Raw genomic sequence first — 57,671 nt, 5'->3', positions numbered from 1 at the left:
AATCGGAACGAGTGGGAGTGGAATCGTTAACTGTGCCATAATGCCAATAATGGCTGCGAATAATGCGGTTACAATCATCATTTTCAACTTATTTCTTGAATCCATCATTTCCTTAATCCCCTTTGAGTAAACCATTATATAAGTTATGTTGACATTAATTTTATAGTATATCAATATATGTGTCAATGTCTTTTATCGGTTAGTTTACTCATTAGGTAGTGCAATCAGTCACTATGTTTCAGAACTTTTATTCATCCATCATGCTTTCAGCTACTGCGGGTAATAAACCACCTTGCAGATATGCATCTTTTTCCATCATGTTATCAATTCTAAGTAATACAGTAAATTGTATAACATCACCGTTCTGCCGGACTGCTGTCATACCATAACGCTGTCCAGGAACAAATGCATGATCTTCTACATCAAGCGTGTATGTTTCTGTTCCGTCCAAACCAAGCACAGACACAGATTCTCCTTCTACAAATTGAAGAGGCAGCACGCCCATGCCTGCTAGATTACTACGGTGAATGCGTTCGAAGCTTTCAGCAAGCACCACTTTTACACCAAGCAGCGATGTACCTTTTGCTGCCCAATCCCGCGAACTTCCCGTTCCGTACTCTTTCCCTGCCAAAACAATTAAATTACGCTGTTCTTCTTCATACCGCTGTGCCGCTTCAAATACTGTAACTTGTTCTCCTGTACCCCTGTGTATTGTATAACCACCTTCAACACCGGGAATAAGCTGGTTGCGAAGACGTATATTCGCAAACGTACCGCGCACCATCACATGATGATTCCCCCTGCGGGCGCCATAGTTATTGTAAGAACGTGGACTGATTCCTTGTTCTGATAAAAATCTGCCCGCCTCACTATTCATCGGGATTTGCCCTGCCGGTGATATGTGATCCGTTGTGATAGAGTCTCCCAGCACCAGCAGTGGAATCATCTTCTCTGTGCTTTTTGTGATGGATGTGTTATGAATAATATCAAAATATGGTGCACGCTGAATATACGTTGAGTCTTGATCCCAGTTATAAAGCATACCTTCTGTAGCCGGTATCGATTCCCATGTTTCATTTGAATAAACACCTGCGTATTCTTCACGAAACAGTGAAGAATCAACCGTTTTCGAAATCACCTCTTGCACGATTTCTGTAGATGGCCATAAGTCCGCTAAATACACAGGAAGTCCTTCTACTCCTATTCCGATTGGTTCGCTGTCAAAGTCGATATCGATACGTCCTGCTAATGCATAGGCCACAACGAGTGGAGGTGAAGCTAAATAATTTGCACGAATTAGTGGATGTACGCGCCCTTCGAAATTCCGATTCCCGCTTAAAATAGACGCCGCGACTAAATCATTTTCCGTTATGGCTTCTTCTGCTTCTAACGTCAGCGAGCCACTATTGCCGCAACATGTAGCACAGCCATAGCCATCAACGAAAAATCCAAGTTGCTCTAGCGATGTTAGTAAATCCGCCTTCTCTAAATAACGTGTGACAACTCGAGAGCCTGGCGTCAACGTCGTTTTGACAAACGAAGGTACATGTAAGCCCTTTTCAATAGCGCGTGAAGCTAATAGTCCTGCTGCCACCATGACAGATGGATTCGAAGTATTAGTGCAACTTGTAATGGAAGCCAATATAATAGAACCGTCCTGAATCCTCTTCTCAGATTTCACACGTTGCCTGCCATATCCACCTTCAGCAACTGATTTTGCCAAAATTGTCTCAAACGACTTCTTCATGTCAATCAACGCTACTGTATCTTGAGGTCTTTTCGGTCCACTGACTGTCGGCATGATCGTAGACAAATCCAACTCCACCGTTTCTGAAAACCTTGGAGTTATAGATTGTTCATTCATAAACAAGTTTTGAGCACGTAGATATCCTTCAACTAAAGGCACCGCATCCTCACGACCTGTCTGATGAAGATATTCCATCGTTCGCTCATCGGTCGGAAAGAAGCTCATTGTAGCACCATATTCAGGTGCCATATTAGCTATCGTGGCACGATCAGTTACAGGAATATGGCGTAGCCCTTCTCCGTAAAACTCTACAAACTTTCCAACAACTCCTTTTTTTCGTAAAGTATGAGTAACTGTCAACGCAAGATCAGTTGCTGTTACACCTTCAGCTAATGAACCCGTTAGATTTACTCCCACTACATCTGGAATCGTAAAGTATAATGGCTTGCCTAGCATTGCAGACTCCGCTTCAATTCCACCAACACCCCAACCTATTATCCCCATTCCGTTAATCATTGGAGTATGCGAATCCGTTCCGACTAAAGAATCTGGAAACAGCCACCTTTTATCCTTGTATGTTTCTGTTCTTACACCAGTAGCTAAGTATTCCAAATTCACTTGGTGCACAATACCGTTTGCCGGCGGTACGACATGAAAGTTTTCAAAGTTTTTCTGTGCCCACCGTACAAACGAATACCGCTCTGCATTTCGTTCATATTCAATGGATAGGTTTTGTTCAAACGCTGCCTCATTTCCATAGTGTTCGATAATGACCGAATGGTCGATTACTAAATCGACAGGAATTTGCGGATTGACTACTAATGGATTGCCACCACGTGCGGCTACCGCGTCCCGCATAGAGGCTAGATCTACAATAGCCGGGATTCCTGTGAAATCTTGGAACACAATTCGCGCTGGTTTAAAAGGTACTTCTTGGCCCTCAGTCCCACCTGACCAATTTGCCAGTGCAGCGATATGTTCGTCTGTTATGTATTGTCCGTCGGCATGACGAACTGCAGATTCAAGTAGAAATCGTATGGTATAAGGCAATTCATTTATTGCATTGAAACCAAATCTTTCTAACTTCTTCAAGGAAACATAGCTGAATTGCTCACCTTCAATCGTCAACTCTTCACGCATAGTGTCGCGATGCCATTCACAGTGCTGGTTCATATCGGACCCCACCTTTCATCTCCTATAATAAGCCAGTCGAAATTATAGCCAGCTTGATACATAACATCGTCCCTCAAATATTCTTCTGGCTGTCCTGTCTAAACCAACTGCAGCAACATCTTTACCATCTTGTGTCAATTCTACAGTCACTTCCGCTATGCCATCAGGATGGCCTATTCGTATATTTTGAAGCTGTTTCTTCTCGCTTGACGTGTAACATTCATTCGGAATCGTGCCATCAATCAATAATGTGGAGGCTAAATTGTATAGACCACTACCGGCAAACGTACGATGAAATTTCCCCATCGAAATCATTCTAGCTATAATGTCAATTTCTTCTGCTTTGACCTCAATACCTGACATAGTAAAATAATCACGTGGCGGTGCAACAAGGGCAATCTTCGGTATCGATGGCACTTCCTTAGCGGCATCTATAGTTTCAGACATCCCTGCAGCAACGGCACCTTGGGCACGCAATGTGTCAAGCTGCGTGAGCAAATGTTGATCTTGACTGAGTATATGATTCGATTCTGTGCCATCCAACCCAAAGTCATGCGCGTTTACAAAAATGAAAGGATTGACAATATCACTGATGGTCGTTAAAACCTTTTGGCCACCCATCACTAACTCTGTACGCGTATCAGCAGGAAATGTAGTGCCTGTTTTACCACCGCTCGGCGATAGAATCGAAACGCTAATCTTTGCGCCTGTATGTACAATCCCTGCCATCAAATAGTCTCCGTCCACTTGAGCTTCTCCGTCTACTACAGGCACTTCCAGCCGCACCAAACGGTTAATATTTTTATTGAGCACTATTACTTCACAAACCCCATCAATTGAAGGGATCTGTGCCAGCCCTTCATCGACTGCATAAGCTCCAACTGCCGCCATTAAGTTTCCACATGTTCCTGCTGAATCTACGATAGCATCTCCAATTCCTACTTGGTAGAATGTATATGCAAGACAGGCTTGTTTACTATCGGTTTCATGAATGACAATTACTTTGCTCGTATGAGAAGTACCGCCTCCAAGACCGTTTACTTGGGAAGGGTTATATGCATCGATTACAGACATGAATATCCGTTCTTGCGCACTCCTCGATTTCGGTAAGTCACTTTCCTTAAAGAACACACCTCTACTCGTACCACCGCGATAAACAATACACGGCACAGATTTTTGTTTCATGGCTAGTTCCTCCTTCATTCAGGAATGATTGTCTTAGCGATTTTTCCATCCAGCGACTCATATTTCTCCAGCTCTATCGTTTCGTATAATTCACGACGTGTCTGCATCTGATCAAGCACATCTACTTGCGTCCCTTTATCAAATATTTCCTGGAAGACCGTTTCAAATGCTTTTGCAGCTGCACGCAAAGATGTAACAGGATAAATAACCATTGAAAAACCGAAGTGTTGAAATTCTTCAGCTGTATAGTATTCTGTCCGTCCAAACTCTGTCATATTAGCCAGCAGCGGTACATTAAATGCAGCTCCTACTCTCTCGAATTCTTCTTTTGTCGTCAATGCTTCGGGAAATAACGCTTCTGCACCTGCTTCAACATATAATTTCATTCTTTCAATGGCTGCATCGAGTCCTTCAACGGATAGGGCATCCGTTCTTGCCACTACTACTAATGACGGAGCCACTTCTTTAATTGCACGAATCTTCGCTGCCATCTCATCAGCATGAATTAATTTCTTACCATTTAAATGTCCACATTTTTTCGGCAAATCTTGGTCTTCAATTTGTATGGCCGCTACATTCGCTTCGATCATTTCTTTGGCTGTTCGCGCAACATTTAGCACTCCACCGAATCCGGTATCAATATCAACTAGGATAGGTAAATTTGTTGCCCGCACTAATTCTCTTGCACGTTCCGCCACTTCCTGTGAATGCAAAATTCCAAGATCAGGTAAACCACGGCTAGCGGTAAATGCCGCACCAGATAAATACAATGCTTCAAAACCTACTTTTTTTGCAGTTAAAGCCGCCATCCCGTCATGCGCACCCATGATTTTTAAAATTTCAGTCTGACGAATAGCAGTCAAAAATTCTCCTGCCAGTTCCTTTTGTGTTTTTTGTTCTTGAACTAACCATGTCATCTATAATTCCCCTTTTCTTCTAAGAATAAAATAGTATCCAGTATCCATAAATTGAAGCAAGGACGACGAACAGCCAAATGACAAATGCACTTGAACCGAGTCTCAATAAATCACGTTTTGTGAAGTAACCATATTCATAACTGATTAAATGTATTGGTGATTGTGTTATCAAAATAAAGCCTGGGATCCCCATTAAGAATACCCCCATTGATAAGTACAATGGATCGTGCGCGGGGAATGCTTCGCCTATCGCTAACGTTACTGGTAGCATAATTGTTAAAAACCCTAGTACATTGACAAAAAACAGTCTCAGTAAAGCTGTAATTAGCAAAAGTGAAAAAACCATCAGGAAATATGAATCCATCGACAACCAATTGATCAGTTGAATAGCGAACCATTTCACTGCTCCTGTCTTAATCAACATACTCGATAACATCAAAGTTGCTGCAAAAAACAGCAGTAAATCCCAACCAATCTTTTTCTTCGCTATCTCCCATTGCCAAATCCCCGTAACTGGAAGCACAGTCAATACTGCTCCAAACAATGCAACTAGAGAAACAGAAAAACCATGTAAACTTCCTGTCATCCACAATACAACCGTTAATCCAAGAATCGCAAGAATTTTCCATTCATTGCGTGACATATGTCCAAGTGCTAGTAATTTTTGATCAAGTACTCTTTCAAGTTCTGCCCCATCAATTGGCTCAGGTGGGAACACTACCAGAAAGAGTAGGAATAATAGCAGCAAAAAAATGACAATAGGAGGCCCCATATATAAAATCCAACGCATATAGTCGAGGCCTTCTGTCATATCGCCCAACAATCCATACGCATATAGCGTTGAGCTTGCACCCGTCGCCACTACCGCGCCAGATATCGGTACAATGAGAGTCAAGCCGACAAACAGTGACTTGGCTAGCTTCTCTACGGAACCCATCGTTTCCAAATGTTTGATGATACTATCCAAAACTGATGATACCAGACTTGCTTTTCCCACATTAGACGGAATAAACAGCGACAAGATAAACATTAAGACAAATGAGAAAAACACTAGCAACCGGCTTGAGCCTTTAGATAAAGAAAGCAACTTCAATGATAAGCGGCTAGCGAGTCCAGATTCAATGAATGCACCTGCTAAAATGAATGTCGAAAATAGCAACCAGACTATCTCCGAGGCAAAATAGCTCAATGTTTCTTCATAAGTAAAGAAGTGTACAGAAAGCAATAACATCAACAACAAAGAACTGAACGCTAAAGGAAAGACCCCACCAATCCAAAGAACTTGGATAATGATGAGGCATGCGATAGCACGTAATACTTCTGTTGTCTCCACTAAAGGGGAGAACGTCAAGATATATAGCAACACACTAAAATTGAATAGTAGTTTTTTCTTTTTTGTCAGCACTTTCATACAATCACTTACATTGCTTCGCTATTATTTTTTTGTTCTTTACGTTTCTTTAACCAAGATGAAAAGAACGGTAAGCCAAGCGAAATAATTGTCATAAGAACAAGTGCGATTGTAATTGGTGAAGCCGTAAGAATTCCAATTGCGTTTGGATACGAGATCAAACTCATTCGGAAGTTCTGTTCCATGTCTGATCCGACAATAACCGCTAGAATTAATGGAGCTACCGGGAATCTCAGCATCTTCATGAATAGACCTACAAAACCGAAGATAATCAAAATCAAGAAATCTACTGTACTGTAACCAAGTGTATAGGTACCGATAAACGCTAGCATCATAATAACTGGATATAATACGCGTGGTGGTGTATCTAGAATCTTCACAAGGATTCCGACAAGTGCAATGTTTAGTATCACTAGGAATAAGTTACCGATAAACATACTGTTGATGAACGTCCACACCATATCAGGGTTATTCTCAAACAATAGCGGGCCAGGCTTTAAACCGAGCATGACAATCGCACCTAGGATTACAGCAGTTGTTCCTGAGCCTGGGATCCCCATGGCAAGCATCGGAATAAATGCCCCAACAGCCGCTGCGTTGTTAGAAGACTCTGGTGCGGCCAATCCTTCAATTGCACCTTCTCCAAATTCTTCTGGGTGTTTCGAAACTTGCTTCTCCATTGAATAACTTAGCATCGATGCAATGGCACCGCCTGCTCCAGGAAGTACACCGATCAAGAAACCGATTGGACCATTACGGATAATTGGCCACTTGGACCGCTTCCACTGTTCTTTTGTAATCCATATTTTGCCGACAGACTTTTTCTCGCCAACTGGTTTATTAATTGATAAGAAATTGTATAATACTTCCCCTACCGCATAAATACCGATAATGACGACAAGAAAATCAATACCTTCACTCAGATGGACATTGCCCATCGTGAAACGGTAGACCCCAGTTTGTAAATCAATTCCTACTGTACTGATCATCAGCCCGATACACATCGAGATGAACCCTTTGACCATCTGTCCTTTTGCCAATGCAACAATTGCAGACAGCGTGAAAACCATTAATAAAAAATATTCTGCCGGACCAAATCGCAGGGCAAAACTGGCGAGCGGCTTAGCTAGAATAATAAAACCAACAACAGCGATTACTCCTCCGATTAACGAAGCGATGGCAGATATTGCAAGTGCTTGGCCTGCTTGACCTTTCTGAGCCATCGGATAGCCATCAAACGTAGCGGCAATTGCTGATCCGTCACCCGGTGTATTCAGTAAGATGGAACTCCTTGAGCCACCATACATTGCACCGTAGTAAATAGCAGCCATTAAAATCAAAGCACTAGTTGGTTCCATTCCGAATGTGATTGGAATCAGCAAGGCAATGGCAGTTGCTGGTCCAAGACCAGGTAGCATTCCCACTACTGTCCCGAGGAACCCTCCGAGTGCTATCCAAAATAAGTTCATTGGTTGAATTGTAGTTAAAAACCCATCTAAGAGGGCTTGTGCATCTATTCCCATATCGGTTCCTCCTTTAAGGTAAACTAACCTGCAACAGTGTTCCAAATGCATACCAAGTTACGAACGAAAACGCGACCGCAATAATAATATTAGACATCCATTTCTTGCGCCCATTCAATAAAAACAATAATCCGGCAAGGAACAAGATAGTCGAATACAAGAAACCAATCCGTTCAAACAATACTGTATATGTCAGCATCAAAATGAGCGATACAAGCAAATATAACGGCGACTTGCCGATTCGCAAAGCACGGAAGTCAGCGAAGTCATTACCTCGAGCTTTGTATTCTTGAAAGAAATAGACAATCCCTGAAATAATTAAAATAACAGCGATTAAAAGCGGGAAATACATCGGCCCGTTTGGATTTCCGAGATTTGATTTAGGTAAGTTGATTGCATTGATTAGCATAATGACGCCAACTACAGTTGCCAGGATTGGGGTTATGTAACGAACCATATAGTGTTCCTCCTTCTAAGTTAAATAATCAAAAAAGCGAGCCCGCTTGAGCGGGACTCAACCTTTTATAAGAACTTATTTCTGTAAACCCGACTCATCAATCAATTCTGTATACATTTCTTTTTGCTCTTTCAAAAATTCAGTTGTTTCAGCACTGTCTTGATAGAAGTCTTCCCAACCATTGTTCTCTAGCAATTTTTTCCAATAGTCCGTCTCCACCATTTCACCGAACGCTTCATTCCAATATGCGATCTCATCTTCTGTCATATCCGGTGGTCCAAGAATACCGCGCCAGTGAGGAAAGACCATATCTACGCCTTCTTCTGTCCATGTCGGTACGTCAGGTAATTCTTCCAAACGTTCGTCAGCTGAAATGGCTACAATCTTGAACTTTCCTGCAAGGTGCTGTTCTGAGGATTCTGACACCGCCATCGTTGCTGCGTCTACGTGACCGCCCAGTAAGCTAGTCATAACGTCGCCACCGCTCTCATATACGAGGAAGTTTAATTTTGTAATATCGACACCGAACGTTTTAGCTGCTTTTACGAAAGATAAGTGATCATTGTTTCCGAGACCAGGCGCAATACCGATCTTTACAGAAGCTGGATCTTTTTTCAGCTGCTCCATTAAATCCGTTGCTGTTTCGTAAGGTGAACCATTTTTGACCGCTACTGAAATCCACTCTGTTGTTAATGTAGCAAGTGGTGTGAACTCTTCATATGTGAGATCACTTTGTCCAAGCAAGTTATTTGTAATCAATAGACTAGAGTCAATCGCCAATGTATGTGCATCTTTCTTAGATAGATACTGCCAACCTACTTCACCGTTGCCACCCGGTTTGTTGATGACTGTCATACTTTGATCTACAATATCTTCTTCTTTCAAAATCTTTTGTATGGCACGCGCTGTAGCGTCCCAGCCGCCTCCTGGTGTTGCTGGTGCAATGAACTCAAGATTTTTCTTCGGATAGTCTGATTCATCTTTTTCGCCTGCATTATCTGATGAACAAGCGCCCAGTATAAGTGCAAATGAAAGTGCTGCTACGCCTACTAGTTTTTTCATACTGTTCTCCTCTTTTCTCTCTAATTTATCATCTACAAGTAGTGTACTTTAAAGATCTTTTGTTGTAACCGTTTACAATTTTAACAATTCAAAAGACTTTAACAACATTTTGTTCATTATGTTCACAAGAAAAAGCATCCTATGAAAGGATGCTAGAAAGTGCCTATATAGTAAATTCTCCATAATGCTATTTAGATAGTTATAATCCAAAGTATTTTCGCTCTGGTCTGCCGACAATTCCATATTCGAGCTCAGCTCTCATCTTTCCCTCTGCAATTAGATATTCTAAATACCTTCGGGCTGTAGTACGTGAAGCACCTAGTCTTTCGCCTACTTCTTCCGCTGTCGTTCCTTCAGATAAAGAATTGACGATATCTATTACCTTCTGCAATGTCAAAGGATGAATGCCTTTAGGAAGATGTGTTTCACTTTCCCTTACCACAGTAGCATGCACAAAAAGTTTATCAATCTCTTGTTGATTTGCATGGGGGCTTTCCTGAAGAAATAACCGTCGCTGTTGATAGCGCTCAATGACTTCTTGCAATTTGGTTAATTCCACTGGTTTCACTAAATAGTGGAATGCACCCGCTGCCAAACTTTGTGCTACCAATTCACGATCCGTAGCTGCTGTAATAATGATGAAATCCAATGCAGGGTAGTTTACTTTCAACTCTCGCACCAAATCAATACCTGATTGATCAGGCATGTAAACATCCACTAACAGTAAATCCACTGGCTGCTTTTCAAGCATCTTCCACGTATCTTTTGCACGTAACACTTGCCAGACTACTTTCACGTCACTTATACTTTCTAAAAACTGTTGATGTATGGAAGCAATACGAAAATCATCTTCTACAATTCCTACTCGAATCATTTCACTTCACGCTCCTCTTTTTCTGCATACTTTGGAATATAGACAGAAAAAATCGTCCCTCTTTCCGTACTAGACACTTGGATAGTTCCACCAAGCGAACGAAGAGCCTGCTGAACATTTGCCAAGCCAAACCCTCTTCTTGTCGTCGATTTTGTGGAGTAACCTTTTTGGAATAATCTATCCATTTGGTCTGACTGAATACCCTGTCCATTATCTGACACTTCAAATATAACATCTTCTCCAAAATCTAATGCAAAAAATGAAACTCGCCCTCCTGAGCTGTTCGCGGTTTCTTCCAACGCATTATCAATTAGATTTCCCAAAATCACAGTCAATGCACCCGTACCGACCCATTTAGGCAACGATTCCAAACTGCTATTGTCATCGATTTCAAACTCTACTTTCATTTCAGACGCCTTCCCTAATTTGCCGAACAGAATAGCTTGTACATGTGCGTCTTTGATGTTTTCGAGGATAAACTGATTGGTATGATCACTAACACTGATTTCGGTTTGAATCGCGCGGACTGCTTCCTCATACTTACCGAGTTGCAATAAGCCTGAAATTAAATAGAGTTTATTTGTAAACTCATGCGTTTGCGCTCTTAAGTCATCTGAATACTTCCTAACTTCATAAAGCGTGTTCACGACTTCTACCATTTCTGTCGTATCACGAAATGTAATCAGTGCTCCTTTTTGTACTCCTTCAAGTTGCAATGGCATTGCACTGACAACTAGTCGCTTGGCAGAATAGACGATTTCAAATGATTGTGTATCTGGCCCAGTTAATTCTTCTACTGTAGGTAGGTTAGGAAATATTGTATCTATGCCATCTCCTTTACGATTCGTTCGGATGTTGAGAATGGAACGAGCTGCCGTATTAATCAGCGTAATTTGGCCTGATTGATTTACCGCAATAATTCCTTCATCGATTGATGCCAATATCGCTTTTCTTTCCATATAAAATTTTGCAATTTGTTCTGGTTCCAACCCAAATGTATCTTTCCGAATCGATTTTGCCAATCGAAAACTTATATAAATACCAAGAGCGAGAATCAGCAATGATATATAGATTAATTTCTCTACACGATTATGTACAATCTCGCGTAAATCCGAGATTAAGTATCCTACTGTTACGACTCCAATAATTTGATTTTCTTCTTCGTTATAAATGGGTGCTTTACTGCTGATAGAGGGTCCGATAATTTCGCTCGACAGCATAGAATAATTCGCTCCAAAGACAATTGCTTTATAACCATCTTCAAATGGTATGACTTCGCCTATTCTACTTTCATCCGGTGAAGCAAGTATATGTCCCGCCTTGTCTTGAATGACAATATAGGTAGCATCAACTTGATTTGAATAATGCTCAATAACTGCTTCCAAATCACCCGCTTTTTCGACATCAGCTTTTTCTTCAAGACCTTCTTTAACTGTGTCCATATACGAAAGCATCTTTGCAGTTTGCAAGCCTACTGTATGACTACGATCAAGAAGATTCAGATAGTCTGTGACGACAAAAACGATCAGCATAAGCGACATTAAAAATAAAATAAGTGATGTCACCATTAACAGTATCTTCTTTTGCAGTTTTGATTTCAGCATTGCTGGTCACTTCCAACTAAACAATTTTTGTACATCATTTGCAATCCTACTATATCAAACATCAATGTGCGTAGAATATAGCTATTGTTCCATTGAATCTAAATATATAGTACACTTCACGCATTTATGGTCGTTATATGGTTATTCATCATGCCGTTTCATAGGATTCTTTCTTTATATTCATTCATAGATTATACTTCTCTGCTATAATCTTCTCCCTATTATACTTAAAACACTGCTAGATAGGCTTGCAAAAGCAAAAAGCATAAACTCTATATGTGAGCTTATGCTTGTATATTCCATACTTATTTTTTCAGCCCATGTAAAAATAATAATGTGATCTCTTCTGCCAGCTCCTCTGGTGTATGAGAACCTGTCCAAAGTTTAGTGATTGCCAAATACTCGATCGCTCCGACCATGGCTGCAGCGACCACGCCAAAATTTATATTCATATGAAAGTATCCAAGTCTCGCTTCTTCCATAAGATTGCTTTCTATTTGTGCAGTCATTTGTGCTTTAATAGTAGTAGCTTCTTCTGAAACGACGAAGCCAATCCGGGCAACTTCTTCATTTTGCTGGAAAAGTTCAAAAACAGCACGTAAACCATAAGCAATTCGCTCCATTAATCCTTCTTCCGCCACATCTGCCGGAAGTTTGCTTTGTGCTACCTGGTCATATAATCTCTCTTTGAAAACATCGACTAATTCCTGGAATACAGCTTCTTTGCTTTTAAAATATAAGTAGAACGTCGGCTGTGTAACGTTTGCTTCTTTCACGATTTCACTAATCTTCGTTTTATGAAAACCATGAATAGCGAATTGCATTGCCGAAATTTCCAAAAGCAATTTACGACTTTTTTCGCCATCTGCTCCTACTTGACGCCCTCTTTTTTTCAGTTAAAACACTTCCTATCTTAATATAAAAAATGATCAATAGATAAATTAATTGTACAGTGAGATATCTAAAAAGCCAAATAATACATTAAATCTTAAAAGTAGTCTAACTACTCTTTCAACATTTTCGACTTTCTTCAACTACTTAATAATTTGCTAAGTATATATCAAGACAAGTTGACATTTTGCTAAATATATCGAATAATAATAAGTAAGCGCTTTCATGTTTACGTTTATAATCGAATACACTATGTTAAGGAGGGATTTGTATGAAGTTGGCCAGAAATATAATTATTGCACTTATTTCAGGGGTGGTTGTCGGTTTAGTATTAAATATTTTCACGCCAGGTATTTTTACACAAGCTGATGCATTTCTTTTTAAACCACTCGGTACTATCTTCTTGAACCTGATGAAGATGCTAGTAGTGCCTGTAGTGTTCATTTCTATCGCTCTCGGAACGGTTGGAATTGGTGACCCGAAAAAATTAGGAAGAATTGGTGGAAAAACGATTGGGTTTTTCTTGATTACAACAGCTATCGCCCTCGTCATCGCGCTTTCTCTTGGTCTATTGCTAAAGCCTGGTGAAGGAGGTAACTTCGAGACAGCTAATGCCACATACGAAGCACAAGAAGCTCCACCAGTAGCGGAAACTCTGTTAGGTATTATTCCTACCAACCCGATTAGTGCGATGGCAGAAGGTAATATGCTTCAGATTATCTTCTTTGCAGCACTGATTGGCTTTGGAATGGCAATGATGGGCAGTAGAGTTGAAAGAGTGAAAGAGTTATTCGAACAAGCGAATGAACTCATTATGTATTTGATTACATTTGTGATGAAGTTCGCGCCATACGGAGCATTTGGTTTGATTGCATCCGCTGTAGGAAGTCAAGGTATGGACGCACTGAAGGTAATGGGTATGTATATGGGAGTCGTTCTTGGAGCCCTTCTAATCCATACGATTGTCGTCTACGGAGGATCGGTCGCATTAATCGGCAAGCGTAATCCCATTTGGTTTTTTAAAAACTTCTTTCCAGCTCAGGTCGTTGCATTCAGTACGGCAAGTTCTGCTGCAACACTACCTATCTCAATGAAAACGGCACAGGATAAGTTAAAAGTACCCGAATCTATCAGTTCGTTTACTCAATCGCTTGGTGCCACTATTAATATGGATGGCACTGCGATCATGCAAGGGGCAGCTGTGATATTCATTGCTCAGGCTTATGGTATTGAATTGACTATAGGACAGTTACTCACTGTTGTCTTAACCGCAGTACTGGCTAGTATTGGAACAGCTGCTGTACCAGGTGCAGGCCTAATCATGCTAGCAATGGTTCTAACATCGGTCGGTCTGCCAGTTGAAGGAATTGCACTCGTTCTCGGAGTAGATCGCCTACTTGATATGGTGCGCACAGCCGTCAACATCACAGGTGACGCTGCATGTGCCGTTGTCGTGGCGAAAACAGAAGGTGTTTTAGGCGAGCCAGATGCGGAAGAGATCCAAGTGGAAACCGAAATTGCATAAACTTCAATAATTCCTGTACGGAAAACTATCGTGTTAATTAAACATGATCGCTCTCCGTACAGAGTTTTTCACGTTGGAGACTTGATTCCCGCTCCGCACAGCGGGATGACAATGACTTCATCTTTAGCATTTGCATATTTTATGTATCCAGCATAATTAACGGCTGAAGTGATTTCTACATAGAATCCTTTTGCCGCAAGCATTGCGCGCGCTTCTACAATTTCATTCTCCGAAACAGTAATGAACATACCTTCTGTTTCTCTAACAGCTTCTACGATTTGTTTGGATCTAGCTGGCGACGCAATGGCAATACCTTCTGCAACAGTTCCTTCATTCACAACTGGCGTTTCCTTAAGATCTTGACCTTCAAATGCTTTAGCTAGCGGTGCACATTTTTCGGCTTGAATAGCGATAATCTTTGGCATATTTTCGATTTCCTTCGCTTCAAGTAACTCTTTAAACCCATAATAGGCTCCCAATAATAAGGTTCCGTTTCCAACTGGAATGAGTAATGTATCGGGCGCTTTTCCCAATTGTTCATAGATTTCAAAGGCATACGTCTTGGTACCTTCGTAAAAAAATGGATTATAGACATGGCTTGCATAAAATACTTGCTCTTCTTCCACTGCATTTTGTGCTGCAGTCGCTACATCCTCTCTTGTCCCTCTCACGGTTTTAATATTCGCTCCATGCGCTCTGATTTGCGCTAATTTATTGGGCGATGTATCCGTACTTACATACACATCACAATCTATTCCTGCTCGGGCACTGTATGCAGCAATGGCCGTTCCTGCGTTACCACTGCTATCTGCAATTAGCTTATTCACGCCCAACTGTTTCGCTAAAGTTACAAGTACCGCTGCACCTCGATCTTTAAAAGAAAGTGTAGGCATCATAAAGTCTACTTTAATGAGAGTATTTGGTTCCGATTCATCCAATTCCAGTAAAGGTGTTTGACCTTCTCCGAGTGTAATCGAACGCCAACCACTTAAATACTCTCTACCTGTCATCGAGGATGCATATCTCCAAATGGATCTTTGACTCGTCCAGTTATTTTGAGTTATGTCAGATTCCGACTGTAGTAAATTTAGCAGACCGCCACATTCACATTTCCAGCGAGTTGCTTCAATAGGATATACTTTCTTACATTCCGAACAGCTATATAGGGTCATGTTTGTGATCTCCTTTATGTAAATATAATTTGCTTATCAATAGGTTTTTATATGTTTTTATTGGATAAACTAAATATATGGGAGGGAATACTTTGAATGTATTAATTGAATGGCTCTATAAATCAAAAAAAGGAACACAAACCGTTTTCAAGTCTGAGGAATTACCGGCAGAACAAGCATTATTGATTGCTGAGGATTTAGAAAAAACAGGTCGCACAAAACAAATATTGTTCACAGACCAGTTTGATAGTTCCTGGACTTTTAAGGAATTAAAAGGCTATCTGAAAGGAATCGAAACAGAACCACATAATATCACTGTATATTTTGACGGAGGATTTGACTGGGACACCAAGTTGGCTGGTCTAGGATGTGTACTCTATTATAATCAAAACGGCACAACGTATAGACTACGAAAAAATGCCATGGCTACACACTTATCCTCAAACAACGAAGCAGAATACGCGGCACTTTATCTGTGCTTGCAAGAACTTGAAACGCTTGGAGCGCATCACTTACCTATTGAGATTATGGGTGACTCCCGGGTCGTAATCAATCATTTAAGTGAAGAATGGCCAGTTATTGAAGAAGAGCTATATAGTTGGGCGAATAAAGTCGAAGAAAAAATGGAGTCTTTAGGATTCCAGCCTCGGTATGAACTAATTTCACGTAAGAAGAACAATGAAGCGGACCGCCTGGCTACGCAAGCTTTGTCAGGGGTGGAAATTACGGCAGTCATTGAGAGAACATGAAAAAACTTGAGGCTGGGACATAACTATCTCACCCCGTTTCCCTACACTCTGTTACTCTAAAAAAATATTTACTGATAAGAACAGAAAAAAGCGTAAAGGACATTCCCCTTACATTTTTTCTGTTCTGACCCAACCTCATGTACGCTTCTCTAAATTTCTTTGATCTTTTCTCATATACATAAACTGCATACCGAGCGGAATCCTTCATCAACTTCTACCCTATATCTACCTCTTATTTAAATGAATGATTATTCTTGTTTTTAGTTTCAAAAATTCTCGCTAAGTCTGTTATGCAAATTGAACAAGGATTTGAAATTTCTTATGCTTTCTTCATCTCATACATGGATGTGTCTGCCTTCTGAATTAGCTTCTCAAACGTCTCTCCGTCATCCGGATAAATTGCGATTCCGATTGAAGCACTGACGGCATCGACCGATTCCATGTTCAAATTGGATAATGTACTTTTTAAATTCCCAACATAGTCTTTAAGAGTATTTTCTTTCAAGTCAAGAATGACGTGTACAAATTCATCGCCACCCCATCGCACGACATAGTCTTCCCTTTTTGCATTACTCATGATAAGTTCCGCGACGTGACGTAATAATTCATCCCCTGTTTGATGGCCAAATCTATCATTTATATCTTTAAAATCATCCAGATCAATTAATACTACAGCGATTTTCTTCCCTTTATTTTTATATACAGAAATCTGTTTCTTAAATACTTTATCTATTGTACGCCGGTTATATGCATTCGTCAGTGGATCTTTCTCTGCATAAAATTTGGCTACATCGTATTGTTTTCCACCTATCCACGCAACCAACAGGAAAATTCCTGTTAACACAAAGAAACTATCTTCAAACAAATAACCTAAATAGATATTGTAATAGCCATAACGTAAGATATTGAACAATATAACAACGCACACAGCCACTACTCTACCTCTATACTTCATACTATATCCCCATATCAGACTATTTTTTCCTTCATTTTATCACAGATGAAACGCACTAGAGAAGAGAGCGACAAAATAAAGTTATGTAAACTTAATTCCTTCGCATTTCACAGTCTGAGTAACCCTCGAAATCCTCTAGCAGCATAATACGATTCTGCTCCATTGTGATACAAAAACACTTGATTATATCGACGGTCACAAAAAAAAGCCCCGCCACGTTTCCTGATTTCTTCTGGAGTCTGCACCCAGCTCGATGTTTTTCTATCAAACTCCCCAAACTGCTGGAGCCACCTGTATTGTGCTTCTGTCAATAACTCAATACCCATCACATTCGCCATATCCATCGCGGTGTTTTCTGGCTTATTCTTCTTTCTAGATTCCAAAGCATCTCGATCATAGCAAACGCTTCGGCGGCCTATGGGACTCTCTGCTGAACAATCAAAAAAGATGTATTGGTCTGTCAGTTCGTCATAGTCTACTACGTCCGGCTCACCTCCCGTATCTTCCATCTTCTTCAGGGTCCATAGCTTTTCCGCGTTTGCTAATAACCTGTCATGTAACGAAGGCCAGTCCATATTTATGTGGCGATCCATATTATTAGCGAAGCGTGATTGTAGTGTTTCGAGTAGTGTTTCTCGTTGTTCTTCCGATAACTTCTTAATTATATTTGTCATGTTCTTTTCCTCCTAACTTATCCTAACGCCTAGATTAATAAGAGTTAGTCTGTTCATTTATATAGTATTATACGAATAGTAGAGCCAGTTTGCTTTTACATATCTAAAAAAGTAGCGTCCATGTAGAAACACACATCACAAATAATGATCCTAAAGTGATGATTTCTAAACATCTTGCGCATATAGTAGGTGTCGACTTAAACGTCTTTAGCGCTTAAGTTTTGAAAAATGCTAAGCATTAGATTTGGTTTCTGAAGCAAACGTTTTGACTACATCATGTGCCGTATTAGTCGTTCGACGTAGTAAGTGATAAAAAATTAATGCCTGTGTAACAGTAGACTAAAAATCCGCTGTTGCACAGGCATTAATTTATTTTTTATACACAATTTCCATTCCCTTTTGATCCAATAAATAGCGAAGGCCTTCACGGAAATTTGTAAAGGCACGAATTTGTGTGAAGTTTGATACATTGGATAGAATCAAGTTTTGAGCAAATTCAGGTGAGAACCCTACAAAGATCGTTTCTGTGCCCATCAATTGCAACACATTGACCAATTCATTGATTTTTTCACTCAGTAGTTCGTATCCCATGTTTTCCTCTACTGCCAAAGTGCTAATATCAGTAAAATCGAAAACTACTGTAAGTATATTGTTAGCAGATATTCTTTGGACAATTTTATTTTGGATATGCATAAAGCGTCCTACTGAAAGAGCACCAGTTAGCGGAACTAAAATCGTTTCCGGCACAATAGAGGGTATAATGGGGGCTGATAAGTCCTCTATGGTTTTCTCATACGTTATAATTTGTTCTCTAAGTTCTGTAATTTCTCGTGCTGAATTTGTTATTTCACCCATACAAATGTCTCCTATCTTGCGCGTCATATTGTCAATTCACTTACTTATACTCTCATTGATTTATCATACCACAAGTTGTTCTAATTAGACTTATTCAGTTCATTGCAAATCATTGAAACTAGACTTCTAACGCGATAGACTAAACTAATACGCATCCAATAAAAGGAGATTATTTATATGACTTATCAACCAGATACAACAGAGACTACAGAACTCATTCAACAACTCGTATCCATTCCAAGTCCTTCAGGCTATACGAGGCAAGTGATTTCTTTTGTAGAAAACTTCTTAAAAGAATATAATGTGAAAACAGCACGCAATCGTAAAGGTGGATTAATTGCCACGCTACCAGGCGAAAATGACAAAGAGCATCGAATGTTGACAGCTCATGTCGATACACTGGGCGCGATGGTCAAAGAAGTTAAAAAAAATGGTCGCCTGAAGCTCGATTTGATCGGAGGCTACCACTACAATTCAATTGAAGGCGAATATTGTAAGATCCACACGACTTCTGGCAAGACGATCACTGGGACCATTTTACTTCACCAGACATCTGTTCATGTTTACAAAAATGCTGGTACAGCAGAACGTAATCAAGCTAATATGGAAGTGCGCATCGACGCAAAAGTCCATACAGCAGAAGATGTTCGTGCGCTTGGTATTGAAGTAGGAGATTTCATCTCACTGAAGCCGCGTGTAGAAATTTCTGAGAACGGCTATATTAAATCTCGCCACTTGGATGATAAAGCAAGTGTGGCAATGCTATTGCAACTCATTAAACATATCCAACAAGAAAATATCAAATTGCCTTACACAACCCATTTCCTCATTTCGAATAATGAAGAAATCGGGTATGGTGGTAACTCAAATATTACTGAAGAAACGGTCGAGTATCTAGCAGTCGATATGGGTGCCATAGGTGATGGTCAGTCAACTGATGAACACACGGTATCTATTTGTGCCAAAGATTCTAGTGGACCATACCACTACGGACTTCGCAACCATCTAGTTGAGTTAGCTAAGAAAAACGATATCGGGTACCAAATCGATATGTATCCACATTACGGTTCTGATGCGTCTGCAGCTATCAAGGCAGGACACGACATTATCCACGGATTGATTGGACCGGGAATTGACTCTTCCCATGCGTTTGAACGTACACATGAAGACTCATTAAAGAACACTTTACAATTGATCTATCATTATTTGCTATCTGATATACAAAGTTATTAAAGTGTACACAAGATACTGAGCATTTGATGCTTCAGTATCTTTTCGATTCATTGACATTTCACGTAAAATAACAAATAATGATAGGTAAGCGCTTTCAACACTTCGGTAAATTATATTAAATACAACGAGAGCGGTTCCAGCGCTATTCGTATGGAATGGTTCTCTTTAGGGAGCAAATACACATGGCATTCACGAGTTTAAATCAACTGATCGAGCGTGCAAAACAGGATCATACACCGATTTACGAGTTAATGATTCAGTCTGAAATCAAGCAAAAAAGCATGCAGAGAGAAATTATCATCAAGAAAATGTCAGCGCAGTTTACAGTGATGGAAGAAGCAGTTCGTAAAGGCACGACTACATCTGTCATGTCCCGTACAGGTTTAACAGGAGGCGACGGACAGCGCTTATATGATTATGCGAAAAAAAGGAATTCATTTGTTCATCCATCTACCTTGCATACCGCTGCAAATGCTCTGGCTGTATCAGAAGTAAATGCGAACATGGGACGAATCGTCGCCACACCTACTGCAGGCTCAGCAGGAATTTTACCTGCGGTTCTCGTTCATGCGCTCGATAGCGGGAAGTACACCCGCGAACAAATTGTCTTATCTATGTTTACAGCATCTGCACTAGGGCTAGTCATCGCAAATCGCGCTTCCATTTCAGGAGCGGCAGGAGGATGCCAAGCGGAAGTCGGCTCTGCTACAGCAATGGCAGCAGGAACATTAGTTGAACTGGCTGGCGGTACGCCTGACCAAGTCGGTCATGCAATAGGCATCGCATTGAAAAATTCTTTGGGTCTTGTCTGTGATCCGGTCGCAGGGCTAGTGGAAATCCCTTGTATCATTCGAAATGGATTGCATGCTATTACGGCTGAAGCTGCCGCAGATATGGCAATGGCGGGCGTTGTGAGTATCATTCCTCCTGATGAAGTGATTCACGTCATGCATGAAGTAGGACAGAACATGCCAGAGTCACTGCGCGAAACTGGAATCGGAGGACTTGCTGGTACGCCTACAGGTCAAAAACTGAAAACCCGAGTATTCGGTAAAGAAGAAGAACCAAAAGAAAAAAGTACTGGTGCTCCTGCTAAATACCAAAGCGCCTATGAAATCATCGGCCCAGTCATGATCGGCCCATCTAGTTCACATACTGCTGGAGCTGTCCGAATTGGAAATGTTGCCCGTCAGCTATTGAACGAACAACCTATACATGCGAAGTTTTCCTTAATGGGTTCATTCGCCACTACTTATCAAGGACACGGTACCGATTTGGCGCTTCTGGCTGGCGTCATGGGGTACAATACGACAGATGAAAGAATACCGAACGCGATAGAACTTGCGACCGAAACAGGACTAGAATATGAATTTACAAATCGTGTACTTGGCAGCTATCATCCAAATACTGTGCTCGTCGAATTAACAGGACCAACGAACAAAATAAAAGTTCTCGCCAGTTCACTTGGAGGAGGTAAAATCGAAGTGCAGGAACTCGATGATTATCCGTTAAAATTCTCTGGCGAACGTCCGGCACTCTTGATCCGCCATACCGATCAAAAGGGTGTTATTGCAGATCTTTTAGGTATTCTCTCAAGAAAAGGCATGAATATTGCGCGTATGGCGAATGAACGTTTTGCAATAGACGGTCCTGCTATTACGATTTGCGAAATCGATGGCTCTGTAGACGAAGAAATGCTTACAGAATTAAAGCGCGACGTGCCAATTATTGATGATATTGTATTAGTAGAGACAGATTAACGTACAATAAAACACCAAACTTGAAGACGCTTTCTATCGTCTTCGAGTTTGGTGCTTTTTGTCATGCCATTATTCAATTGAATATTACTTTTCCATCCAAGCTGGTTTACCAAATCCTTTAAACTCGGATTCAATTACTTCTAAAAACTGCTCAGATTCAACTACTTCAATAATATCTTTCGCAAATTGCTTGTCTACATTTTCTGTTTTCACAGCTACCACATTACGGAACCGATCGGGCATATCTTCTAAAGCCAGTGCTTCTAACAAATCCATATTTGCTGCAATGGCGAAGTTTCCAGGTACCGCAGCTAAATCAGCCCCCTCAACCGAACGAGGTAATTGTCCCGCTTCAACCGGCTGAATGACTAAGTTTTTCGGGTTCTCTGTAATATCTTTTTCAGATGCCGTCAATTGATCTATTTCTTCATCCATTTTCACTAACCCTGCATCTTCCAATACATATAATGTTCTCGCAGCGTTCACTGGATCATTCGGAATAGTGATGGTGGATCCATCTTCAATCTCTTCAAGAGACTTATATTTATTTGAATAGATACCTAAAGGTGCTGTCGGCACGATAATCAACTCAGAGAGTTCCATATTGTTTTCTTTCTCGAAGTTTTCTAAGTACGTAATGTTTTGGAATAAGTTCGCATCTATATCTCCACTGTCTAATGAAATATTCGGCTGAATATAGTCACTGAATTCTGTGATCTCAACCGTATATCCTTTTTCTTCAAGTCCCGGTTGAATTGCTTTTTTCAGCATATCACTATAAGGTCCCGCTGTTGCACCAAAACGAAGATTTTTATCATCATCCGATTTTTCAGTGGACTTTTCTCCTCCACAAGCCGCTAATGTTGCAACCAGTGCAGTAAGAATGAATGCAAGTACTAGTTTCTTCATTAATTCATCTCTCCCCTATTATCTTTTATCTATCATTTTTGAAAAACGATCTCCACCAAATTGAATCAACTGCACGAGCACTATTAAAATGGCGACAGTGACTAGCATAATACTGTCATCATATCGGTAATAGCCAAAACGAATTGCCAAGTCTCCAATTCCGCCTCCGCCAACAAATCCAGCCATTGCTGAATAGGCAACTAAGTTGATTAATGTCAGTGTAAGTCCTTGGATAATACTAGACTTTGATTCAGGTAATAACACATTCCAAATAATCATCCATGGCGACGCACCCGTTGCAATTGCTGCCTCTATAACTCCTTTGTCTATTTCACGCATTGATGTTTCAACGATCCTTGCAAAGAAAGGTATAGCTGCAACGGAAAGCGATACACTTGCTGCTGCTGGCCCTATCGTGCTTCCAACAATCAGTTTCGTCAAAGGTATCAGGGCTACAAGTAATATGATGAATGGAATGGATCGAATAATATTAACAAAAAATCCAACTACTGAATTAATTGCACGGTTCTCTAAAAATAATCCTTTATCTGTTGTAAATAACAGAACTCCTAATGGCAACCCAATAATCAATGCAATCGTAAGCGATATGCCGATCATATAAAGGGTTTCACCAAATGCTTTCGTAATATCCGGCATGAGTTCCATAATGTGAGATAGATCAAACATGTTGTCGGATCACCTCCACTTGTGCATTTTGTTTGCGTATGTATGCAATTGCTTGCTCTACTTCTTCACGCTCACCTTGCAATTCCATTAAGAAAATTCCAAGTGCTCGTTCTTGAATATATTCAATAGACCCGTGCAAGAAGTTTCCTTTGACTCTATACTTCTGCATCGTATCGGAAATCACACCCTCCATCGCTACTTCACCTTTAAATGTGATCTTGATCAGCGTACCAATCAAAGTGGACGTGACAGTTTCAGGTATATCGTAAGACACTACACTGCTAATAAATTCCTTTGTTAAAGGTTGGACTGGATTAGAAAAGATGTCATATACTTGTCCTTCTTCAATTACTTTTCCACTTTGCATAATCGCCATGCGATCACAAATCTCTTTTACTACATTCATCTCATGCGTGATTAACACAATGGTGATATTCAATTCTTTATTGATCTTTTTCAACAATCGTAAAATGGACATCGTTGTGTTAGGGTCCAACGCGGATGTTGCTTCATCACAAAGCAAGACCGATGGATTATTGGCTAGAGCTCTCGCAATACCAACGCGTTGCTTCTGTCCACCACTCAACTGTGCAGGATATACATTGCGTTTATCAGATAGACCCACCATTTCAAGAAGTTCCATTACACGTGTTTCTATTTTATTTGATGGCATTTTTGCTGCCTGTAAAGCAAATGCAATGTTCTCGAAAATCGTCTTTTGGCTAATTAAATAAAAGTGTTGGAAAATCATTCCGATCTTCAAGCGCGCCTGTCGCAGTTGTACCCCTGTTAGTTTCGTTAAATCTACATTATCAATTAAAATTGTGCCGCTCGTTGGTTTTTCCAACAAATTCAAACAGCGAATAAGAGAACTTTTTCCCGCCCCTGAATAACCGACAATACCAAATATTTCTCCAGTCTCGATATCTAGTGAGACATCATCTACACCTTTTACCACTTTTTCTTTTGTCTGATATACTTTAGACAAATGTTGAATTTGGATCATGTTCTCACTTCTTTCTACATTCAAGTAAATAATCATAACTAATAGTCGGTACGAACATCCCTCTTTAAATTAAAAAATTCTTTCATTTTTCTAAATGAAAGAATTACTGAAATATTCTCAGCTTATCTCTCAGATGGAAAACCATGCTGTAGGATTTGGCACCTTCCTTGTTTCATACAAGGGGTTGCTGGACTTCAACGGGCCATTTCCCTCAGTCACTCTTGATAAGAGATTGCTATTAAACTATATGCGTAAAACATATACTAATCTGAATTTACAAAACTGTCAAGGCGAATAATGACAAGTTGGCAGAATACCCGACTTTTTCTATCAAGATTATTTTACTATTGCGCAATATTCACAATCATCTGGAATCAAATAAGCATCCTTCTATTGATAATTCTAGTATGATCTAGGTATACTTAACGAAAATACCCTATTAAAGAAAGAAGGAATAGACTATGGCTTTGTCCAACCGATTACAAAATCTCCCTCCGCATTTCTTTACACTGCTATTAAATAAAATAGAAAAGGCTATGGATGAAGGCAGAGATGTAATTAATCTAGGACGTGGAAATCCTGATCAACCAACACCTCCTCATATTATTAAAGCTTTGCAAGAAGCCGTTGAAGATCCAGCGACCCATGGATACTCTCCATTTAGAGGGACATTTGCTTTAAAACAAGCAGTAGCTGAATACTATCAGCGTGAATACAGTGTCACAATTGATCCCGAAACAGAAGTCGCGGTACTCGGTGGCACGAAAGTAGGTGTCGTGGAACTTCCTTTAGCCATCATGAATGAAGGAGACTTATTATTGCTGCCAGACCCTGGTTATCCTGATTACTTATCAGGTGTGAGCTTAGCGGGTATTCGATACGATACAATGCCGCTACGTAAGGAAAATGAATTTCTACCTGATTATGATCAACTCACAGATGAACAGAAAAAAGATGCGAAATTAATGTACCTAAACTATCCTAGTAATCCAACAGGTGTCACAGCAACACCGGAGTTTTATGAAAAGACTGTAGCTTTTGCCAAAGAAAATCAAATTGCGGTCTTACAAGATTTTGCATACGGTGGCATTGGTTTTGAAGGCAATAAACCAATTAGTTTCTTACAAACTAAAGGAGCAAAAGAAGTCGGTATTGAAATGCTATCTCTTTCCAAAATGTATAATATGGCAGGCTGGCGTGTTGGTTTTGCAGTCGGTAACGCTGAAATAATAGAAGCTTTAAATGTATTGCAAGATCATTTATTCACTAGCATTTTCCCAGCAGTGCAACGTGCCGCAATTGAAGCATTGACAGGCCCACAACAATGCGTTGAGGAGTTAGTTGCGCTCTATGAAGGTCGTCTGACAGTTTTGCTAACGGAATGTGAACGCATCGGTTGGAACGTAACGGCTCCTACTGGCTCATTTTTCGCTTGGCTACCTGTCCCAGAAGGCTTTACAAGCGAAACCTTCGCCGATTTATTACTAGATAAAGCAGATGTCGCTGTATCGCCAGGAAACGGATTTGGCGTTCACGGGGAAGGTTATATTCGTGTCGGATTGCTGGAAAGTGAAGAACGCATGCAAGAAGCGATTCGCCGTATTGAAAAGCTCGGCTTATTTAAGTAAGTTTATGCGATTTGATCATATCTATTATACAAAAAGCCTCCTTACATCCCAGTAATTCTGGGATGTAAGGAGGCTTTTATAAAGTATATTAATCGAGTTCTACAGTATCCAGTAATGTCCGCACTTCATCTGTAGTATTCGTATTCATTAATTCATTTCGAAGTTCAGCGGCTCCGCGGAATCCTTTAACATAAATTTTGAAGAATCGACGTAGCGGTTTAAATAGTCGCGGTTCTAGCTCTGTCGAATATTTATCAAAAAGATCCAGATGTAGACGCAAAAGATCTAGCAACTCTTTATAATCATGCTCTTTCTTCTCTTTCTCAAAGGCAAATGGATTGTTGAAAATGCCGCGTCCAATCATAACCCCATCTACACCGTACTTCTCCACAAGCTCCAGACCCATTTGACGATCGAGAATATCACCATTAATCGTCAACAGCGTATTAGGCGCTATTTCATCGCGAAGCTTCTTGATTTCCGGAATCAATTCCCAATGTGCATTGCCATTACTCATTTCCTTGCGCGTGCGGAGATGGATCGATAAGTTCGCAATGTCTTGTTCCAGTACATGTCGAAGCCATGTATGCCATTCTTCGATATCCGTGTAGCCAAGACGCGTCTTGACACTGACAGGTAATCCGCCAGCTTTTGCAGCCTGAATAATTGCCGCGGCGGTTTCAGGATGGTTAATCAAACCACTACCCTTACCTTTTGTTGCAACGTTCGGGACAGGGCACCCCATATTAATATCCAACCCTTTAAAACCAAGCTCCGCCATCCCAATACTCATCTCGCGGAAATGTTCAGGCTTGTCTCCCCAAATGTGAGCGACGATTGGCTGTTCGTCTTCTGTAAATGCCAAACGTCCGCGCACGCTGAAGATTCCTTCTGGATGACAAAAGCTTTCCGTATTGGTAAATTCCGTAAAGAATACATCTGGACGTGCAGCTTCGCTGACTACGTGGCGAAAAACTACATCCGTTACATCCTCCATTGGTGCTAGTATGAAAAATGGCCGTGGTAGATCACGCCAAAAATTAGTACTCATCGTTACGTTCAAATCCTCTCTTCATAACTTGCACCTGCGTACAAAAATGGTTCGATATATACCTAACACTAACAGATGCCAGTCCTACCATTATACAAAAAATACACGGATGAATTCCACTTCTTTGAGCTACCTTCAAAATTTATTATCGAACTTTTTACGTCGATGTTGATTAATTCATCAAATATAGTCGCTTTACATCGCTTACTATTAAAAAAACCGCTGCTTTTGACAGCAACGGCTTCATATACTTTTTACCAAATCAAACTACTATCTACGCTTCGGCTTCTCTCTGCGCAACTCTTTCATTAAAGAAATGACCATCAATAACATGACGAACGAGAAGGGTAAGGCGGCGATAATAATCGTGTTTTGTAAGGCAGCCAAGCCACCAACTGACAACAAGATCAATGCAATGGACGATTGGATCACACCCCAAATCATTTTCACGCTAGTAGGCGGTGTCAATGATCCGTACGTCGATTGCATACCGAGCACAAACGTTGCGGAGTCAGCACTAGTCACGAAGAATGATGCAATTAACAGAATGGCAATGATCGAAATGATAAATGACCAAGGCATTTCGTTAAACATTTCAAAGACCACTAGCTCAGACGAGGAACTTGCGATGTCTGCTATTCCACTGCGCTGCATATCGACAGCTGTCGTACCGAACGTAGAGAACCAGAATGCACAAAGTAATGTAGGTGCAAGAAGTACGCCCACCATGAATTCTCGGATCGTGCGGCCCTTTGAGACACGTGCGATAAACATACTGACGAACGGTGCCCACGAAATCCACCAAGCCCAGTAGAAAATTGTCCAGTCAAACAGCCATTGCTGGTTACCTTCATTAAGTGGTGCTGTACGAAGACTCATTTGAACCAAATTTCCTACGTACCCACCAAGTGATTCAGTAAACATATTGAATATCAACAATGTCGGTCCTAACACAACGACAAATGCAAGAAGGATCACAGCCAGTACTAAGTTCGTATTGGATAAATACTTGATTCCTTTACTGAGTCCCGTCGAAGCAGAAATGATGAACAACACTGTGACAATGGCGATAATAATAAACTGTGAGAATGTCCCGATTTCAACCCCAAACAAATAATTCAGCCCTGCATTAATTTGAACAGCACCGAAACCGAGAGTTGTTGCAACGCCGAACGCGGTAGCAAAGACTGCAAGAACATCAACGAATATCCCCCATGGACCATCCATCTTCTTGCCAAAAATCGGTTTCAATGTTGCTGAAATTAAACCAGGTGCATCTTTACGGAACTGAAAATAAGCGAGGGATAAAGCGACTATTCCATACATCGCCCATACATGAAGTCCCCAGTGATGGAATGATTCACGTAATCCTTCCTTAAAGGCTTCATCGGTGTTTGGATCTTCTGTTGCGGGATTGATGAAATGTGACAAAGGTTCAGCTGCTCCATAGAACACTAATCCGATACCCATTCCTGCTGAGAACAACATAGCAATCCACGTGACCGTAGAAAATTCAGGTCGGTCAGCATCTTTGCCAAGTCGAATCTTACCGTACGGACTAAAAACGAAGAAAATGCTTAATAATAGTAATAATGAAAGCAACAGCAAGTAGTACCATCCAAATGAAGATGCGACGAAATTCTTTGCATTCATTGTAAAGGTTTCAAAGCTTTCCGATGCAAAAGCGCCGTATCCTACCGTGATGATGATCAATGCAATTGTAATGTAAAAGACATTTGATATTTTTCTCATGTTTCTCCCTTCAAAATTAGGTTACTTGTTCGTCTAATGAACGATTATATACTATACATATACTTTACAAAGAAGGCAAAGGGCAAAAAAAAGAGAGGGATATCTAATGAGTTATTTTATTTATTCATAAAGCACGACAAACATAGACAGGATATAACAAAAAAGTGTAATTTCAACCACATTACTCACACCAGACTCATCGCACTGAATGAATTAATAATGACCTTCTACCTATCTAATCATAGATTGGACACTGTTTTTCTTCAGTTATGACTGTGTGTTACTTTGCAACATTACTACTCGTGTTAGTCTAACTAAAACATCATCCACCATCAGCTTTAAAGTAGCTGATGATAGATGATGTTCATGAGTTTAATGCATCTGTAAATTAGTATTTGTGATCCCACTGATCGGTAAAAATTAAATCATCCAAACTTCGCCGTTTCTCCCAATTCGCTGTTTCCAATATAGGTGCAGTAGGATAACTTTCCGTGTAACCAATAGACAAAAGAGCAATTGGTTCAACATGGGGTGGTATATTCAAAATATCGCGTACATCATTCTTTTTATAAAAGCTCACCCAGCCCATCGCTAGGCCTTCCGCACATGCCGCTAACCACATATTTTGGATGGCACAAGCAGTCGATAACATGTCTGTTTCAGGAATGGAATTACGTCCCAACACATGTGAGCCACCACGCGTAGGATCACATGTCACACAAATCGTAATAGGTGCTTCTCTTAGTCCTTGGATTTTTAAGCCAAGAAACTTTGTCTCTTTCTCTCCCTCATCTTCATAATGAATCGCTAGCGCACGCCTTTCTTTATCTGCTGCCCAAGCCAACTTTTCTTTCGTTTCATCAGACGAAACGATAATGAAATTCCACGGTTGCATGAAGCCAACTGAAGGTGCATGATGAGCTGCTCTTAGTATGTTATGTATCGCATCTTCGGGAATGGGTGTCGGCAAAAAACTTCGCACATCTCTTCTGTTGTAAATCACTTTGTAGACTGCATCTTTTTCTTCTTCTGAAAACATATGACATCTCTCCTCTAGACTTATACGCCAATTAGTTTGCTGTTCGTTATAGACCATCATGGATTCATTATAATGAAATTATATAAAGATAGACAGGTTTGCTTAAGTACTACTTATATATATTCAATTCGCTATACATACTATTCCCACTTTATTCGAACAATCAAATTGTTTGTCTACTTTCAAGTAATAGAAAAGTGGTTTCAACTATTTTTCCAATCTCCAGTTGAAACCACTTTTCTATATACTATTCACAATAAATAGGTTCACTTCTCATCTGTTTTCGTAATGGATACTCCACGTTCTGCAAATACTGTTTGCGCAACGGATAATGCATTCAGCACACTCGGGAATCCTGTGTATGGAATTAGGTGCATCATGCAGCCGATAATCTCGTCCGGTGTCAAACCAACATCAAGACCTGTTTTGATATGCATCTGAATTTGTGGCTTACCTTGTGCTACAAGAGCCGTGATCGTCGTCAGGACCTTCTGTTTATTATCCAATCCAGGTCGCGAATAAATATCACCAAATGCAAACTCCACAACATACTTAGTCAAATCGGGCGCTACATCTTTGAAGCTCTCGCCAATTTCCATCTCACCTGCTGGGTGATCTTCACCCGATAACGTGAGTTCCATTAACTTTTCCAAACCACGTTTATAGCGATCTTCCGCCATTTCAAAAACCTCCTTGATTATAGTAGCCGCCATTCCATCACGACTGGACGTGAACATTTTTTGTATTTTTAACTAGCGGTCATACTACTAGTGTAGCAAACTTTAAATAAAATCAAATTTTTTTGACTACTTATAGTTTTATAGGCTTCTAGCTCAATATATAAGTGCAATAACTAGCTTTTCTAATTAGTAATTTTAAAAGTGGTATCGGGATTTATTACTAGAAACCCTTCCAATCGTTTATACTGAAAAGAAACAATCGAGCAAGGAGGTTTGCAAAATGGAATTTAAAAATATTGAGGAACAGATCATTCAAAAATACAAAGATGACGAAAACTTCATGATCCGCCTATTTGTTCAGTGGTGCGCGAATCATAAACTGAATCCACAAACTCTTTATCAGCAAGCATACCCCGAACAACAGGAAAATCTAGCATTAAAAGAAATCATGGAAAGCGATGATGGATTTGAGGAACTTCATATAGATGATGAAACGATGCTGGATGTGCTTCAACTGTTTGGAAATGATGATTTGGCGTTTGTAGTCGCGGATGAAATCCGGAAGTTTACATCGTGAAGAGTTCCTGTGAGAGAAGCTATTCCGTTTGTTTATGTTAGCAAACGGAATAGCTCTTACGTAGGTTCTATTTTTCAAAAGTATGATTTTCATTTCTTCCTTGCTTACCCACTATTAATATAGCTGAATACAACACAAGCGCGATGCCTAGTATCTGCAATGGAAGCAGTTGATCCCCTAGGAACAGTACGCCAACCAAAACTGCAACAATCGGTTCAATAGTTGCGAGAATCGACGCCTTTCCAGCCTCCAAATATTTCAAACCCGTTGTATATAACACATATGCTGCAACGGTGGAAATCAGTGCCAGTAGTAGGGCAGAAATCCAGACGTCCACATACCGGAATGTGTCAACTTTGCGCCATACATTACTCGTCAGCGACATGAATAAGGCCATATACAAGAATGTGTATGTAGTAATCGTTAGGGCCGAATAACGTTTCGTGATCGGCTTGGTGAAAACACTGTACAGCGCATAACAAAATCCCGAAAGAACCCCTATGAAAAGTGTCTGACTAGGAATAGTCTGTGACCCTAGCGGCAATAGCCCGACTACGAACGCACAACCAACAATAGCAAATACTAGTGCTAGACCTTTGCGTGCAGTGAGTAATTCCTTAAAGAAGATCTTCGATAGAATCATCACGAATAACGGTCCCGTATATAATAACGTCACGGCAAGAGACAAGCTGGAACGTGAAAACACTTCGAAATAAAAGTAGTTAAACAGCGCTAGACTAAAAATACCTGCACTCGCAAAAAACACGTGATCTTTTATTCGTGTCCGTAACTGATCCCGAAAAAATAACATCATGATAGCAAATAAAAATACAAAGCTGAAAATCCCTCGAATCGCTACCACATCCCAAGCTGTAAATCCCCGCGCATATAGTGGTGCTATGAATAAACCAATCAATCCCCAACAGACTGCTCCTGCAATTGTGATTACATAAACTTGGGTGTTTGATTGCATTTCTATTCTCCCTCCATTCTCGAGAATAAACTACTATTTACTTTTTAATCTACTTTCTATTATATATAATGGAAAGCAGGCTTGCATAGGAGACGTGCATTCTCAAATTCAAAAGCTATCTACACGAAAAAAAAACGTAATTGATTGAACAATTACGCCTTCCCATGTAAATTTATATATTTAATTATTTGTTTGAAAGTATATCCTCATTTTACCGCTACGAGATTCAATAGCATTTCCGCAGACACATACTCCATATCAAAAGCATCTGCTACAGCTTTATACGTGATATGCCCATCTAATGTATTGATTCCTTTTTGAAGAGAAGGGTTCTCTAAGCATGCACATCTAAATCCTTTATTTGCAATTTGGAGTGCATACGGAACAGTTACATTCGTTAATGCCGTCGTTGATGTTTGTGGAACTGCACCTGGCATGTTTGCTACCGCATAGTGAACTACGTCATGTTTGACGTAAATCGGATCATCGTGCGTCGTGACTTGATTAGAAGTTGCAAAAATTCCGCCTTGGTCGATTGCGATATCGACTAGAACTGACCCAGGCCTCATAGATTTAACCACATCTTCGGATACAAGCTTCGGTGCTCTGGTCCCTGGAATTAACACAGCACCCACAACTAAATCCGCATTTTTTACAGACTCTGCAATGTTTAAGGGGTTGGAAACAAGTGTCTGAACATCATTTCCGAAAATATCATCTAATTGACGTAGCCGCTCTACTGACAAGTCTAGAACCGTTACCCTTGCACCCATTCCCACTGCAATTCGGGCAGCATTAGTTCCAGCTTGCCCACCGCCTATGATGGCTACACTTCCGCGTGATACACCAGGTACACCGCTCAATAACATCCCTTTACCTCCATTGGTTTGTTGTAGATACTGGGCACCGATTAATGTCGCCATGCGTCCTGCAACCTCACTCATTGGCGCCAATAGAGGTAACGTGTTGTTAGGAAGTTGAACTGTTTCGTAAGCGATTGCAATTACTTTTTTATTTAGCAGCTCTTTCGTTAGTTCTGAATCCGATGCGAGATGCAAATAGGTGAATAAAATAAGTCCTTCCCGGAAATAGCCATACTCAGCTGATATCGGCTCTTTTACCTTCATCACCATATCTACTTTCCAGGCTTCTTCTGCAGTTGCTACGATCTTGGCACCTACATTGATATACTCTTCATCTGTAAAGCTTGAACCTGCTCCCGCCCCAGTTTCGATAACTACTTCATGGCCCGATGAGCATAAGTTAAACACTCCCGCAGGTGTCATAGCGACACGGTTTTCATTATTTTTAATTTCTTTCGGTACACCAACTAGCATGTTGTTTTCCCCCTTTAGAAAAGTAGTATCTGTTCTACAGTTTTTGATTGATTGTGTGTGCGGTAACTATGCGGCTGGGCCATAAGCAATTTCTGCCCGGCCCACCACAGACACCACATGCAAACTTGAATAGTTTACTTGAGGCCTATCTTTTTCACTTCTGTGAGTGATTTATCAATAATTGAAATGATGGTTTCCACTTCTTCTTTATTGATACAGAACGGAGGAGCAAATGCCAACGTATCCTGACCTTCATAAACAATACTTCTTGCCAACAGACCGTGGTTCAATGCTTCCTCCACTACTTTTACAGACACCGGATCAGCGAAGCGTGTATTAGTTTCTTTATCTTTCAATATTTCAACTGCTCCCAGCAATCCGATTCCTCTAATATTGCCAATTTCCTCATGACGCTGTGCCAACCATTTAAATCCGTTTTGTAATTCGGCACCCATATTTCGTACATTTTCTATCATATTTTCTTCTTCAATAATTTCCAGATTCTTTAATGCGACAGCGCAGCACATTGGATGACCGCTATATGTGTATCCGTGCATATAAACACCATCTGTTAATTCAATTAATTCATTTTTGATTTTTTCTGAGATGACCATTCCGCCTATCGGAGCGTAACCACTTGAAATTCCTTTCGCGATCACCATCATATCCGGAACAGCTCCGAAATTCTCTATCCCAAAATTAGTACCCGTTCTTCCGAACCCTGTGATCACTTCATCGGCAATGAATAGAATTTCATTTTGATTACATATTTCTCGAACTTCCTTGAAGTAATTTTCCGGTGGTAAATTGACTCCTCCAGAACCTTGAATTGGCTCTGAGATAAAGGCCGCAATGGTTTCAGCTCCTTCACGTGCAATCATTTCCTTCAGCGCTTGAATTGATGAATCCACATAATAGAAATCCGGCGCTAATGAAGGGAAGTTTCTGAAACCAGGTAAGCCTGTTGCACTCGATGCCCCGACAGATACACCATGATACGATTTATTACGGGAAATAATCTTTTTCTTATCAGTCTTCCCTTTTAGTCTCCAATACTGTCTAGAAGTTTTAAATGCTGTATCATTCGCATCAGAGCCTCCGGATGTAAAGAAAGTCATCGTTAAATCTCCGGGAGTCATTTGCGCCACCTTTTCTGCCAACATAATTGCTGGTTCATGGCTGTTTGTGGAGAAGGTTGAACTAAATGCCAATTTTTTCATTTGATCCATTGCCGCTTGACCAAGTTCTTCCCTACCATGACCGATATTGACATTCCATAATGAGGACAGTCCATCAATCACTTGTTTTCCTCTAATGTCTTTCAAATAAATCCCTTTACCTTCTGTGAAAATAAAACCTGGGCCTTTTTCTTGTTGTTGCTTGAAAGAGCTCGTAGGATGCATAAAATGTTGCTTATCAATCGCTGCCAATTCCTCATATCTCACTTGTGCGTTTTCCTTTGTTTTCATCGTCATATTGTTCTCCTCCATATAATTAATATTTTTATTTGATCAATACTTATTGCTGTAAATCCAACATGCTTATGACAACATTTATATGTTTTCTTTCAAGGCGTCCCGAAATACTGGATTACTATTCTGCGAAGCAGATTGATGTGTCACCAATCGGTCCGATGCCACTTCTTCATAGACTTCTTCATAGACTTCTTCATAGACTTCTTCATAAACTTCTTCATGCTCTTCTGATTCAATTTCAACTAACTCCCCCTTCCTCAAAGACTTCATTAAAGAGAAGCCCATTAGGAATAAGATAAACGTTAGCGGAAGCGCTGCAACCAATGAAGCCGTTTGAAGCCCTTGCAGTCCGCTACTGATAATCAGAACTGCAACGATGGCTGACATTAACACTCCCCAAATTGCTTTCACCATGTTACTAGGATTTTGATTTCCATTCGTCGTCATCATTCCTAGTACAAAGGTAGCGGAGTCAGCTGAAGTCACCAGGAATGTGATAATTAGTAAAATAAAGACAACTGACAGCAAGGTACTCATAGGGAAGTTTTCAAAAGTAGCAAACAGTGCGCTTGTTACGTCATTTTGTACAGCTCCTGCAATGTTCGTATTTTGGAATAAATCCATATAAATTGCCGTTCCACCAAATACAGCGATCCACACAGTGGCAATGAAAGGAGGTACGATCAATACACCGAAAACAAACTCACGAATAGTCCTGCCTCTTGAAATTCGCGCAATGAATGCACCTACAAATGGTGACCATGCAATCACCCATGCCCAATAGTTAACTGTCCATCCCTTAGACCAAGTATTGCCGTCATAAGGTGAAAGACCAAGACTCATGCCAAAGAAATTCTGAATGTAATCTCCAATGCCCAAGGCGAAGACTTCCAATATGAATTTAGTAGGCCCTAAAAATAAGATAACTGCTATCAAACCTAGTGCCAGAACTAAATTTAATATACTAAGGAACTTTATTCCCTTATCCAATCCAGTCAATGCGGAAGTTAAATATAATAGCAACAAACCTCCCGTAATGAGTAATAAGAACGTAGTATTTTGCGGTATATCGAATACATAATTTAAACCACCATTTATTTGCAATATTCCCATGCCTACTGATGTTGCAACACCGAGCACAGTAGCAATGACGGCTAAAATATTGATTCCGCTTCTCAATGGCTTCTTGCCACTCTTGCCAATGACAGGATTCAATGTGTCACTGATCATCCCGCCACTATTTTTCCGATACTGGAAATACGCCAACGTCAAGCCTACAATCGTGAACACCGACCATTGATGAATGCCCCAATTAAAGAAAGAATATTGCATGGCCTGCCTTCCAGCTTCCGGGGACAACCCTTCCATACCACTTGGCGTATTCGTAAAATGGCTCATCGGCTCTGCAATCCCCCAAAACACTAAGCCTGCTCCAAATCCTGTACTGAATAACATACCAATCCAGGTAAAGTAGGAATATTTCGGTTTTTCATGGTCCCCGCCCAATCTGATCCGACCGTATTTACTCACAGCCAGCCCAGCACAGAATAATACAATTGCCAAAACAGAGAGTAGGTAAAACCATCCAAATGCATCTGATGTAAAGTTGTACGCTAGATCTGCCCATTCGGACATCCCGGCAGAATCTACTGTTCCCCAAATGACCAGTAATGCAATCACTATCGCTGATATCCAAAAGACACTGTTCATATATATCGCATTGCTTTTAGGTTTCATATAGTTGCTCCTTTTTAGTTTCTATACTGGTATAAAGGCAACATACTCATTCATCTATTAAGTGGGCCGCTTGTGCGATAACTTAAAACTTACCACTCTAGGTTCCGTCATTTCTTGTATAGTAAACTTCACTCCTTCCCTTCCTAGTCCAGAACCTTTCACTCCTCCGAATGGCATTCCATCTATGCGATAGTCACTGCTGTCATTTATCATGATTCCGCCCACGTCCATCTTCCCAATTGCTTGAAATGCTCGATCTATATCGTTTGTGAAAACCCCTGCCTGCAATCCGAAATTCACGTCATTTGATTTCTCGATTGCCATTTCCAGATCGGAAACCGGAAACAGTAATACGACAGGACCAAATACTTCTTGTTTGGCAATTGTACAATTTGGCGGGACATCCGTTAACACGGTTGGAGAGTAGAATGCACCATTGCGCTTCCCGCCAGCTAACAATTTTGCTCCCATGTCAATTGCTTCATCTACCCAGCTTTCTACCCTAATTGCCTCGGACTCATTGATCAAAGGACCCATATCCGTTGTGTCTAGCATCTTATCTCCAATTTTATATTGACGTGTACGTTCAACGAAAAGAGAACTAAAAGTTTCATAGACCGTTTCTTCAATATAAATTCGCTGCACACCTAGACAATTTTGTCCTGCTGCATAAAATGCACCTGATACTGAAGACTCGACAGCTGTTAGGATGTCCGCATCACGTAACACGATGACTGGTGAATTAGAGCCGAGTTCCATACTGAGCTTCTTCAAACCCGCTTTTCTGGCAATTCCCTCACCCGTTTCCAGACCCCCAGTAAATGACACCATTCGAATATCTGGATGTGTCACTAATGGATCACCGATTACGCTACCTTTACCTGTGATGACCGAAAGTATCTTGGAAGGCAGGCCCGCATGTTCAAATGCTTCAGCTAGCAAAAGCGCACTGATTGGTGTAACTGTCGCTGGTTTAACAATGATGGCATTTCCTGAAGCAATGGCTGGCCCCACCTTATGAGCAACTAGGTTCAATGGATCGTTAAAAGGTGTGATCGCTGCAATTATGCCAATCGGAAAGCGGTAATAGTAACCGACGCGATCTTCACTTCCTTCTGATTGATCAAAAGAAATGGTCTCACCATTAATGCGCCTCGCTTCTTCAGCACTTAATCTAAGCGTTTGAATACAACGTTTGACTTCCGCTGTTGCCTCGCGAATTGTTTTGCTACCTTCTAATGCAATGACAGCCGCGTATTCCCCTTTATTTTCTTCGATATAAATTGCTGCTTTGTTCAACACGCTGATTCTTTGATGAACTGGCATCGCAGCAGCAGTTTTCGCACCTTCTTTTGCTTCCTCAATAGCCAGCAGTAAATCTTCTTTTGAGGCCGAGGGAACAGTACTAACAAATGAGTTGTCTTGTGGATTCAGAACCTCTATCACTTCTTCTTTCTTAACCCATTTTCCAGCTATAAACATTGGTTTTCCAGGCATTGTTGTTTTCATTGTCATTATGTTATACCTCCAAAATGATTATATTTCACCGTCTTCCACCTTCAGCAATTTGATAGCGGACTCCACCAAGATATTTACGCCTACTAACATGCAACGTTCATCGATATCGAATATATTCGTGTGCAAATCTCGGCTGATTCCATCTGGCAATGCGCATCCAAGGAAAAACATTGAGCCAGGGACTTTCTGTGTCATATAGCCAAAGTCTTCACCACCAAGGCCAAATCTTTCTTCTTCAATTTGAATAGTCGGATATAAATCTTTTGCGGTTTGCTTAATAAGAGTATTGACGGTGCGATTATTATTTAATGCCGGCTCACCGCGATCTACTTCGAATGAGTACGAACCGCCAAATGCTTCAGCCAGTTTAAATGTTTTTTCAATTTCCGCACTTAATTTATATCTGGCCTCTTTTGAATATGTCCGCATAGTTCCAGTTACAGCAATCTCCTGCGGGATTACATTACTTGCCGCCCCTGTGTGGATTTCACCGATGCTGGCGACAACTGTTTCCAAGGGAGAAATCGTTCGGGAACTAACTCCATAAAAGGCTGGCAAAATAGCACCAAGCATCCAAACAGGATCCGTTCCCATATGTGGATACCCACCATGACCACCAGTGCCTCTAATCTTTGCGCGGAAAACATCTACATTCGCCATACTGTAGCCATCATTCACTTGGATTGTGCCTGTAGGATGCCATGGACAGACATGAAGCGCAATGACAGATTCAACATCTTCTAAAACGCCTTCTTCAATCATTCTCGGTGCACCTGATAAACCTTCTTCATCAGTAGCTTCTTCGGCAGGCTGAAAGATCAATTTTACAGTTCCTTGAAACAAACCTTCCGAGCATTTCGCTGCCAGAACTTGAGCTACGCCAAGCAAAATCGCAGTGTGAGCATCATGCCCGCAAGCATGCATTACACCATGATGCTCAGATTGAAAGTCATGACCCGTTTTCTCTTCTATTGGCAACGCATCCATATCTGCACGAATCGCAACTGTCCGGCCTTCACCAGTTGAAATCGTCGCCACGACTCCTGTCTTCCCGACGTTAGTCTGAACAGTAATCCCTTCGATTGCTCTTAACGACTCTGCGACAAAGTGTGCTGTTTTATATTCATCGAAACTGAGTTCTGGATACTTGTGAATATGCCGCCGCCATTTGATCAACTGTTGTTCCAAGCTTGTAGTAACTGATAGATTTTCTATTTCTACCGGCATATAAATCCCCCTAAACCGAATGATTTACTATTAGAAAACATCCATTCATTTTACTTAAAGAAAATTACTTTTCATCACCTTTTGATAGCGCTTTCAAATAATAGTTTTAACAAAATCGCACAAACAAGCAAATAACTCATTTTTACCAACTCAAAAGGTCACTCTATTCTTAATTTTAGATGACTATTTGCAAATGATCTTTTATAATTAAGTTTCTATTAAAATCCGTTAACACTTCACAGCCTGTTTCTGTTACTCTGATAGATTCGCTAATCTCCACTCCATAATCTTCAAACCACAGTCCAGGAATTAAATGGAAGGTCATATTCGGCTGTAATACCGTTAAATCACCTTTACGGATACTTGCCGTATGCTCGCCCCAATCTGGCGGATAATTCAATCCTACGGAGTAGCCAATCCTAGAATCCTTACTAATGTTATACTTTGAGATGACAGAATTCCAAGCGCGTTCAACTTCTTCACAAGTTGCGCCAGGTTTAACTGCGTCTAGCGCAGCGTTCATACCCTCTAACATTACTTTAGATGTATCCAATGCCTGCTCAGTCGGCTCTCCAATACAAACCGTTCTCGCAAGTGGCGAATGATAACGTTGATGACAACCTGCTAATTCAATGATTACCATCTCGTTGTGAGCATATTTTCTATCTGTCCATGTTAGATGAGGAGCTGCCGTATTCTTTCCCGCCGGTAACAAAGGGACAATTGATGGATAATCTCCCCCGTATTCTGTTGTCCCGCTAATCAAATCCTTATATATATTTGCTGCCACGTCACATTCCCTGACACCTTCCTGAATGGATTGAACTGCTGCATTCATACCAAGACCAGCAATTTTAGCAGCCCTTCTCATATATTCAATTTCCTTTTCCGATTTTATAATACGGACATGATTCACCAGAAGGGTTACGTCTAAGAATTGGACGTTGGGCAAATTTTGCTTGAGTTTTTCATAAGCTAGCGCTGAAAAATAAAACGAACCCATTTCTACTCCCATTCTTCTATTTGATTGACCAATTTGTTTTAAGATCTTTGCTATGAAATCCATAGGATGTTTAGAATCGGAGTGCACATGATCTTCAGGGTAAGAAATAATATTATCCTTGTATAGCCACGTTGTAGCTTCAGCCGCTTTTGCATCCATTTTTCTTCCGATCCAAATCGGTTGTTCTTCATCAATAATGACGATTAACATTTGATCGACATAGAAGGACCAGCCATCATAGCCAGAAATATAATTCATATTTGCAGGATTCGTAATTAATAGTACTTCAATACCTTGTTCCAGCATTCTAGTCTTCGTCCGCTCCAACCGATCCTTATATTCTTTCAAACTAAATGGCAACATTTGATTTCCTCCTATTCAACTTCAGTAATATATTCTTGTGTACTTTAGATCACTTTTGGTTTTTAATATTGAATATTCATTGGTTGTTAGTATCTGTTGTTGATTTTTATTATAGATTCTTACTACTTGAAATTCATCTTCACTTTTGTATGAACTTTCAGATAACTTTTCATACACTTTTAATAAACTAGAAAATAAAAAAAGAATCGAAAATGAATTATTTTCGATTCCTTCCTATTTCATTAGGCTAAAGCGGAGTTGTCTTCAATTTTGATAACACCTGTTGACCATACTCTAATACTGAAGTTGAGTAAGAATAAATCGTCAGGATCTTCCAGAGATAAATTCGTCAACGTTTCTATTTTTCGTAACCGGTATAATAGAGATTGACGATGAAGATTCATCTCCCGGGCTGTTTGGCTCACGTTACCGTTGTTATAGTTATACGCAATAAATGTGTTGATAAGATCCATATCTCTTTTTTCATCATATTTAACTAGGGCTGATATGGTAGATAGAGTAATATCTTGGACCTCTTCATTGATTGCTAAACTCAAAAGCAAGCGACTAATCTGTGTTTCATCAAAGTCGAGTCTCTTTCCTGTACCTCTTTGACTTCTCCCCATTTCCAATGCCGCTTGTGCTTTTTGAAAACTATCTGAAAACTTCCAAATTCCATCTTTTTCTTTTCCTATCCCCCAAGTGAACGTAACACCGGGCAATAGGTGATGGAATCTTCTTTCCACTAAGTCCAGGAACTGATGAACCGTATCAGACGTTACACTGTTCGAAGTTTCTAGAAATACAATCACTTCATCATTTTCAAATGAAAAAAGTAATTGACGCTGAATATTCTCAGCAGCATATAGCATCCCTTCTCTAATATAAATGCTCATTCGTTCCAAGTTTACTTTTTTTGATTGGGCATGCACTTCATCTCGATTGATCAATTCTTTTAGATGTGCTGGATATCCGACAATACATATATAAGGAAGTTCAAGATCGTATCTGAAAAATTCAGCATGAGAAGAAATATGTTCTTCGGACATCTTTTCTCCCCTAGCCAAGTTCAATAAAAATTCATTCTGCATACGGCTTTCCGCCTTAATCACCGCACTGCTACGCGAGAACCACAAGGCAGCCGCAACTACAGCTTTCTCAGCAATTGACTCTTGTTCTTCATTCAATCTTTCACCCACTTCAGTCAATACGAAAAAGTCTCCTTTATGGTCAGCATCAGAATGGATATCAAGATGAATGAGCTGCCTACCACCACGTTCGAGTCTTTTAATCTCCGAGAACACAGGATGATGTGATTCACGAATAAATGTCTGGTTCTTCATTTGTTTCCACAATGCGAACACATCATTTGCATTTGCGCCGCCTGCAATCACTTCTTTTTTCTCATTACAAATCAGTATAGAATGACCTAATTCTTGTTCTATATATTTCGTAATGTGTTCTAACGTTTTCCCTTCAAGAATCTTTTGAATCAAATATTGTTGTATATCTTTGGAACGCCCTCTATCCTGACGTTGCAGTTCATTCAACTTAGTCATGACCTCATGGACAACATCCGAAAAGCGGATTTCCCAAGGGAGTTCAATGATGACAAACTCTCTTTCCTCAGCAAATCGTATAACTTCTTCTGGTATTTCAAAAACATATCTACCTGTAGCAATTACGAAAGCCGATGCTCCCGAGTCATATACATCCTTAACAAATGACATAAACTCCTCTGTCTTTTCATGGCAGCCAATTCCTGTACTGAGTACAAATTCATTCTTCCTGACAAAATTTTCAACAGGACTTTCAATAACCGAGACCCATTCGACCGATCTGTCAGCAATAAATTCTTTACCCGTTTTTAAAATGGCGGACTGAAGTAAGCGAGATTCTAAAATTTCCTTGACCGATAAAAGCATCCTAGCAAGCTCCTCCCTGTAATTGCAACTTTATATTTTTTCCTAGAACTTTTCGGATCTATTGAGTTCCTTTAGTAATATTTTTTATCTAAAATATTTTTCACATCGAAGCGATTCATATCCCTTAGTATTTTGCCATAAAATACAATAATAAAATATACATTGAAAACGCTTACAAAGAATAAAATATTTTACTTAATGTTACACTTGTTTTTTCAGATTATTAACTTCAACAAATCACAACAAAGTTTAGCGATTTTTATATTTCTTGTCTTCAGATTCATCACTAAAACTTGCATTTTACTAACTAGACTTGAGCACCTATACGGACTTACTTGCTATTATTCACACTTTTCATCAGCTTTGTCAATGCTTGGTTAATAATTACCCTGAAAATTTAGACTATAATTTCTCATTCTAGTTATTTTATCACTGAAGACATATGTAATGTCTCGCTCGTCTCCTCTATGATACGATATGAACCTCCTTTAATTTCAAAGGTTACTAAATATGTAAAGAGCGCTTTTGTATAGCCTCTCCAATAAAACACCACTGGGTATTTTACCCATCCCGTCTGCATTTCATTTGAGCAAATGTCCCTCGTGCCTTTTCATGATGTTTAGAAAATGTATTAAAACAAGCAAAGACCGCTAATCCAATGATTAGCGGTTAATTACATTACTCTTCGTTATTCCACTACGCGCTATATCTTCGTAACCCTTTATCTTGGAAAACATTTAATGTTTAATAGACTTCCACTCGATAAGTACAGGTATCATCGAAACCAGTGTCCTTATATATTGCAAAATTTTCTTATCTGTAATTATCTATTTAATTCAACGTGAAAAAGACATTTTTGGCTACTTCATTAGAGAATAAACATGAATGAGTGCAGGTGAGGTATCTAGCTATGGAATAATATCATATTGTTTCATAGCTAGGATCTAGTATTAGAATTTAGTACTTCGCAAATACATTCTGTTGCACTCACATTGGATATTTGTAAAATACCCCCTACTCAACAAGTATGAAATCCACGCCACCTACACCGACGTCAACTTTCAACTGAATGGTAGTATCCGAGTGCTCGTATGCTTCATTTACATAGATGCCTTTGCCTTTAGCAATTAAACCTTTTGTCCCGACGCTACCTATACCTTTTGAAACAGATAATTTAACTCCAGTCCCTTTAGGTAAGTGAACCTTCGCATCGCCCACTCCTAGGTTGATGTCCACATCAAAGCTATCCTTCCATTCGCCGCCTAGATTGATCGTCGTATCCCCCACCCCAGCATCTATTGATACATGATTGAGATGGATTCCTGCCAATCTTAGTACTGAATCAGATACCCCCATATCGACATTCAGATTTACAGGTATTTCATTTGTCAGTTGAATATTCCAATCGTTTCGTTGCTTCCGCAGAGCTGAAAAACCTTTCATTTTCTGCTGAATCTCTACATATCCGGCATCTCTTTTATTCTTATACGTAACGGATGGATACCATTTTTTCACATTCGTATCAATGTCCCCCTCCACCCATTGCGTCGCACCGCCTTCAATTAGAAGATTACCAGCACCAAAACGGATTGCCACATCCAATGATTTCGCATTATCCTTTTCGATTAATAATGCACCAGAAACCCTCTCCGATTTCATCCAGTCATATGACCAAACGCTAACCACACCTAACAGTACTACTCCTACAAAGACTCCGAGTATTTTCCGCATATAGGCACCCCTTTACTCTAGTATAAGCGCAACTCAATAAAGTTGAGTCCACCATATGACTGAAGTGTATACCAGACTTAAGTCTGAGCGGTATAGTATATGGAGTTTGATTGGGAATTATTTTACTTTTTTAATAACAAAATCTATCGTCTTTAAAATTCAGCTAGATATCCAACCCAATCTATGTCTGCTTAAGCTGTAATGCAGTGCATTTGGTTCACGAAATCTAACTACGTTTTATCTAATCATTTTCAATTCATATTTCTAACACAGTAGATTACACGCATACTATAAAACTAAAATCATTCAGTTAGAAGCCGTTGTAATCTAACCTCTATTCTAACAATATTAAGTTTCATAAGGACTTAAATTAGAACCATTAAATTAATATATATGTCTGTGCACTTTCCATCAACCAGATGTGAAGCAGTATTATTATTCATTGATATATTCTTTTTTCTAATATAAAATGTTTTTTATTTTGTGCCCAATTATAAACTACAAGGCCGAACAAAATATAAATAGAATAGAATATGTATAGTGAACTAAAGCTAATAATCCCCACCAATACACCTGCTAACAATGATCCTCCACTAATCCCAATATCAAAAATTGAGAGAAAAGTAGCCATTGCTACAGGACGTCGCTTTGGTTCAGAGTTTTGCAAAACGACTGTTTGAAAACTTGGGAATAATGTACCCCAGCCAGCCCCGATAAAAGCAGCCGCTATAAAAAATAACACAGCGTTAGTAGACAAACCAAGCACTAACATACCAATTGCAAATGAAACAATCGATGGAAAAATAATTGCATTGGCGCCATATTGATCATACCATCGACTAGTTAGTGGCCGTGTCAGTAAAAGTACAACTACATAAACCACAAAAAAGTAACCAGACTCTGTTCCTAATCCTTGTTCAACCGCATAAATTGCCATAAAGGAAAGAACAGACGCATAAGCAGTACCAAAAAATGCGCCAGTAATAGAAATTCGTAAAGCAGATTTTTCAAATAGTGGTGCTTTCTCTTCACTAGCGGAATGCCTGTCAAGACTTTCTTTTGGCAGACGAGTCATCAAACCGAATACTAAAGAAATTAAAGAACAAAAAGCACTTCCCCAAAATAATACATATAAATTAAATGTAGACAAAATGGTAAGACCAATAAATGGTCCAATGACCATCCCTAAATTAGCCGACAAGATAAAGTAGCCCATGCCTTCCCCTTTTCGAGATTCCGGCACCATATCAGCTACAATGGCTACAGTAATGGTTGTCGCCATTCCAAACCCTAAACCATGAATGAAGCGTACAAAAAGAAGCAGGGGAATGGAATCGAAAAAGCTATATAGAAACGATGCAATGGTAAAAAGAAATAAAGACAAAATCAACATGAATCGTTTGCCATACCTCTCAATCCACTGTCCCATAAAAGGTCTAATAATTATAGCAGCACCAATATAAATGGTGGTAAACAGGCCAGCTACAGTTCCTGTCGAGCCATAATGAGAGATTGCGACTGTTGGTAATGTGACAAGTAAAGCAAAATACGTCATAATAAAAAAAAAGTTCAATATAGATATAAGGATAAAATTTCTAGTCCACAATTTTTCAGTACTCATTGAAAACACACCTCACAAATAATTGTGACACATTGCAAGCGTAACGTTGTCCTTCAAGTAACATCTAACTAATCAGTTTCTAATTGATTAGTTAGATGTTATTTCGCTTAAATTATTCTTTCAAAGGACCATGCTCTTGTACTTATCCTTGACAGAATTTATTATTCTTTAATCGTTAACGCTCTTAATTCTTCTTCTAATTCGGGTACTTCTTTGCCTAAGTACTCCCATTCAGTATCATAAGCTAAATTTAAGAACTTCTCTTCTTCCGCTTTAGGTAATTTGAAAAGTTCAACGCCCGCTTTTTCTAATTCGGCAATTTCCTCTTTATCTAGTTGTTCATAATAGTCAACCATTTCTTTTTCATAATTCGCTGTCGCCACAATAATCGCGTCGCGGTCTTCCGACGAAATCTCTTTCCATTTATCATCGTTCATTAGGATTGTACAGTTTTGCGTCCAAAATGGGTGATCTAAAACGTACTTAGATGAATCAGTCCATCCGTCTTTTCTAGGTCCATTAAATCCTCCATACACAAATCCATCAACAACACCAGTTTGTAAAGATGTATAAACTTCTGAAGGGTCAATCATTGAAGAATTAATTCCAAGCTTTTCAAAAAAACGAATGTAGTTTGGAGCTGACCGTATTGGTAGGTTCTTCAAATCATCAACGCTATCAATTGGCTCGTTTAGCCATAACCTCGGTGAACCTGTTAACCATCGGCCTATATATTTAACATTCAGTTTTCCATGTCGTTCATCCATTAGATTATAAAATCCATTTTCTCTTTCTTCCCACGGTGTCAATTGCGATAAAGCAATGCTAAGTGTTTCAGGTGCAAGTGATTGGTATTGTCCAATATACGTAAAGTTAATATCCATTACACCAGAATTCATTGCCTCAAACTGCTCACCAATAGGGATTACATCAGCACCACCACGCCAATTCACCTGTACTCTACCATCCGTCACGTCTTCTACCGTATCAATCCAATTATGAAGCGTAGCAGTTAAAGGATGATCTTTTGGCAAAAAACTTACAGCATTTAATGTCATCCCCTTCGAATTACCACCTTTCTCCTTATCCTCTCCATTGTTATCAGAGCAGGCCGTTAAAAGTAAAAGCAGTAGAATGGGTAAGATCATATGATATAATTTAAAGTTTTTCATTGTGTTTGAGTCTCCTATTATATATATTTTTATGAAATTTATTATTTAACAAAGCTTGGTAACCATAACGTCAATGATGGGAACATAATCATTAATCCCATTATTGCTAAGTTCAAGATAATAAATGGAATAACCGCTATATAAATCTCTTTTATTGATATAGAGTCTTTTGGAATAACTGCTTTCATCGCAAAAAGATCCATTCCAAAAGGTGGTGTAATCGTAGCTACTTGCATATTCAAAAGCATAATCGCTCCAAACCATAGAGGATCAAAACCCATTGAGTTTGCAATTGGCATCAGTACTGGAAGAGTCATCATCATTATCGATAGAGGTTCCATAAAACAACCAAGTATGAGCAATACTACTTGAATAATGATTAATATAATAATTGGTTGAAAGTCTAAATTTCCAACCAGTTGTACCAAACCTTGTGTAACACCTGTATAGCTCAGAATTTGACTAAAAGTAGTAGAACCAATAATAATCATAAAAATCATTACACTGGACCTTAATGTTCCAGTTAGAGAATCCCAGAACTTTCCCCAAGTTAAACCACCATAGAAACAAGACAATACAATTGTCCCCAATGCTCCTAAAACTGCACTTTGTGTTGGTGTGGCAAATCCAAGTATAATAACTCCTAATAGTAAGAAGACGATCACGCCAAGCGGTAAAATATATTTCACAGTTCCAATTAACTTCTCAGACAAAGTTACTTTCTCTACGTCATAAACAGGGGCTAGCTCTGGTTGTAAATAACATCGAATTACTATATATAATACAAATATAATCGCTAATAAAAGGCCAGGTATTACAATTGCAAATAAAAAATGTCCGACAGGTATTGACGCAAGAGAAGCAAGTAATATACCTAATGCTGTTGGTGGAATCATAGTTGCAAGACCCGCGCTACCTAAAATGGGTCCAACAGTCATTGCGGGACTATAACCCTTTTTCTGCATATCTGGAACTAGTAATGATCCCAGTAAAGCTGTGCTTGCTACACTTGAACCACTAAGCACTGAAAATAAGGTACCGCTGCCAACTGCAACAATACTTAATCTACCTGGTAAGTTTCCAAACCATTTTCCAACTGCATCGAAAACTTTAAAGCCTAACCCAGTTCGAAACATGATCTCTCCCATTAAAATAAACATAGGAATAGGTAACAAAGAAAACTTCGAAACTGAAGAAAACATATTTAAAATTAATTGGTTGAGACCAGCTTCCCCATTCCATAATATGATTACACCGACTATATTAATTGTTAGAAATGAGAATGCAATTGGTAAACCTATCATAAATAAAACAAACATACTGCTAAAAACAAGTACCAAAACACCCCACCATTCCATCTAATTACCTCCTATCTTTTCTCAGTTCGAAATTTAAGTTTATTTATTGCAGATAAGAGATTTCTGATGAATTGTATGAATACAAATAGAAAACCTATTGGTATTAATACAATGAGCAAAGAGCGGGGTATTTCCAAAATAGTCTCTGTCTTTATATCTCTCATATATAAGTTCCACGTTGCCAATAATCCATATACCGTAATAACCAAAGAAATCAATGCCCCAATGCAAGAATTCAAAATTTCTATCCGTATTCTATTTTTTTCACCAAGTCTGTTTATTAGTAAATCTAATTTAATATGGCCATCCTCTTTCAATAACCAGGCCACGCCAAGAAATGTTAATAGAACTAAAAGATACTCAGAAACTTCTAATATCCAAGGGAATTGGTAGCTGAAAAATTTGGATGAAACAATATCTATAATTATTAACAAACTAATAATGACAATTACAACCCTACCCAATACGGCCATAAAGTTCATGATAGAATCTAAAAGCTTGTTTATTGTCAATAGCAAATTTATCTTCCCCTTTTTACATCAATTACCTCGCTATGAATAAGTTTAATTAAGCTAGATTCTTTCACATATTCATACTACTCATCACTACACGAAGATTGAAAAACCTCCTAAATATGTATTGTTTTTTAGAGGTTTTTTAGAGGTTTTTTAGTGAATTAAGAAAATCTATTTACAATCTTTCGTTTTTTGATGCACTTCAATCTCTCGGAATACTTATGAATTTTCTACATTACAACAAAGCAATAAATCTTGTTAGCACAATCAATTAATTTAACTTTACCCAATATAGTTCCTATTCATTTTCAAAGCCTGTACCCATTGCTGTGATCGTTCATAGCAGTCCCCAATTTCAAGTATTTTTTTATCAGAAAATGGCTTTCCGATTATTTGAAGCCCAACTGGAAGTTGCGATTGCGTGAATCCACATGCAACAGAAAGTGCTGGAAAGCCTAAGATATTTGCAAGTGGTGTTTTGCCAAGTGTAAACATATTACTTATTGCCTGTTCGGGAACCATCGTACCTATCTCAAATGGCGATTGGACGTTTGTCGGTCCGATTAGCCCATCAATTCCACTCATCTGTCTCATCGTATTTTGCACAAAGCTCTTTCGCGTGCGCTGGGCATTAATATAATCAGTTGCTGAAATATCTCGGCCAAATTGAAACCGGTATTTCAAATCATCTCCGTACAAATCACCATGTTTCTTTAATAACGGATCATGGAAAGATACGACTTCAGATTGAGCAATAGTTTTCAAACTATTAAGTGCCTCATTAATCCCAGGTAATTCAATTGGAACTATTTCAGCGCCAAGGAACTTTAATTGATCAAAAGCTTGTTCAATTACATGCCTTACACCTGGATCAATACCCGAAAACATATACGGCTCATAGAAACCTAGTGTAATCCCTTTCAAATTCTTTAATGAATCTTTGAAATAAGTTACATGATTTTTCTTAACTGAAGAGTCATCTTTTGGATCATAGCCTTTCATAGCCTCAAGCATAATAGCAGCATCTTTTACAGTTCTTGTCATAGGTCCAACATGGTCAAGCGACCAACTAAATGGAAAGCCCCCATGCCGACTTACTAATCCATAAGTAGGTTTAAATCCGACCGTTCCACACATAGCTGCAGGTAGCCGAACAGATCCTGCTGTATCTGTCCCAATTGAACCAAAAGCCATCCCTGTAGCTGTTGCAACAGCAGAACCTCCACTTGAACCGCCGGGTATCTTTGTCATATCCCAAGGGTTTTTTGTATTTCCGTAATGAGGATTTTCGGTTGTCGCCCCCATAGCAAATTCATGAAGATTTGCCTTACCTATAATAATAGCCCCTGCTTCCTTCATTCTTTGAACAGCAGTGGCATCTTCATCAGGTATCCAATTTTGAAAGATTTTTGACCCCCCTGTTGTACGAACTCCTTCTGTTTGTAACAAATCTTTTACTGCAATAGGAATACCATGTAAAGGTCCACGAATTTCACCATTTTGTAGCTCGTTTTCAAGTACTTTTGCTTGAATAAGCGCATCCTCTTCCATCACTGTGATAAAAGCTGTTAGGGCAGGATCATACTCATTGATTCGAGCAAGTGTTAATTTTGTTAATTCTACTGGAGAGACTTTTTTCTTTTGAATCAACGAACTTACTGACTCTATAGTTTCAAATAGAAGTTCACTCATCATTATCCTCCTTGAAATTTTCAAGCATAAAAGTAAAAGCAGGTTCACTAGACAAAATTTCTGATTCGTCTATTCCAATAATGTTAATTAAGTAATCGTTTAAATTCACTTAAAATTCTCCTTTCATCAAGTTAGCGATTTCTATGACATGCTAACTTGAATAGGTTTGATTTCATGCATATTCGTGGCATCACTTGTAAAAGACTGAAGATATTTAGACTAATAAAGTAACCCTACTATAATAAAAATAATATGATTTGTGGAAACGTAATTAATAGCGCTATAAATGCGACATATGCTACTAGGAAGTATGAAACGCCCTTAAATACGGTTGTGATTGGTGTCTCCTTGGTTAGTCCTTGTACTACGAAGACATTCACACCAACTGGTGGAGTAATAGCTCCCATACTAGTCACTACACAGAGTAGAACCGCAAACCAGATTGGATCATAACCAAGTGCTAATACGGTTGGGTAAAAAATTGGAATGGAGATAATTAAAAATCCTAGTGCATCCATGATTGAGCCACCAATGACATAAACAATCAAAATAGCAATTAGCACAAATATTGGTGCGACCGGAAGATTTGTCACCCATTCAGCTACTGTATATGGAAGTCTTGTAACTGTTAAAAACCTACCGAACACCATAGCTCCTACTACGAGCATTAATACCATTGCAGATGATCGGAGAGTACCTGCCATCGCTTCAAGAAAGTTTCCTCTTGTCATCTTTCCCATTAATAAGGAAATAACAATTGCACCGAATGCACCGAATGCACCGGATTCAGTCGGTGTGAAAAACCCAAAAAATAAACCACCGATAACAAAGACAAATAATCCCGCAACAGGAATAACACCTACCAAAGATAGGAGTCTTTCCCTTATGCTAGATTTTCCACCAGCTGGTCCAAGTGTTGGTGACTTTGCACAAAGGTAGACAACTGTTGTAATCAAGAGTGTTGTTAAGAAAATACCAGGGATTATACTCGCTACAAATAGTTCCCTGACCGATACTTCCATTTGTAAGGCAAGAACGATTAGTACTGTACTTGGCGGGATAATAATACCAAGTGTTCCTCCCGTTGCAACGCTTCCGGTACTAAGTGCCTTATCATACTTATATTTTTCAAGTTCCGGGAGAGCCATCGTTCCCATTGTTGCAGCCGTTGCTGAATTGGATCCACAGATAGATGCAAACCCTGCACTTGCTAAAATAGTTGTACTTGCCATTCCACCACGAAAATGTCCAACCCATTTATACGCCGACTCAAACATTTTCTCTGTAATCCCTGTTCTAAACACAATTTCTCCCATTAAAATATAAAGCGGAATAACACTTAGTGAGTAACTAGAAAACTGATTCCATAAATCAGCGCTTAAAACATTAAATGCCGCCTTAGGTGAGACAGCTACTATCAGTCCTATAAAGCCAACAATAAACATCGTAAAACTTATTGGCATCCGTAAAAACATAAATATGAATAATGTCAGGATTCCCAGTATCGCTAAAAGATTCATATCCATTTCAGGATGCCTCCTTCCATAACAAAATTGTTTCCTTCACAATTGCTAAGACTAATCCTATGAATCCAATAGAACTTAAGATTACAATTGGATAAAATGAAAATTGTATTGTTTGGGATACTACACCGTTGTCTCCCAGGTTGATACCAAAAAGTAAAAGTTGCCAAGCCGCCATTAGAAAAAAGGAAATGCTTATAACATTCATAAAGGTATGAATGATTCTCTGTAAAATAGATGGAAACTTATCCAACAACATATCAATATAGACATGTCCTTTATTTAATTGTGTATAACCTAGAGCAAAAATACCTGTAACCGCTCCAAGCCAACTGACAATCTCGACTGTTCCTGCAATTGGATCCGAGAACATACGCTTAATAGAATTAAATACAATTAATAACATCATCGATATTAAAGCAATGCCAGCAACAACAGCTAGAAATCGGTTTAAATAGTCAGTAGTCTTAATAAACAGGTTTGATGTATTAACTACTTTTTCTTGAGGGATGTCTCTTGGGAATGAAGTGCTTTCAATATCGAATTCTATTATTTGCTCGTTTCTCATTCTTGAACCTCCATATCTAAGGAATAACTCAATCAGCGTTATTGTATTTCTCGATTAACCCTTCCATCTCCTCCAAGTACTCTTCTGCTGGAAGACCTTCTTTTTGTACTTCTTCAACAAATTCTTTTTGCATATCGCTAAGCTTTTTATCCCATTTCTTTTTCTCTTCTTCTGATAATTCAACAACTTCCAACCCCTCGGAATCTATACTCCATTCTAAGGATTCACGAACATGATTATCTAAGTAATCTCCAGTAAATTCAGTCATCTCGACATTCAGTTCCTCAATCACTGCTTGAATGTCCTTCGGAAGTGAATCCCACTTATTTTTGTTCATGACAGCAATAAATGTATTTAGTGCTAATGGATAGTCTGTAACATATTCAACTATCTCCGCTAATTTTGAATCTTTAAGTATCTCTCTGGAAGATACATAACCTTCGACAATTCCTGTTTGCAATGCTTCTGGTACTTCCGCTTGAGACATTCCTACAGGTGCAGCTCCAAGTTCCGACATAATTGGCGCAAGAGCACCAGCTATACGGAGCTGTTTTCCTTTTAAGTCATGTAAAGACTTTATAGGCTTTTTACTTTGTATATATGCTGGTTCAGTAGCAAACGTAGTGATGATTTTAAAGTTATCAAGTGCCTCTGGCGGATAATTATTAACAAGTTCAGCAGTTACTTTACTGGCAACAGTTGCATTTTTATATCCAGACGGCATATCTGATATTGATAAAAGTGGAAATCTCCCTGGTTCATACGATGTAGAAGTTAACCCTATATCGGCTGTACCATTTTCTACTCCGTCATACATATTATTGGCTTCCAATAGAGTTCCACCGGAAAATAAATCAACTTGGACTTTTCCATCTGTTCTATCCTCGAGACGTTTTTTCCACTCTTCCATTTGAACAGCTGGAAATGTGTTAGGTGGTGCAAAAAAAGCATAACTCAGTTTAATGATCTCCTCATCATTTTTCGTATCTGCTTTCCCTTCATTTCCGCCACATGCAGCCAAAGTAATGATCGACAGAAATAAAGACATTGAAATAAGTAACCTTCTCATTCTTCCACTCCCCTTTTAAGTAGTACTAGAGAACTTAAACTCGCTTTCTTATTGATTTTCTACTAAGAAAAATGGTCGACCAATTGATGCTTCAAGTCGGAAATATCGATCTATGCCTGCATTGCGAAATGAATGTGTCATATTTGTTACCGTTTGTAAATCAGGCACATTATATAGGAAGCATGCATGCCAATGGTTGGGTCCAGCGTGCCCAGCCGTTAAAATATCACGATCGAATGTCCCTAATAATTCCGATCCATTACTTTCCCATTCTTTTATAATAGATTTTAGTATGGGTAAAAGTTCTTGTTCCTTTTGTTCCTGTGTGGTATCGAACCATCCAGTTGATTCAAATGTAATGAAGACTCGTAGTGGATTAGGTATTTGTGGTGCTCCGTGTACAATTTTTTTCAATTTCTCCAGCTCCTTTTAGTGTATAAACATACTTACCTCATTAATAACCCGCCATTAATATCAAACGTAGAACCCGTTATATAACCAGCAGTATCTGATGCAAGGTATGAAACCATGTTGGCAACTTCCTCTGCTTTACCAAATCTTTGAACTGGTATACTCTCTTTCATTTTCTCCAATTTACATGGATCAATATTGTCCATTTCAGGAGTCTGAATAGCTGCTGGTGCAACTGCATTAACCGTGATACCTTGACCAGCCACTGATCTCGCAAAGGATTTTGTAAGCATAATTTGACCTGCTTTTGAAGCGCAATAATGTGCTCCCGACGTAACCGGACCTGCTTGTCCCCCAAAAGATGAAATATTAATAATACGACCACTCTTTTGTTGTTTCATTGTATCTAGTACAGCCTGAGAGTAGAAAAATGTCCCCCCAAGATTCACTGACAATATTAAATTCCATTCATCCTCTGTAATATTTTCGACAGAAGTTTCTTTTCGAACACCTGCGTTGTTTATTAACACATCAATTCTACCCCAACGCTCCATTATCGTTTGTACACTTTCTTTGATTGCGCTTACATTTGATACATCAACAGTAAGAAACATCATTTTAGAAGATTCGTACTGGTTTAATGGATCCATATTCTTTACTTCATTTAATAATTCTCCATTTACATCAATAAAAACAACATGCTTCCCTTCCAAAAGAAATTTTTGGGCAATGGCAAGACCTAACCCTTGGGCAGCACCTGTTACAACGACTACTTGATTTACCGCATTTTTTTGCACAGTTACATTACCCCCTATCTTCATTTAATCAGTTTAGAATTATATACTGCTAATCACATTTGATGTGTTCTTACGTTACTTTAAATTAGTATTTCCTTCATAACTCTCATAGCATTCTGACCAGAAGCTTTAGTGATATCTTCAATTGAATAATTCTGTTTTATCATCCAACTAATCATATTCTTTACAGCTTCTACCGGATTTTCAAGTCCTTCAACATAAGGTGATTCTTTAAATACTTCTCCGCTATGCGAGGCTGAAATCCCCAATATATCGTCAAATGCATGTTGTAAGGCAACATGATCTCCAAAGAATGTATCTGGGCCAAAACCAACATGATTTATCCCGACTAAACCGACAAGATACTCAAAATGTTCCATTACTGATTGTATAGAATGTTTAGGTGAACGTTTTGTTAACGTTGTGTTTGGCGCAGCACAAACCCCGATGATGCCACCTTTTTCAGCACACGCTTGTAACACATTATCTGGTTTCATTCTTGGTGTATTCCATAATGCACGTGCTCCTGCATGAGTCATGAAAACAGGGTCCCGACTTTCTGCAATTACATCTAAACTTGTTTGGTCACCGCAATGAGAAATATCAATTATCATACCTAATGTGTTCATTCTCTCAACCACACGACGTCCAAAGTTCGTTAATCCACCATCACGTTGCTCAATAAGTCCTGAACCAAGTGTATTTGCCTCGTTATAAGTGATGCCCATACATCGAATACCAAAGCCATAGAGAATATCTACACGATCTAACTCATTCTCTAAGATGCTTGCCGCCTCTAAAGAAGGCAAAAGTGCCGTTTGTTTCAATTGCTTCGCCTTCGTTAAATCATTATAGGACCGTGCAATGAAAACTGTACTTTGACGTTGAATGTCTGCATATCTCATACCTAGTAGATAAATAACATCATCCCACTTCAAACCATTTTTTGAAGTAATGGTTGCAATACCATCCATAAAATTCTCAAAAATGATATCGATTCCCGATTTCGCAATTCCTTCATAGTGGAAAAAGGTATGTAATTCCCCGCAGTAAGGCAAAATATCTTCATAATCTTCAGGTACTACAAACCCATGATCTCTTAGTGAAACAATTGGCTTCCCATTCATGATTTCATTTAGCTTATTCTCTTCTTCTACTGTTAGATGAAGAGAATAAGCAGGAGTACGGTCTAATTCGGTTGCCAAATTATACCATTTATAGTCCTTGTTTGCTTTTAGATAGCTAAATGACGTATATCCCTCGTAATGCTTTATATTCATTGTTGTTCTACTACCTGTTTTTTCTTTTCAAACTGCTCTTTTAATGGAAATGCTTCCTGCCACTTTTTCGCATTATCATCATAAAGCCCTTCACTATACAACGTTTTTAGTGATTTGTTTTCCAATGACAGCGGATCTTGCCCCTCTTGGAAGGCCTTTGCTTGTTGTAGTAATATGCGACGCATATGAATAATCGGTAAGTCACTTGTTCCCAATCGTTCCCGTGTACGGTCTACAATTGTCCCCATTGTTTCTGTAGCTGCATGATCCTGGTTGGCAATCCCGCGAATACCTGTGAAATTACCAGTCTTTTGCAAGTTCCGGTCTTGATTGTATTCGACGTCTGAATTGACAACTTTTCTAAGATCTTCATCCAATTTCAAACCACGGCGGGCATGTTGGGCTTCCACGTCAATCTTCCGATCATGTGCGAATTGCACATCCCACGTCCACGTACTATGGTCATCCCGCGGAACAAAGGCATGCCACATGCCGTCTTCTCCACCAAAGCGTGGCGGATATGTGTAGAACGGGAAAATGTAATGAATCTCCATAAAAGCATTCTCTTCTTCTGTTCCAATTCCAACTGCGATGCATCGCTTCCCGTAGTTCGTGTCTTGTACTGATTGTTTTACAGGAGGATTTTTTACAAGTGGATGATTTGGATCGATACCTAAATCACTACTTAAAATTCCGTCTTCTACTTCTTGTGTTGCATGTGCTTTATGCAAAAATGCCGCATGAACAAAATCTAAATCATTTTCCATCGCTTGTGCATAGTTACATTCCTGCCATACCCGTTCTACCAAATTGTTTTCCCGCGGAAGACCCATCCAATAGAAATCTGGGAAAGCAGGTTCCGATTCTTTAGGTCCCATGTACGTCCAAATAATTCCGCTTACTTCTTTTGTGGGATAACTCGTTAATTGAATCGATTCTCTGAACTTTCCATCAGTCGGTTCCGAAGGAATCTCCATACATTCTCCATCCGTATTGAACTTCCAACCATGATACATACATCTAAGACCGCAACCATCGTTAATTCCATAGTAAAGTGAAGTGCCACGGTGTGGACACCGCTCATCTATGAGGCCCACCTTACCTTCTGTGTCACGAAACGCGACTAAGTCTTCACCTAGCAACTTCACGCGTTGTGGCTTGCCGTCACTTACCAGCTCCTCTGTTTGAAGTGCTGGTATCCAATATCTCCGAAACACGTCACCCATCGGTGTTCCTGCATCTGTTTGAGTTAGTAACTGGTTATCTTCTGGTGTTAACAT

The 57,671-nt window shown here is 39.5% G+C and carries 49 protein-coding genes and 1 riboswitch (1 of these 50 running past the window's edge); of the genes, 6 read left to right on the top strand and 43 right to left on the bottom strand.

All coding sequences use genetic code 11. The features are described from left to right. The 11 genes from CSV61_RS14150 to CSV61_RS14100 form a co-directional block, all read right to left on the bottom strand. Positions 1-108, bottom strand: the start of a protein-coding gene (locus tag CSV61_RS14150) for a biotin transporter BioY (RefSeq protein WP_099639746.1). 444 nt of this gene lie to the left of the window's left edge; only the first 108 of its 552 coding nucleotides appear in the window; the start codon lies at positions 106-108; its stop codon lies beyond the left edge, outside the window. A gap of 139 nt (positions 109-247) precedes the next feature. Beyond that, positions 248-2,920: an aconitate hydratase AcnA gene (acnA, locus tag CSV61_RS14145; protein ID WP_099639745.1), complete on the bottom strand. Its 2,673-nt coding sequence runs from the start codon at positions 2,918-2,920 to the stop codon at positions 248-250. Between the two features lie 42 nt (positions 2,921-2,962). Continuing rightward, the gene (locus CSV61_RS14140) at positions 2,963-4,105 is read right to left on the bottom strand and encodes a PrpF domain-containing protein (RefSeq protein WP_099639744.1); all 1,143 of its coding nucleotides are present in this window, start codon (positions 4,103-4,105) and stop codon (positions 2,963-2,965) included. A gap of 14 nt (positions 4,106-4,119) precedes the next feature. Beyond that, positions 4,120-5,022, bottom strand: coding sequence for a methylisocitrate lyase (gene prpB, locus CSV61_RS14135; RefSeq protein WP_099639743.1), 903 nt, complete (start codon positions 5,020-5,022; stop codon positions 4,120-4,122). A 19-nt stretch (positions 5,023-5,041) separates the two neighbouring features. After that, complete coding sequence (locus CSV61_RS14130) at positions 5,042-6,433, bottom strand: SLC13 family permease (protein ID WP_099639742.1); 1,392 nt, start codon at positions 6,431-6,433, stop codon at positions 5,042-5,044. 8 nt (positions 6,434-6,441) lie between these two features. After that, positions 6,442-7,956: a tripartite tricarboxylate transporter permease gene (locus CSV61_RS14125; protein WP_099639741.1), complete on the bottom strand. Its 1,515-nt coding sequence runs from the start codon at positions 7,954-7,956 to the stop codon at positions 6,442-6,444. Positions 7,957-7,969: 13 nt separating this feature from the next. Beyond that, complete coding sequence (locus tag CSV61_RS14120; RefSeq protein WP_099639740.1) at positions 7,970-8,413, bottom strand: tripartite tricarboxylate transporter TctB family protein; 444 nt, start codon at positions 8,411-8,413, stop codon at positions 7,970-7,972. Positions 8,414-8,488: 75 nt separating this feature from the next. Further along, positions 8,489-9,475, bottom strand: a complete 987-nt coding sequence (locus tag CSV61_RS14115) for a tripartite tricarboxylate transporter substrate binding protein (RefSeq protein ID WP_099639739.1) — start codon at positions 9,473-9,475, stop codon at positions 8,489-8,491. A gap of 199 nt (positions 9,476-9,674) precedes the next feature. Continuing rightward, a complete protein-coding gene (locus CSV61_RS14110; protein ID WP_083034055.1) occupies positions 9,675-10,349 on the bottom strand; it encodes a response regulator in 675 nt (224 codons plus the stop codon). After that, positions 10,346-11,953 carry an ATP-binding protein gene (locus CSV61_RS14105; protein ID WP_099639738.1) on the bottom strand — a complete coding sequence of 536 codons (1,608 nt, stop codon included), beginning with the start codon at positions 11,951-11,953 and terminating at the stop codon, positions 10,346-10,348. The genes CSV61_RS14110 and CSV61_RS14105 overlap by 4 nt, the downstream gene beginning before the upstream one ends. Positions 11,954-12,258: 305 nt before the next feature. Then, the gene (locus CSV61_RS14100; protein ID WP_255408209.1) at positions 12,259-12,792 is read right to left on the bottom strand and encodes a TetR/AcrR family transcriptional regulator; all 534 of its coding nucleotides are present in this window, start codon (positions 12,790-12,792) and stop codon (positions 12,259-12,261) included. A gap of 323 nt (positions 12,793-13,115) precedes the next feature. Here CSV61_RS14100 and CSV61_RS14095 point away from each other — a divergent pair, with 323 nt between their 5' ends. Further along, complete coding sequence (locus CSV61_RS14095; RefSeq protein WP_099639736.1) at positions 13,116-14,369, top strand: dicarboxylate/amino acid:cation symporter; 1,254 nt, start codon at positions 13,116-13,118, stop codon at positions 14,367-14,369. 68 nt (positions 14,370-14,437) lie between these two features. On the opposite strand, the gene CSV61_RS14090 is transcribed toward CSV61_RS14095, so the two are convergent. After that, positions 14,438-15,541 (bottom strand): threonine synthase, encoded by a 1,104-nt coding sequence (locus tag CSV61_RS14090; RefSeq protein WP_099639735.1) that lies wholly within the window; start codon positions 15,539-15,541, stop codon positions 14,438-14,440. Between the two features lie 92 nt (positions 15,542-15,633). On the opposite strand from CSV61_RS14090, the gene CSV61_RS14085 reads away from it, so the two are divergent. Further along, positions 15,634-16,290, top strand: coding sequence for a reverse transcriptase-like protein (locus CSV61_RS14085; protein ID WP_099639734.1), 657 nt, complete (start codon positions 15,634-15,636; stop codon positions 16,288-16,290). Between the two features lie 319 nt (positions 16,291-16,609). Here the strand turns inward: CSV61_RS14085 and CSV61_RS14080 are convergent, their stop codons facing one another. From CSV61_RS14080 to CSV61_RS14070, 3 genes are all read right to left on the bottom strand, one after another. Next, a complete protein-coding gene (locus CSV61_RS14080; protein WP_099639733.1) occupies positions 16,610-17,245 on the bottom strand; it encodes a GGDEF domain-containing protein in 636 nt (211 codons plus the stop codon). 107 nt (positions 17,246-17,352) lie between these two features. Further along, positions 17,353-17,919: a DUF4256 domain-containing protein gene (locus tag CSV61_RS14075; protein WP_099639732.1), complete on the bottom strand. Its 567-nt coding sequence runs from the start codon at positions 17,917-17,919 to the stop codon at positions 17,353-17,355. Between the two features lie 369 nt (positions 17,920-18,288). Next, on the bottom strand, positions 18,289-18,774 hold the full coding sequence (locus CSV61_RS14070) for an STAS domain-containing protein (RefSeq protein ID WP_083034063.1): 486 nt from the start codon (positions 18,772-18,774) through the stop codon (positions 18,289-18,291). Positions 18,775-18,951: 177 nt separating this feature from the next. On the opposite strand from CSV61_RS14070, the gene CSV61_RS14065 reads away from it, so the two are divergent. Continuing rightward, positions 18,952-20,007 (top strand): M42 family metallopeptidase, encoded by a 1,056-nt coding sequence (locus CSV61_RS14065; RefSeq protein ID WP_083034064.1) that lies wholly within the window; start codon positions 18,952-18,954, stop codon positions 20,005-20,007. 182 nt (positions 20,008-20,189) lie between these two features. Continuing rightward, entirely contained in the window at positions 20,190-21,767 is a 1,578-nt protein-coding gene (gene sdaAA, locus CSV61_RS17270; protein ID WP_099639731.1) for an L-serine ammonia-lyase, iron-sulfur-dependent, subunit alpha, read from the top strand. A gap of 84 nt (positions 21,768-21,851) precedes the next feature. On the opposite strand, the gene CSV61_RS14055 is transcribed toward sdaAA, so the two are convergent. From CSV61_RS14055 to CSV61_RS14045, 3 genes are read right to left on the bottom strand one after another with little or no spacing between them, the layout of a single operon-like run. Beyond that, positions 21,852-22,676: a MetQ/NlpA family ABC transporter substrate-binding protein gene (locus CSV61_RS14055; RefSeq protein ID WP_099639730.1), complete on the bottom strand. Its 825-nt coding sequence runs from the start codon at positions 22,674-22,676 to the stop codon at positions 21,852-21,854. Positions 22,677-22,694: 18 nt separating this feature from the next. Then, positions 22,695-23,363, bottom strand: a complete 669-nt coding sequence (locus tag CSV61_RS14050) for a methionine ABC transporter permease (RefSeq protein WP_099639729.1) — start codon at positions 23,361-23,363, stop codon at positions 22,695-22,697. Then, on the bottom strand, positions 23,356-24,369 hold the full coding sequence (locus CSV61_RS14045; RefSeq protein WP_099639768.1) for a methionine ABC transporter ATP-binding protein: 1,014 nt from the start codon (positions 24,367-24,369) through the stop codon (positions 23,356-23,358). Before CSV61_RS14045 ends, CSV61_RS14050 begins: the two co-directional genes overlap by 8 nt. Before the next feature lie 119 nt (positions 24,370-24,488). After that, a riboswitch (SAM riboswitch) is annotated at positions 24,489-24,600 on the bottom strand. Positions 24,601-24,830: 230 nt separating this feature from the next. Between CSV61_RS14045 and CSV61_RS14040 the strand changes: the two genes are divergently transcribed. Beyond that, complete coding sequence (locus CSV61_RS14040; protein WP_099639728.1) at positions 24,831-25,997, top strand: pyridoxal phosphate-dependent aminotransferase; 1,167 nt, start codon at positions 24,831-24,833, stop codon at positions 25,995-25,997. An 88-nt stretch (positions 25,998-26,085) separates the two neighbouring features. Here the strand turns inward: CSV61_RS14040 and CSV61_RS14035 are convergent, their stop codons facing one another. From CSV61_RS14035 to CSV61_RS14020, 4 genes are all read right to left on the bottom strand, one after another. Beyond that, the gene (locus tag CSV61_RS14035) at positions 26,086-27,048 is read right to left on the bottom strand and encodes a tRNA dihydrouridine synthase (protein WP_099639727.1); all 963 of its coding nucleotides are present in this window, start codon (positions 27,046-27,048) and stop codon (positions 26,086-26,088) included. Between the two features lie 270 nt (positions 27,049-27,318). Further along, positions 27,319-28,800 carry a glycine betaine uptake BCCT transporter gene (locus tag CSV61_RS14030; protein WP_099639726.1) on the bottom strand — a complete coding sequence of 494 codons (1,482 nt, stop codon included), beginning with the start codon at positions 28,798-28,800 and terminating at the stop codon, positions 27,319-27,321. A 388-nt stretch (positions 28,801-29,188) separates the two neighbouring features. Then, entirely contained in the window at positions 29,189-29,839 is a 651-nt protein-coding gene (bluB, locus tag CSV61_RS14025; RefSeq protein WP_099639725.1) for a 5,6-dimethylbenzimidazole synthase, read from the bottom strand. 266 nt (positions 29,840-30,105) lie between these two features. Further along, positions 30,106-30,519, bottom strand: a complete 414-nt coding sequence (locus CSV61_RS14020; protein WP_099639724.1) for a carboxymuconolactone decarboxylase family protein — start codon at positions 30,517-30,519, stop codon at positions 30,106-30,108. A 280-nt stretch (positions 30,520-30,799) separates the two neighbouring features. Here CSV61_RS14020 and CSV61_RS14015 point away from each other — a divergent pair, with 280 nt between their 5' ends. Further along, positions 30,800-31,096, top strand: a complete 297-nt coding sequence (locus tag CSV61_RS14015) for a hypothetical protein (protein ID WP_099639723.1) — start codon at positions 30,800-30,802, stop codon at positions 31,094-31,096. Between the two features lie 67 nt (positions 31,097-31,163). Here the strand turns inward: CSV61_RS14015 and CSV61_RS14010 are convergent, their stop codons facing one another. From CSV61_RS14010 to CSV61_RS13910, 21 genes are all read right to left on the bottom strand, one after another. Beyond that, the gene (locus CSV61_RS14010) at positions 31,164-32,069 is read right to left on the bottom strand and encodes a DMT family transporter (RefSeq protein ID WP_199173644.1); all 906 of its coding nucleotides are present in this window, start codon (positions 32,067-32,069) and stop codon (positions 31,164-31,166) included. Between the two features lie 206 nt (positions 32,070-32,275). Continuing rightward, positions 32,276-33,406, bottom strand: coding sequence for an alanine dehydrogenase (gene ald, locus CSV61_RS14005; RefSeq protein ID WP_099639721.1), 1,131 nt, complete (start codon positions 33,404-33,406; stop codon positions 32,276-32,278). A gap of 134 nt (positions 33,407-33,540) precedes the next feature. Next, positions 33,541-34,881: an aminotransferase family protein gene (locus tag CSV61_RS14000; RefSeq protein ID WP_099639720.1), complete on the bottom strand. Its 1,341-nt coding sequence runs from the start codon at positions 34,879-34,881 to the stop codon at positions 33,541-33,543. 78 nt (positions 34,882-34,959) lie between these two features. Beyond that, positions 34,960-36,618, bottom strand: a complete 1,659-nt coding sequence (locus tag CSV61_RS13995) for a BCCT family transporter (RefSeq protein WP_099639719.1) — start codon at positions 36,616-36,618, stop codon at positions 34,960-34,962. A gap of 57 nt (positions 36,619-36,675) precedes the next feature. Next, positions 36,676-38,127 (bottom strand): aldehyde dehydrogenase family protein, encoded by a 1,452-nt coding sequence (locus CSV61_RS13990; RefSeq protein ID WP_099639767.1) that lies wholly within the window; start codon positions 38,125-38,127, stop codon positions 36,676-36,678. A 27-nt stretch (positions 38,128-38,154) separates the two neighbouring features. Beyond that, positions 38,155-39,363, bottom strand: a complete 1,209-nt coding sequence (locus CSV61_RS13985; protein ID WP_099639718.1) for a M20 metallopeptidase family protein — start codon at positions 39,361-39,363, stop codon at positions 38,155-38,157. Positions 39,364-39,538: 175 nt separating this feature from the next. Continuing rightward, positions 39,539-40,729 (bottom strand): M24 family metallopeptidase, encoded by a 1,191-nt coding sequence (locus tag CSV61_RS13980; protein WP_083034079.1) that lies wholly within the window; start codon positions 40,727-40,729, stop codon positions 39,539-39,541. Between the two features lie 242 nt (positions 40,730-40,971). Then, positions 40,972-42,654, bottom strand: a complete 1,683-nt coding sequence (locus tag CSV61_RS13975; RefSeq protein ID WP_099639717.1) for a PucR family transcriptional regulator — start codon at positions 42,652-42,654, stop codon at positions 40,972-40,974. 1,014 nt (positions 42,655-43,668) lie between these two features. After that, a complete protein-coding gene (locus tag CSV61_RS13970) occupies positions 43,669-44,385 on the bottom strand; it encodes a toast rack family protein (protein WP_099639716.1) in 717 nt (238 codons plus the stop codon). A gap of 439 nt (positions 44,386-44,824) precedes the next feature. Then, positions 44,825-46,006, bottom strand: a complete 1,182-nt coding sequence (locus CSV61_RS13965) for an MFS transporter (RefSeq protein WP_099639715.1) — start codon at positions 46,004-46,006, stop codon at positions 44,825-44,827. Positions 46,007-46,167: 161 nt separating this feature from the next. After that, entirely contained in the window at positions 46,168-47,178 is a 1,011-nt protein-coding gene (gene dctP, locus CSV61_RS13960) for a TRAP transporter substrate-binding protein DctP (protein WP_099639714.1), read from the bottom strand. Between the two features lie 41 nt (positions 47,179-47,219). Further along, positions 47,220-48,536, bottom strand: coding sequence for a TRAP transporter large permease (locus CSV61_RS13955; protein WP_083034084.1), 1,317 nt, complete (start codon positions 48,534-48,536; stop codon positions 47,220-47,222). Between the two features lie 11 nt (positions 48,537-48,547). Then, a complete protein-coding gene (locus CSV61_RS17375) occupies positions 48,548-49,009 on the bottom strand; it encodes a TRAP transporter small permease (RefSeq protein ID WP_369824393.1) in 462 nt (153 codons plus the stop codon). A gap of 324 nt (positions 49,010-49,333) precedes the next feature. After that, entirely contained in the window at positions 49,334-50,743 is a 1,410-nt protein-coding gene (locus tag CSV61_RS13945) for an amidase (RefSeq protein WP_099639712.1), read from the bottom strand. A gap of 236 nt (positions 50,744-50,979) precedes the next feature. Beyond that, on the bottom strand, positions 50,980-52,269 hold the full coding sequence (locus CSV61_RS13940; protein WP_083034087.1) for a TRAP transporter large permease: 1,290 nt from the start codon (positions 52,267-52,269) through the stop codon (positions 50,980-50,982). Between the two features lies 1 nt (position 52,270). After that, complete coding sequence (locus CSV61_RS13935) at positions 52,271-52,834, bottom strand: TRAP transporter small permease (RefSeq protein ID WP_083034088.1); 564 nt, start codon at positions 52,832-52,834, stop codon at positions 52,271-52,273. Positions 52,835-52,862: 28 nt separating this feature from the next. Further along, complete coding sequence (locus tag CSV61_RS13930; protein WP_099639711.1) at positions 52,863-53,903, bottom strand: TRAP transporter substrate-binding protein; 1,041 nt, start codon at positions 53,901-53,903, stop codon at positions 52,863-52,865. A gap of 48 nt (positions 53,904-53,951) precedes the next feature. After that, positions 53,952-54,317: a hypothetical protein gene (locus tag CSV61_RS13925; RefSeq protein ID WP_083034090.1), complete on the bottom strand. Its 366-nt coding sequence runs from the start codon at positions 54,315-54,317 to the stop codon at positions 53,952-53,954. 32 nt (positions 54,318-54,349) lie between these two features. Then, entirely contained in the window at positions 54,350-55,111 is a 762-nt protein-coding gene (locus CSV61_RS13920) for an SDR family NAD(P)-dependent oxidoreductase (protein WP_233193628.1), read from the bottom strand. 80 nt (positions 55,112-55,191) lie between these two features. Then, on the bottom strand, positions 55,192-56,391 hold the full coding sequence (locus tag CSV61_RS13915; protein WP_099639709.1) for a dipeptidase: 1,200 nt from the start codon (positions 56,389-56,391) through the stop codon (positions 55,192-55,194). Next, positions 56,388-57,671, bottom strand: a 1,284-nt coding sequence (locus tag CSV61_RS13910) for a Rieske 2Fe-2S domain-containing protein (protein ID WP_083034093.1), incomplete at its 5' end; no start/stop codon positions are given. The genes CSV61_RS13915 and CSV61_RS13910, both read right to left, overlap by 4 nt.

It is taken from the genome of Sporosarcina sp. P3 (assembly GCF_002743415.1).
GTDB lineage: Bacteria > Bacillota > Bacilli > Bacillales_A > Planococcaceae > Sporosarcina > Sporosarcina ureae_A.
Note: the sequence above shows the minus strand (reverse complement) of the source record. Positions and strands in the feature narration are given on the sequence as shown.

What these genes read in the sequence shown, in the direction of transcription:
- acnA (WP_099639745.1), bottom strand. Translation starts at nt 2,920, where the DNA reads ATGAACCAGCACTGTGAATGGCATCGCGACACTATGCGTGAAGAGTTG.
- CSV61_RS14140 (WP_099639744.1), bottom strand. Translation starts at nt 4,105, where the DNA reads ATGAAACAAAAATCTGTGCCGTGTATTGTTTATCGCGGTGGTACGAGT.
- prpB (WP_099639743.1), bottom strand. Translation starts at nt 5,022, where the DNA reads ATGACATGGTTAGTTCAAGAACAAAAAACACAAAAGGAACTGGCAGGA.
- CSV61_RS14130 (WP_099639742.1), bottom strand. Translation starts at nt 6,433, where the DNA reads ATGAAAGTGCTGACAAAAAAGAAAAAACTACTATTCAATTTTAGTGTG.
- CSV61_RS14125 (WP_099639741.1), bottom strand. Translation starts at nt 7,956, where the DNA reads ATGGGAATAGATGCACAAGCCCTCTTAGATGGGTTTTTAACTACAATT.
- CSV61_RS14120 (WP_099639740.1), bottom strand. Translation starts at nt 8,413, where the DNA reads ATGGTTCGTTACATAACCCCAATCCTGGCAACTGTAGTTGGCGTCATT.
- CSV61_RS14115 (WP_099639739.1), bottom strand. Translation starts at nt 9,475, where the DNA reads ATGAAAAAACTAGTAGGCGTAGCAGCACTTTCATTTGCACTTATACTG.
- CSV61_RS14110 (WP_083034055.1), bottom strand. Translation starts at nt 10,349, where the DNA reads ATGATTCGAGTAGGAATTGTAGAAGATGATTTTCGTATTGCTTCCATA.
- CSV61_RS14105 (WP_099639738.1), bottom strand. Translation starts at nt 11,953, where the DNA reads ATGCTGAAATCAAAACTGCAAAAGAAGATACTGTTAATGGTGACATCA.
- CSV61_RS14095 (WP_099639736.1), top strand. Translation starts at nt 13,116, where the DNA reads ATGAAGTTGGCCAGAAATATAATTATTGCACTTATTTCAGGGGTGGTT.
- CSV61_RS14090 (WP_099639735.1), bottom strand. Translation starts at nt 15,541, where the DNA reads ATGACCCTATATAGCTGTTCGGAATGTAAGAAAGTATATCCTATTGAA.
- CSV61_RS14080 (WP_099639733.1), bottom strand. Translation starts at nt 17,245, where the DNA reads ATGAAGTATAGAGGTAGAGTAGTGGCTGTGTGCGTTGTTATATTGTTC.
- CSV61_RS14075 (WP_099639732.1), bottom strand. Translation starts at nt 17,919, where the DNA reads ATGACAAATATAATTAAGAAGTTATCGGAAGAACAACGAGAAACACTA.
- CSV61_RS14070 (WP_083034063.1), bottom strand. Translation starts at nt 18,774, where the DNA reads ATGGGTGAAATAACAAATTCAGCACGAGAAATTACAGAACTTAGAGAA.
- CSV61_RS14065 (WP_083034064.1), top strand. Translation starts at nt 18,952, where the DNA reads ATGACTTATCAACCAGATACAACAGAGACTACAGAACTCATTCAACAA.
- sdaAA (WP_099639731.1), top strand. Translation starts at nt 20,190, where the DNA reads ATGGCATTCACGAGTTTAAATCAACTGATCGAGCGTGCAAAACAGGAT.
- CSV61_RS14055 (WP_099639730.1), bottom strand. Translation starts at nt 22,676, where the DNA reads ATGAAGAAACTAGTACTTGCATTCATTCTTACTGCACTGGTTGCAACA.
- CSV61_RS14050 (WP_099639729.1), bottom strand. Translation starts at nt 23,363, where the DNA reads ATGTTTGATCTATCTCACATTATGGAACTCATGCCGGATATTACGAAA.
- CSV61_RS14045 (WP_099639768.1), bottom strand. Translation starts at nt 24,369, where the DNA reads ATGATCCAAATTCAACATTTGTCTAAAGTATATCAGACAAAAGAAAAA.
- CSV61_RS14040 (WP_099639728.1), top strand. Translation starts at nt 24,831, where the DNA reads ATGGCTTTGTCCAACCGATTACAAAATCTCCCTCCGCATTTCTTTACA.
- CSV61_RS14035 (WP_099639727.1), bottom strand. Translation starts at nt 27,048, where the DNA reads ATGAGTACTAATTTTTGGCGTGATCTACCACGGCCATTTTTCATACTA.
- CSV61_RS14030 (WP_099639726.1), bottom strand. Translation starts at nt 28,800, where the DNA reads ATGAGAAAAATATCAAATGTCTTTTACATTACAATTGCATTGATCATC.
- bluB (WP_099639725.1), bottom strand. Translation starts at nt 29,839, where the DNA reads ATGTTTTCAGAAGAAGAAAAAGATGCAGTCTACAAAGTGATTTACAAC.
- CSV61_RS14020 (WP_099639724.1), bottom strand. Translation starts at nt 30,519, where the DNA reads ATGGCGGAAGATCGCTATAAACGTGGTTTGGAAAAGTTAATGGAACTC.
- CSV61_RS14015 (WP_099639723.1), top strand. Translation starts at nt 30,800, where the DNA reads ATGGAATTTAAAAATATTGAGGAACAGATCATTCAAAAATACAAAGAT.
- CSV61_RS14010 (WP_199173644.1), bottom strand. Translation starts at nt 32,069, where the DNA reads ATGCAATCAAACACCCAAGTTTATGTAATCACAATTGCAGGAGCAGTC.
- ald (WP_099639721.1), bottom strand. Translation starts at nt 33,406, where the DNA reads ATGCTAGTTGGTGTACCGAAAGAAATTAAAAATAATGAAAACCGTGTC.
- CSV61_RS14000 (WP_099639720.1), bottom strand. Translation starts at nt 34,881, where the DNA reads ATGACGATGAAAACAAAGGAAAACGCACAAGTGAGATATGAGGAATTG.
- CSV61_RS13995 (WP_099639719.1), bottom strand. Translation starts at nt 36,618, where the DNA reads ATGAAACCTAAAAGCAATGCGATATATATGAACAGTGTCTTTTGGATA.
- CSV61_RS13990 (WP_099639767.1), bottom strand. Translation starts at nt 38,127, where the DNA reads ATGAAAACAACAATGCCTGGAAAACCAATGTTTATAGCTGGAAAATGG.
- CSV61_RS13985 (WP_099639718.1), bottom strand. Translation starts at nt 39,363, where the DNA reads ATGCCGGTAGAAATAGAAAATCTATCAGTTACTACAAGCTTGGAACAA.
- CSV61_RS13980 (WP_083034079.1), bottom strand. Translation starts at nt 40,729, where the DNA reads ATGTTGCCATTTAGTTTGAAAGAATATAAGGATCGGTTGGAGCGGACG.
- CSV61_RS13975 (WP_099639717.1), bottom strand. Translation starts at nt 42,654, where the DNA reads ATGCTTTTATCGGTCAAGGAAATTTTAGAATCTCGCTTACTTCAGTCC.
- CSV61_RS13970 (WP_099639716.1), bottom strand. Translation starts at nt 44,385, where the DNA reads ATGCGGAAAATACTCGGAGTCTTTGTAGGAGTAGTACTGTTAGGTGTG.
- CSV61_RS13965 (WP_099639715.1), bottom strand. Translation starts at nt 46,006, where the DNA reads ATGAGTACTGAAAAATTGTGGACTAGAAATTTTATCCTTATATCTATA.
- dctP (WP_099639714.1), bottom strand. Translation starts at nt 47,178, where the DNA reads ATGAAAAACTTTAAATTATATCATATGATCTTACCCATTCTACTGCTT.
- CSV61_RS13955 (WP_083034084.1), bottom strand. Translation starts at nt 48,536, where the DNA reads ATGGAATGGTGGGGTGTTTTGGTACTTGTTTTTAGCAGTATGTTTGTT.
- CSV61_RS17375 (WP_369824393.1), bottom strand. Translation starts at nt 49,009, where the DNA reads ATGGCCGTATTGGGTAGGGTTGTAATTGTCATTATTAGTTTGTTAATA.
- CSV61_RS13945 (WP_099639712.1), bottom strand. Translation starts at nt 50,743, where the DNA reads ATGAGTGAACTTCTATTTGAAACTATAGAGTCAGTAAGTTCGTTGATT.
- CSV61_RS13940 (WP_083034087.1), bottom strand. Translation starts at nt 52,269, where the DNA reads ATGGATATGAATCTTTTAGCGATACTGGGAATCCTGACATTATTCATA.
- CSV61_RS13935 (WP_083034088.1), bottom strand. Translation starts at nt 52,834, where the DNA reads ATGAGAAACGAGCAAATAATAGAATTCGATATTGAAAGCACTTCATTC.
- CSV61_RS13930 (WP_099639711.1), bottom strand. Translation starts at nt 53,903, where the DNA reads ATGAGAAGGTTACTTATTTCAATGTCTTTATTTCTGTCGATCATTACT.
- CSV61_RS13915 (WP_099639709.1), bottom strand. Translation starts at nt 56,391, where the DNA reads ATGAATATAAAGCATTACGAGGGATATACGTCATTTAGCTATCTAAAA.